Genomic DNA, 57671 nt, shown 5'->3' with positions numbered 1-57671 from the left:
TACCATTTCCATCAGATTCTGCTGTAATGGATCGGCGGCAACCTCGTCATTTGCAACCAGCACCAGATTGGCACCGGCAAAACCAACCCACTGGACACCCACCTGTCCGTGGATTAATCGTTCATCAATACGGCTTAACACAATATTTGGCATGGTATTCGCTCCTTACCGGCAGGCATTGTGATAGTGGCGCAGCACTGTCTGAATGTGCGCAATGATTAAATCCTCCGGCGCAGCCGTAATATGTCCGGCACGGACTTGCGGGTATTGCAGCGGCAGATACTGGCTTATCAGCGGCAGAGGAATCGGTGTTTTAGTCAGATTTTTCAGCAGGCAGTCAACCGCCGCGCTGATCGCTTTATCCGGCCAGTAATAGCGGATGCGGTCTGAATAGCTGTAGCTGCGTGCAATGTACTGTGTCTGCTCATCACCGGTGTAATAGCTCTGCCAGTAGCCCGGTTTTTTCAGCATAATGTCCTCTGTCACCTGACGCAGTGAGGAACGCGCCGCAGGTGCTATCAGCTCATCTTCAATGGCAGCCAGTGCATAAAGGGCTTCACGCAGCGCAAAGGTAAGCCCGGGACCAACTTTAAGGATCGCGAAATGATCATCAACCAGCTGACTGAGCGCCGCAGGCATCTGATAATCTGTTGAATGCGCTTCAAATACCAGATGGTCGTGATGTGTGACCATATTACTCAGTGCGCGCGCTTTCTCAGGTTGATAATCAATCACATTTACGTGATCAAATTCTACTCCCGGTTGCACCACCAGCCCGATGATCCGCGGCCAGATCCCGGTCAGATTCTGTTGTGAAAAGGCCCGCTGATGAGCCAGTAATGTCGCCTCAGCTGCTTCCGGCGTTGTGACCGCCAGCTCAGCAAGTTCTTCATGAGCGCCACCCGGCACAGGGACTTCAGTACCGATAACATAAACCAGATCACGGGTTGCGAAACATTGCTGACAGGTTTCTTCAGCGATAGCCGCCAGGCGCGCAGCCCGTTGTGCCACAATTTCATCTGTCAGCGGAACGGGGTCACCGGCACAGGACATACTGCAATCGAGGTGAATCTTCTTAAATCCGGCAGTGACATAAGAACGGATCAATTCGTCCGCTTTTACCATCGCCTCATCAGCGGGTTCATTCTGCCAGCGGTTCGGTCCGAGATGGTCGCCGCCGAGGATAAGATTTTCCCGGGGAAAGTGGTTGTCATCCGCCAGTTGCCACAAAAAATCACGGAAATCAGCAGGTGTCATTCCGGTATAGCCGCCGAATTGATCCACCTGATTGGATGTTGCTTCAACCAGTAACGGAGTCTGTTGCTCACGGGCGAAGCCTATCGCGGCTTTCAGAACATACGGATGTGCGGAGCAGACAGCATAAATGCCCGTTTTATCTCCCCGTTTGTGGCGTGCAACAATATCAGTTAAAAGTTTCACTTTCCTCTCCTTACAGTCTCGCATGGTTTGTTTTTGTTTCAGGTCTTGTCATGCATACTGCTATAAAGGAAAAAGAAAACAAAACGAAAGGTTTTAAAATCCTGATCCGCATCACAAAAGAAATACAATGAAAGACTGGCTTCTTTGATTAAGTGTAGTTACGCATTTTTCCGGACTTGCATTCTGCATAAAGAAAAGCGTTAATAGATGAAACGAAATGAAATGAAAGACTTTTTGAATGAATAGTAAGGATAAGGTAATGAATAGTCCGGATACCGGTACGGATAACCGGATTATGGGAACGAGCGGGCGACGCGAACACATCATCCAGTTACTGCGTTCTAACGGCAGCGTCCAGGTTAATGAATTATCACAGCAATTTCGTGTTTCTACGGTAACCATCCGCAATGATCTGGCTTTTCTGGAAAAGCAGGGAATTGCAATCCGTGCTTATGGCGGAGCGCTTATCTGTGAAGGTGTTGCACTGGTTAATGAACCCTCACTGGAAGATAAAAGCACCCGGCACACGACAATCAAACGCAATATTGCGGCCATTGCAGCGGAGCGGATAACGCCGGGTCTGCGGGTTATCCTGGACTCCGGTACCACAACGTATGAGATTGCGCGTCAGTTGCGCCATCATCAGGATATGATTGTGATGACCAATGGTATGAATGTGGCGAATGCACTGCTGGAAGCGCCCGGGGTGGAACTGATGATGACAGGCGGACAACTGCGCCGCCAATCCCTGTCATTTTACGGCGATCAGGCTGAGCAATCTTTGCATAATTATCACTTTGATATGCTGTTTCTCGGGGTGGATGCGATTGATCTGGAACGCGGTATCAGCACACATAATGAAGATGAAGCGCGTTTAAACCGGCGGATGTGTGAAGTTGCCGGGCAGATTGTGGTCGTCACTGACTCAAGTAAATTTAACAGCTCGAGTCTGCATAAAATTATTGATACTCAGCGTATTGATACCATTATTACCGATGACGGTATTCCTGAAGCAAGTTTGACCGGTCTGCGCCGTATTGGCGTGGAAGTGATCCTGGTGAAAGGCTGAAAAAGAGGGATGTCACAAAAAGAGGTAAAACAACGCTGAATATTGCAGAAAGAAAAAGGATAATCGGTTATAAGGATAATATGATTAAGCAGAACATAAGTGCGGGCTGTGAAAATATTATTAATGTCACTGCTATTTTTTTATCCGTTCATTACTTTCGCGGCTGAGACATGCTCAGATATTTCCCTACGCGCGGAAAATGAGGGAATATACAGTGAAAGAGTGATTTACAAGGTTATGTCTGAGGGGCGGCTGTACTTTCATTCCGCCCCGGACAGCAGATGTAAAAGTAAAATCAGCTTTTTGGTAAAAAATGATTCTGTTATTGGTTATCAGGTTAATGGTAATTACTTATTCGCTGGCTATGTTAATGGCGAAGGTGAAATAACAGACGGCTGGCTGGAATTATCTCAGTTGACTCAGACAAATCTGAGAATAGTTCCTCTTGCTGAAGAAGTCGATCACGTTAATAGTTCTCACTATAACAAAAAAAGATAATCCGCTGACCGCTGATGATTACCGGCTGACTGTCAATCAGATGGTTCTGCGCCCCGGAGAGCCGTTAAGTGAAGTCAGTCGTGATATTCTCAGAAACTACCATCGGGAGCCCGAGTTAGTCTTTATCGGCTATGGCAGAGCCGGCAGAACCGTCGGTGTTTCATTTCCTGAGGATTCCCTTTCTGTTTATGCGACCTATATTATCAATGATAATACTGATGAGGATGTTATCAATCAGATAACATTGTCTTCTGATCAATATAAAACACATCGTGGTATCCGCGTGGGTGATCCTCTCAGTCTGCTTTTTGAGCGTTATGGTCTTCATGATGATTATTCGGCTGATGAGGGTACAGAATCACTTATTTATCATAGTATTGATATGAGTCTTATTTTTGAGGTTAATAAAGATAAAAAAAATAAAACGGATTACATATCTCCTGAATGCGCCGGGAATGGTGAATTGTTCAATAAACAGGGATAACTGGTCAGCAGCGCCCTTTATTGTTCCGGTGCAAAAAGAAGTGATATCGCAGGCCAGGGTTTGGCTTTATCTGCAACCGGATGAACAGTGTAAAACAGAGTTATTTATTATTCGCGGAGATCGTGTATTACAGTATCGGCAACACGGTGACTATGCTTATATTAATTACATTAACAGCAAAAATAAAGTGGTTGAGGGCTGGATAAAAAATTCAGCATTAAAGGTTGCTGATAACATCGCTGATAAAGTCGATTACCGGGATTTTATGATGAAATCCGGGAATGGTCAGATTGATTTTTTAGGTAAACCCGTAACAGATAATACCGTGATCCGCTGGCTTGAAAAACAGCGGGAAGGTGTATCAAAACCCGTATTTCATGATTTTTCTCACGGTGTTGAATCATGGATCTCTGACATCGCCGGGTTTAATGTCACGATTTCCCGGACTAATACGATTGTGGAAAAACGCACCGGCAGACAGGATGCATATATATCTGAAATATCGTTTAAAGATGACCGTTATAAAACGTACCGTGGCATCACTGTCGGTGATACCTATAACGAGATGATTGCTGCTTACGGGGAATACAATAATATAGCAGCTGGCAGTGCCTGTTATTATTACACCTGGTTTGACCGTCAGCTCTGGTTTTGTTTCGATAATGACCAGGTTATTACGACTATTTTGTATAAGAACTATCCGGAGTCGGATACCAGGTAATTTATCTGATATGGGGTTAACAATGAAAAAACTATTCATTATTTTGCCTGCTTTAATTCTTACCGGATGTGTAATGAGTGATGCGGAGCTTAAAACTGCGTATGCAGATCATTATTATCAATCCCCTGAGTATATTGCGGGCTATAAACAAAAAAATAAGCACTATGAATGTGAATGAACTGGCGGTGGTTGGCGCGCAGGAAGACAAGGCTAAAATGAACGGGCAGTCGCGCCTGAAAATAGGTGATTCCCTTTATATCGAAAATATTGAGGCGAAAGACAACAATGTTATTTATCACTATTCGCTGTCACCTGCATGGCTGAAAAAATCCGTATCTTCACAGAAAAACGATCAGGTAAATATGCAAAAAGATCTGACTTTCCGGACATGTTCACTGAAAACAGTGCAACTGGCTCAGGAAAAAGGGCTGGCAGAGATCCATCAGTATTATGATGACTATCCGCAGCATATTTTATTTACACTGCATGCGAACAAGGCATTGTGTAAAGAAAACGGGTTCTGAAATAAAGAACCCGCTGCCGGGTTCCGTTAAAACGAATACAGGGATGCCGCTGATTCCCCCAGTTTTTCAGCCAGTTCAGAGGCAGCATACCGGTTTGTTATGATTTCAATATAAGCGGCGCGGTCACCGGACTCTGCCTCTTTAATCGCGTTATCCAGTTCAGTGCAGGTGGTGACGCGGCGGCAATACCAGTCATCACACCCCAGTGCTTCCGGCAATTGTGCATAGCGCCATTGCGGCAAATCGTTATAAACAGCCTCCGGGTCTTTGCACAATAGCCGCTCAATCAGATAGCCATCATTATTCAGCACAAAAATAAGAGGTTTCAGCCCGGCGCGGTCAAACTGGCTTATCTCCTGTGCGGTCAGCTGATGAGCGCCTTCCCCGGTTATCAGGATAATTCGTTTGTCCGGTGCGGCAACCGCAGCCCCGAATGCCGCCGGTGTTGCCCAGCCGATTGAACCCCATAACGTTTGGTTATGAAAATGTGCCCCTTCCGGCAGCAAAGCAAAGCCCAGCCCCATTGAAACGGTTCCGGTTTCAGCAATAATAATATCGTTATTTCTGAACATTTGTTCAAAACGCGGATAAAGATATTGCGGTATTATCTCGCCGGATACATCCGACACAGGCAAACCAAGCCCGGTTGCAGGCGGAACAGGACAATCTGTGTGGGGTAACGCGGCGATTAACGCCGGGAGAATATCCCGCATATACACATCATGGAAAACGGCTGCGCCGACACTGACGTGACCCGCCATAATGCTGATGAGTTTCTGTGGGGCAATCTCTGCGGTAAAACTACCGGTATTGAAATCAGTCACAACGGCACCGACACTCAGGATACATTCACAATTTTCAACAAACTCCCTGACCTGCGGATTCATCAGTTTCCCGTCATACATGCCGGTGTAATGGGGATCGGATTCGCTGATAATCGCTTTATCCATAAACATGGTGGCGTATGGCAGACCTGTTTTACTGATGAGTGCGCGGACATCTTCAATTAACCCGGATCGGGCAGATAACATGCCGGGTAAAATACAGGTGCTTTTGCTTGCCGCCAGCTTAGCGCTGATGGCGGCAACAGCCGCAGACAGTGAGGCGCTGTTACTGACCGGCAGCACCTGCGGAGTGACAGTTTCAGGTGTTTTAACCGGCAATACGGCGTAATCAGACGGAAAGCCGATATAGACAGGGCGGCGCTCACGCAGGGCGCTGATGATAAGCCGCTCTGTTTCCTGTACACAATTCTCCGGTGTCATTATTGCGTGGGCGCAGGTCAGGCGCTGCCCCAGTTCATAAAACAGGTTAAAATCCCCGTCACCTAATGTATGGTGAACCAGGCGCCCGCTTTTTTGCACACCACTTGCCGGCATACCAACCAGATGAAAAACCGGCAGATTTTCGGCATAAGAGCCGGCAATACCGTTTATGGCGCTTAATTCTCCGACGCCGAAGGTGGTTGAAAGCGCCGCCATTCCGTTGATGCGTGCATAGCCATCGGCGGCGTAGGCGGCGTTCAGTTCATTACAATTTCCTATCCATTTCATGGATTTGCTTTCGCATACGGCATCTTCAACCGGGAATGCATAGTCACCGGCGACACCAAATACATGGTGGATACCGAGATCCTGCAAACGCCCCAGCACATGCTCAATCACTGTTTTTGTCATTTTCTTCTTCTCCGGTAAATACGGTGCTGATTTATCAGCGTCAAATCATTAACAGTATGAATGATTTTTAGCGATTATCCGGAATAATTGGAAATGGTTTATACTCATTACTGTTATAACCAAATGTAATAGAGGTGAGGGATGGATATCCGGGTATTGCGGTATTTTGCCGAAGTTGTACAACTCAATAGTTTCAGCCGGGCAGCGGAGTCATTATGTGTGACACAACCTGCTATCAGTCGCAGCATTCTGAAGCTGGAAGATGAACTCGGCTTTACATTACTGACCCGTGAAACGAATGGCGTGACATTGACAGATGAAGGGGCGATTTTATTTGATCATGCCACCCAAATTCTGGCGCAGTTTCATTGTATGAACAAAGCGTTACAGGATAAATCAGGTCCGCTGACCGGGACATTAAATGTCGGATTACCGCCGGTTATCGCATCAACCTATTTTGCCGATATTATTATGGCATTCAGTTCCCGGCATCCGCAGGTTGAGCTGAAAATCTTTGAACTGGGCACCAAACAGATGCTGGATGCGATGACAGAAGGCAGTGTCGAAACTGCCGCCGTAATGTTACCGTTTGATAATAATTTGTTTGATTTACAGCGCTTTACCACTAATCGTCTGATGTTGCTGGTCAATGAACAGCACCCCCTGGCGGAAAAAAAATCAGGTTCAGTTTACGGAGTTATTGGATCAGAAATTAGTTCTTTTCTCGGAAGATTTCCGGATTAACGATCTTATCCGCAGCGCCTGCGGAATTTATCACAGCAAACCAATAGTGGCAGGGCGGAGTAATCACCTGGATTTGATTATTGCGATGGTGCGTGCGGGGGTGGGAATTACATTACTGCCTGACAGCATGTGGCACGGCAGGCGGGTTGACGGACTGGCGATTATCCCGGTGACCGATCCGGTGCTCTCTTATGATTTGGCGCTTGCTAATGTGAAAGGGTATCAGAGCCGCAGTTGCCGGGCCTGGAATGCGCTGGCAAGAGAAAAACTGGGAATAAAGCCGGGGAATAACGCGGAAGTTACTGAAAAAATCACTGAAAAAGCTACTGAAGATAGACTATATAAATAACAAAGAAAATCATTACTGCCGCAATTAATACCAGAGGAATATTGCGCATCACCAGCACATTTTTTATTTTACCGATGATGAACTGGCGCACATTACTTTCTGATGGCGCTTTGTCCCGGCTGAAATGAGGGGCTTCCGGTGGGATCGGCGGTTGTTGCGGTAATATTTGCGACTCAGTCCTTACTGGCTCAGGTTGGTTTTCCCGCTCCTGCGGTGTTTGTTGTTGCTGCTGTTTCTTTATCTCCTGCCTTTTTTCCAGTTCGCGGAGCGCCTGTTGTTCCCGCTGTCGTTGCAGTTCCCGTTGTCTTTGCTGTGCGACCAGAGCCTGCAATTCTCTGAGCCGCTGCTCTTCCTGCTGTTTCCGGCGTCCCATTTCCCGGTGGCGCTCTTCTGCGGTCATGGGTTTAGGCGGTTGCTTTACCGGTGTTTTCTCAGAAGGAACAGACGGGGGCTGTGCAGATTCAGGGGTATAAATATCGGATAACGAGAGACTATGCTTTTTCATAAACAGCCGTGCTTTCGCAAAGGCGTTTGCCGCCTCATTCTCATTACCGGCGTTTTCCGCAAGAGACATTAGTTTCTGTACTTTTGCGATTGCTTTATCCCGATCAGTCATCATGTCGTTAAATGTGATATTGCGCTTATGTTATTTAAGTAATTACATAATACTGTGAATTTACGCTATGTGAAGCGGGCGGGGGGGAGGGACGGTGTATTCAGTGGTTAATGTTTACAGCCAAACACCGGTTTTTTTTATTGGTTCAGAAAATAGCATAAAGAGTGATCGTGGCAGAGTTATCCGCCATAGAAAATAGATGATAAAGAATAAAAAAACCGCCGTTTTCACAGGGAAACAGCGGTTTGTTCAGAAAAAGAGGTGTAATCAGCTTACTTACGGGCATCCAGTAACTGTTTTGCGTTCTCTGTTGTTACTTCTGTCCACGGAATAGCATAGTGGTTATCTTTACCGTCATTCCATTGCAGTTTGTCTGCATATTGCGCCCAGATTTTGGACTGCGGCTGATAGCTGTCACCTTTTACGGCTTTCATTGCAAGGTCGATAGAGCCCTGCATCTGTGCGTTTGCATCCTGAAGGATGGAAACCATTTCGCCTTCCTGCACGGAACGGATAGCATCAGAAACACCGTCCACACCAGCGATAGAGAAATCACTGACATTCAGACCGGCAGATTTGATAGCTTCAATAGCACCTAATGCCATTTCGTCATTCTGTGCGATAACGCCGCCGATTTTACCACGGTGTTTTTGTAACCAGTTTTCCATCAACGGCATAGCTTCAGCGCGTGACCAGTTAGCGGTTTTACGCTCTAACACTTTCACTTTGCCCGGACCACACTCTGCAATGGCTTTGTCATTACCTTCACCGCGCTGAATTTCACCGCTGCCGCCTTTCGGTCCTTCGATAATAACAACGTTACCTTCACAGTTCATTTTTGCCAGAACCGCTTTGGCTTCCATGTAACCGCCGAGGACGTCATCAGAAACCACTTCAGCCGTCATTTTGTCTGTATTCAGACGGGCGTTGGTCACAATGACAGGGATTTTTGCTTCATTCGCCATAGTGACGACGTCGATGTTCGCTTCATAATCCATCGGGTTGATAATGATAGCGTCAGTTTTGGTCTGAATAGCGGTTTCAGCCTGGTTATTCTGTACCATAGGGTCATAACGACCATCGTAAACAGTAATAACCGCATCGCCACTTTTCACAGCCGGATGTTCTTTTGCCGCTTTTTCCATTAACTGAACGAACTCAGCTTTCATGCCATACATCAGTACCGAAATTTTTACCGGATTATCCTGTGCAGCAAATGCCTGACCGCCCATCAGCAGAGCAGAGGTAAGAGCTGCGATTTTGGTTAGTTTGTTCATGGTTGTTCCTTGTAGGGTCGCTGTTTTTATAGTCTTTATTTACGCTTCATCCTTCAGCCTGTGGCGGTGTTGGCTGCGTTCGTCCACCCCGGTCACATACTGATGTATGCTCCCGGGGATGTCCTCACTTTGCCGCCTACCTACAAAACGAATGATTTTGCGTTTACGCTTCATCCTTCAGCCTGTGGCGGTGTTGGCTGCGCTCAGTATCCCGGGTCACATACTTGTGTATGCTCCCCGTGCTCCTTCACTTTGCCGCCTTGCCACAGACTGAATGATTTTGCGTAAATTAGCTTGTCATCCGGAATGTGGCGGGCTGAAAAAATCCGCGTGGGTACTGCTGTCAGTCACGACGTTGTTTGCGTGACGGATCTAAAAGCACGGCGATAACAATTAATGCACCTTTGATAATCTGCTGGTAATAGGACTGAACACCGAGCAGGTCGAGGCCGTTATTCATCACGCCAATAATTAATACGCCGAACAGGGTGCCGACTAATGTCCCGACGCCGCCTGCCATACTGGTTCCGCCGATAACAACGGCAGCGATAGCATCCAGCTCGTAAGCACTCCCGGCGCTGGTCTGTGCTGAACCGGTGCGGGCGGTCAGGATAAGACCTGCGATACCGGCTAATGCGCCGCACAGGGTGTAAACCAGCACTTTGATCTTAATTACGCTGATGCCGGAGGTTCTTGCACTCTTCGGATTTCCGCCGACGGCGTAAACATAACGCCCGAACGTGGTTTTATTCAGTAAAATCCAGGCAAGAATAAAGATAGCGGCAAGAATAACCACCGGCACCGGGATATCAAAAATGTAGCCGTTTCCTAACCAGCGGAAATCACTGTTAAGCTGTGATACCGGGTTGCCGTCAGTGGTCAGCAGTGTCAGACCGCGCGCGGCAGATAACATCCCCATGGTGACGATAAACGGCTGGAGATTAAATTTTGCCAGAATTGTGCCGTTGAGCAGACCACAGACAATCCCTATCCCCAGGGCGACAATCATCGGGATCATCGCCGCATTGGCAGTATCACCGATAGCCAGTCCGGTATTGCTGGTGGCAAACCGCGCCGCCACAATGCCGCTCAGTGCCAGAACGGAGCCTACAGACAAATCAACACCGGCGGTAATGATAACGAAGGTCATGCCGATGGCGAGAATGCCGTTAATCGAAATCTGGCGCAGGATAATCATCATATTATCCTGGCTCAGAAAGTAGTTATTGCTCCAGTCGCCACGGGCGACCTGAATTTCACCCACAACAGCAACAATCAGGCACAGAACAAAGAACGCCAGAATGATGCCGTATTTGTGCATATTTTTCTTGTTACGGGCAATAAATGAGATCCCTGGTGAGGGCGCAGTATTTGTTGTATTCATGGTAACTTCTCTTTATTCATGCGTGCGATGACGGGTGAACGGCTGTGCATCATCACACCGCAAGTTTCATTAAATCGGACTGAGTGGCATTAGCTGCGGTCAGCTCTCCGGCGATCCGCCCGTCACGAAAGACAATAATGCGATCACTCATCCCGATAATTTCGGACAGCTCAGAAGAGACCATCACGATACCTTTGCCCTGTAATGCAAATTCGGACATAAAACGGTAGATTTCTTTTTTGGCGCCGACATCCACGCCGCGTGTCGGCTCATCAAGCAGCATCACTTCCGGCTCAATCAGCGCCCAGCGCCCGAGAACCACTTTCTGCTGGTTGCCGCCGCTGAGATTGCCGACTAATTGCCCGGCATCCGGCGTTTTCACATTGAACAGCTCAATCATGTCATTCGACCGCGCCTGTTCTTTCTTGTCATTGATAAAGCCGCCCTTGCTGATGGTTCCGAAGGACGCAATATTAATGTTTTCATTAATGGAGCGCCCGAGCATCAGCCCGGTTTCTTTGCGATCTTCCGTGACATAGGCGATACCGGCATTGATAGCGTCTTTCGGCGAATGTTTATCCAGATGCTGCCCGTTAATATGAATGGTGCCTTTGTCCGCGTGTTCGATCCCGAAAATCAGATCGAGAAACTCAGTGCGCCCGGAGCCGACCAGACCATAAATTCCCAGGATCTCACCTTTTTTCAGGTTCAGACTGATGTCATGCACATGGTTATCGCGGGAAAGCCCTGCGATATCCATAATGGTTTCATTCGTCGGCTCATTGAATTTGGCAAATTCATCTTTGATTTCACGCCCGATAATCAGCTCGATCAGCTTCTCACGGTTGATATCTGCCAGCGGTCCGTCAGTGATAAACGTACCGTCACGAAAAATGGTGAAGGTATCGGCTATCTGAAAAATCTCGGACAGGCGGTGGGAGACATAAATAATGCCTTTACCTTTTTCCGTCAGGCGGGTGATAACATCAAAAATCTTCCGTGCATCTTCCTCGCCAATGGCGGAGGTTGGTTCATCCATAATGATGATGTCAGCATCGGCATGAGAGAGCGCTTTGGCGATTTCCACCAGTTGCTGCTCGGCCACACTCAAATTGCGCATTTTTTCGGTCGGGGAGATGTCGAAATGCAAATCAGCCAGTAATTCAGTCGTCTGCTGGTTCAGCTTTTTGAAATCGACAAAACCAAAGCGGCGCGGCTCGCGTCCCAGCCAGATATTTTCCGCGACCGTCAGGTCAGGAATTGAACTTAATTCCTGCTGAACGATAGCAATACCGGCGTGCAGCGCTTCAATCGGCTGATGAAATTCGCAGCGCTTGCCTTTGACATAAATCTCACCGGCATCCGGACGGATAAATCCCATCAGGATGCTGAGAAAGGTGGATTTACCGGCACCGTTCCCGCCGCACAGGGCGTGAACAGAGCCTTTTTTCAGCGAGAACTGCGCATTTTTCAGTGCCACAACCTGCCCAAAGGCCTTGCGTACCCCTTCAACCCGCAGTAACTCGTCATTGTCTGCCACAGATGCCGTCATAATGTGACCTCCGGATATTCTGATGTCAGTAAAGTGAGGTAATTCTGATACAGCGATTCATACACCGGCACATTTACAGGATCCGGCTGCGTGCGGGTGTTTTCATCCAGTTGAACAAAGCGTTCACATAACGCGGCTAACTGTGTTTCCGGCGTTGTCTCTGTGGTCAGGGTATCGCTCCAGATGGCCTGAACGGCAGCACCTAATGCGGCGGCTTCCTGGTTGGTCACACAGACCACAGGCGTTGCCATGATATCTGCGACAATCTGACGCCATTTTGCACTGCGCGCACCGCCGCCGGTCAGGCGGATTTCGCGGGTGGTTACGCCTTGCTGACGGAACAGATCGATACCAAAACGCAGCCCGTATGTGGCACTTTCAACCACAGCCAGGCTCAGGTTTTGCGGTGTCAGGTTGCTGCCGTCCATGTTATGCAGGCTGGCGCGGGCATCGGGTAACTGAGGTACGCGTTCGCCATTAAAGAACGGCAGCATGATAAGACCATCCGCGCCGGGTTTACTGCTGTTCAGCGCATCATTAAAGGACTGAATATCCAGTCCTAATAATGACTGAATAGTGCTGGTGGCGGATGTGACATTCATCGTACAGATGAGTGGCATCCAGCCATTGCTGGAGGAGCAGAAGCCCGCGATCATAGCGGAATCCGCCACAACCGGTTTCTCAGCAAAGGTAAACAGGGTGCCGGATGTCCCGAGGCTCATGGTGGTGATCCCCGGTTTGATATTTCCGGTACCGATTGCCGCCATCATGTTATCGCCACCACCGGATGCCACGCGGGTTTGCGGCGAAATTCCCAGTTTTTCAGCGATTTCAGGACGAACGGTGCCGATCATCTGTTCAGCGCGGACTAACGGCGGCAGCGCCTGCCATAAAATCCCTTCCGGATCGATAAGGTCAGCAGCTTCTTTGTCCCATTGGCGGGTACGGATATTCAGCAGTCCGGTACCGGACGCATCGCCGAACTCTGCACAGGCATTGCCGGTGAGCCAGAAATTCAGATAATCGTGCGGTAACAACACATGGCGCAGTTGCTGCCAGAGTTGCGGATGCTGCTGCTTAAACCAGATGATTTTTGAAACGGTATAACCGGTCTGCGGTAGTAACCCGAGGCGCTCAATCGCCGCTTTTTCACCGCCCAGCGCATCGATAAACCACTGGTTTTCTGCATTTGTAGAGGTATCACACCATAACTTTGCCGGGGCAAGCACGTCACCGTTTTCACTGACCGGCACAAAACCGTGCTGCTGACCGGAAACAGACAGGGCGCGGATCTCACGCCCGTCAATGCCGGCACTGCGGATTGCCTGTGCAAAAGCCGTTTCCAGTGCATCAGTCCACCATTTGGCTTCCTGTTCACGGCGTCCGCCTGACTCACTGATAATCAGGTGAGGCGCGCTGCCCTCACCTAAAATGCAGGCAGTCTGGCTATCGACAATAATGACCTTGGTGCTTTGCGTTCCGCAGTCGATACCGGCATAGAGCGTCATGTGTTACTCCATTTCCAGCACGATTTTCACGTCGGTCGCGCGGCCTTCGGCAGCACGCTCATACGCTTCAACACTGTCTTTGAACTTATAGGTTGCTGACAGCAGCGGAGCGACATCCAGTTTGCCGGAACTGAGCAGACGAATGGTGCGCGGATACATGTTGGCGTAACGGAAAATGGTTTTGAAGGTGATTTCTTTTGCCTGAGCCGCCACAATATCCAGCGGAGCCGGATCAATCGGCATCCCGACGAGAACAGCAGTACCGCCCGGGGCAATATGATCAGAAATTGAAGCGATAACCGGTTTTGCACCACTGCACTCAAACAGCACGTTCACGCCTTCGCCGCCGGTCAGTTTGTTGACAATATCAGTCAGCGCCTGCTGATCTTTACTGTTGATGGCATGTAAGCCCTGATATTTTTCAGTAATTTTCAGCTTTTCATCAAACACATCGCAGATGATCACATCAGAGCAACCGCCCGCCAGTGCACACAGCGCAGTAATAATACCGATAGTTCCGGCACCAATTACCAGACCGATATCACCCGGTTTGATCCCGGCTTTGGTAGCAGATTGCATACCAATCGCCAGTGGCTCAACCATCGCACCTTCAGCGAAGGTGACGTTGTCCGGCAGTTTAAAGGTGAATGCAGCAGGGTGGATCACGCTTTCACGCAGGCAGCCGTCAATTGGCGGGGTTGCCCAGAAGCGGACCGCAGGGTCCAGATTATAAATACCTGCACGCGACTGCGGAGACTGTAAATCAGGCACGCCCGGCTCCATACATACGCGGTCGCCGACTTTCAGATGTTTTACATTTTTACCGGCAGCAGTGACTACGCCGGAAGCTTCATGACCCAGCACCATCGGCGCTTCAACCACAAACGGTCCGATACGGCCATGCTGATAATAGTGGACATCACTGCCGCAGATGCCGACGGTGTGAATTTTTATCTCAACGTCATTGTCGCTCAGGACTTCATTGCTCTGCCAATCCTGAATCGCGATCTTCCCTGCTTTCTCTAACACTAATGCCTTCATGATCACTTCCTTTCATTAAAATGATATCGATATCATTGCTATGATTCGGATAGTAGACCAATCTTTATTATAATTATGTGATGGTGGTTAAATTTTTTATTAAAAAAATGGCAGTTTTACTTATCACGTGTTCAATGAATGGTCTTATCGATCACGTTTTTTGTGCCTTACTGTAAGGGTATAATGATACCGATATCATTTCGCGGAGGTACAGAGATGCAGATGAATAAACAACGCTATATCACTGAATCATTGGCAATACTGGAGAAAGGACACATTGTCCTGACAGAGTCTGAAAAGCATAACATCGAAATTGCTCATTTTAATCTGCCTGATTATCCCCGTTCAGGCCTGCAATTGCTGACGTACTACAACAGCCCGCATTACTGTGCGAAAGAGTTGGTACTGTTTGCAGACCAAACCTGCCCCGAACACCGCCATCCGCCGTATAAAACGCGCCCCGGCAAACAGGAAACCTTCCGCTGCCGCTGGGGGGAAGTGTACTTATTTGTTGACTCCCCGTCACTGACACTCAATCAGGATGCACAGGGAAATCCGGTTTACCGCCCGCCGGAAGGTGATGAACAGTGGTATACCTGTGATCGCTTTATTTTATTGCGCCCGGGTGAGCAGTACACCATTGCACCAAATACCCGCCACTGGTTTAAAGCCGGCCCGCAGGGGACGGTGGTTTCAGAGTTCTCGACTGAGAACACAGACGAATACGATATTTTTACCGATCCCCGGATAAAACGGCTGGAATGTTAAAATAGCTGACACGGTTTTTCTCAGCAAAAAGACACCTTTTCGCGTGACTGAATCGATTTAGATGATAATATAATGGTACAAAATGATGCTTTGGCGCTAAGGAGATAAAATTGGCGGAGCCCCGGACACAAAAGGTCACACTTGAAAATGTCGCCGCAATTGCAAATGTCAGTAAAATTACGGCATCACGCGCATTTTCGCAGCCTGATAAGGTTCACCCGGAAACGCTGAGGCGCATTCTTGATGCTGCAGATAAAATTGGTTATGTCGTCAATGCAGCGGCTCGCAATCTGCGGGCAAAATCCTCCCGGACTATCGGGATTGTCAGCCCGGACATGAGCAACCCGTTTTTTGGCGGGCTGGCAAAACGCATCACCCAGGAAGCATACAAAGCCGGTTATGACACCCTGATGTTTGATTCATACGAATCACGCGAAAATGAAGCACGTATCATTGATAAACTGATTGGTTATAACGTCGATGCTATCATTTTATCAGTTGTTTCCGCTGAACGGGTATATCGCCCGGACTATGTTAACCAACTGGCACTGCTCAATATTCCGGTCATTCTGGTCGACCGGGAACTGGATGCAAAAGGGTGCAGCGGCGTATATATCGATAACCTTGACTGCGGGTTGCAGGCAGGGCGCTATCTGTTATCTCAGAAAGTGAATAATGTTGTCATTATTTCAGGTCCCGAAGATTCCAATGTTGCCCAGGACCGGGTTACCGGCATGGTGGCAGGATTACACGGGCAGGTCAGCAGTGTGAATGTACTTCATGCTGATTTTCTGATGGATGAAGCCTTTAAAGTGACAGATCACTATCTGAAATACCATGCGGCACCGGACTATTTTGTCGGCTGCAACAACCAGATTTCGCTGGGGATTATCAAAGCCTGTATCAGACACAACCTTATCCCGCAAAAAGATGTTTCCCTGTTCAGTATTGATGAAGTTTCTCATGCAGATGTTTATGGGTTTGATTTTCCGTGTATTTCTCATGATCTGCAGGAGATCGCCTGGCAGGCTATTAATATGGCAGTCCGGCGGGCGACTGACAGCAGCGCCCCGGCGAGCAAGGTCATCGTCCGCGGCCTCCTTCAATCCTGATCCGCGTCATCCTCCGGTCTGTGGCGGCGTTGGCTGCGCTCAGAATTACGGGTCACATACTGATGTATGCTCCCCGGAATTCTTCACTTGCCGCCTTGCCACAAACCGGATGATTTAGCGGATCGCTTTGTCAGAAATGATTTTTTTCAAATTCAGAAGGGATAAACAGGCAAAAAGAAATATGCTCCCCGGAATTCTCACTTGCCACAGACCGGATGATTTAGTGGATCTCGGTGTCAGAAATAATTATTTCTCTGCATTGTCAAGAATTCAGAAGGGGCAACCGGCAAAAAAAGGAAAGCGTAGAGCGCCATGGATGGCGCGAACCGAGCGAACAGGGATGTGTTTACAGCGACTTTCCGCTTTGCCGGTTATCCCGACGCCCGAATCTGAAAGAAGAGGGTTTTGTTTTTTGGTTTTTCCCGACGCCCGAATCCGGAAGAAGAAGGTTTTATCTTTTATCTTTTATCTTTTGGTTTTTCTGCAATCTGCCGGTGCAGGGCAATAATCTCTGTGCCCAGCTCTGTCAGCAGGACAGCGTTCATCAGATGATCCTGAGCGTGTACCAGTGCCAGGGTAACAGGGATTTTTCCCTCTCCCTCATCCAGGCTGATAAGCTGAGTCTGAATCCAGTGAGCACCGGAAAGCATTTCTTTTGCTTGTTGCATCAGTATCTCTGCGTGCGGAAAATCACGGTTTTCACGGGCTTCACGAATGGCCTGAAATACCAGACTGCGGGCGCTTCCCGCACAGGTGATAAGTGTAATGATATCGGTTTCAGTTGTTTGTTGTGTCACTGATTAATCCAGTAATTCCAGAGCCTGATTTAATACCGCACCACTGTCCAGATTCCAGAATGGATCCATCTCAATGCAGGCGACAGGTCTTCCTGCGGCGGTGGCGCTCTGCTGACATTCACGCAGGCGGTGGCGGATTTGCGGGGCGAGCAGGGCGAGATCATACTCTCCGGCACATTCACGGTAGTCATGAACAGAGCGGCTGGTAATCTCAATATCAATACCCCTGGTTTGTGCTTCATCCTGCATTTTACTGACCAGCATCCGTGCAGAAATACCGGTGTCACACATCAGTACCACCTTCTTCATATCCTTATCTCCAAACTGCCCGTAACAAACTGAATTTACAGAAAAATGCCGTGTAAATATGATGATTTACACAGCGCGTGGTTAATGGTTAATCTCCGCAATGATAATATGGCCGGTATCATTGAGGTAGCGGATGAGTCCGGGTTACGCCATCGCACTGATTGTCTTGCGAAAACGCAGCAGAGCCGCGCAGAAGAAAGCCGCACCAATAACGATCAAATAAATAAATTGCGGCCAGATTATCAGGAAATCCGCACCCCGGTAGAGGATTGCCTGTGCCAGGTTGACAAAGTGCGTCGTCGGCATTGTCTGCATCACATCCTGCACAAACTGCGGCATACTCTCCCGTGAGGTCATCCCGCCGGACAGCATATTCAGCGGCAGCAGCACCATTATCATCAGCAACCCGAACTGCGGCATAGAGCGCGCAATTGTTCCCATAAAAATCCCGATTGATGTGGTGGCAAACAGACTGAGTGCCACGCCGCACATAAACAGGGTAATTGAGCCTTCTATCGGCACCTGCAACAAGAACCGGACAACCAGCAACAGCGAGCCGAGAGAGGCCAGCAAAACCACCAATCCCATTGACCAGACTTTTGACATCATTATCTCAAAAGGTGTCACCGGCATCACCAGAAGGTGCTCAATCGTCCCGTGCTCGCGCTCACGGATAAGCGCCGCCCCGGTCAGAATTATCGAGAGCATCGTAATATTATTGATAATCGCCATGACAGAGCCGAACCACATCTGATCCAGGTTCGGGTTAAACCGGGTGCGGATATCCAAACCTACCGGCAACACACTGTTTTCACGGTTTTTAGCCAGAAACGTATTCACCTCGCCGGTGACAATGTTCTGAATATAACTGTTGCCGAGAAACGCCTGACTCATGCGGGTGGCATCGACATTCAACTGGACAGCCGGGTGGCGTCCTGCCAGGACATCGCGCTGGAAATTCGGCGGAATATCCAGGGTAAACGTATACGCGCCGGTATCCATCAGCCCGTCCATCTGGTTTATCTCAATATCAGCAGGGGGCAGAAAGTAAGGCTCATAAAAGCTGTTAATAATGCGCTGGCTGAGCTGCGAGCGATCCTGATCGGCAATCGCAATCGGTGCCAGATGCAGTGAGTCTGATTTTACCGTAGCCGAGGAATAGATTGATACGGTGAATGCAAACACAATCAGTGCCAGCATGGCTTTATCCCGCATCAGGCTGCGCAGCTCTTTCATGCCGAGATAAATAATATTCTTCAGTGTCCGCATTATCCCTCCTGCTTTTTCAGGAAAAAGATGCTGCATCCGAGCACCAACGGGATGGTGATAAGCAGCGGAATAAAGGACTGATACAAATCGATAAGTCCCAGCCCTTTGGAAAACGTACCACGGGTAATAGTCAGGAAATGCGTGGTCGGGTAAATATGTCCTATCCAGTAACCCATACCTTCAAGTGATGATACCGGGTCAAGCATTCCGGAAAACTGTGTTGCCGGGATAAGGGTTATAATCGCCGTCCCGAAAATGGCGGCAATCTGGCTTTTCATAAAGCAGGAGATAAGCAATCCCATGCTGGTGGCAATCGTAATATAACAAAGTGCGCCCAATGTCACTGTCAGGAGGCTGCCCTTGAGCGGCACGCCAAATACATAAACAGAGAGTATGCAGAGCAGGAAAAAGTTAAACATTCCCAGCAGGATATACGGCAGTTGCTTGCCGATAAGAAATTCTGCTTTGGTAATCGGAGTAACATACAGATTAATAATGGATCCGAGTTCTTTTTCCCGCACCACACTCAGGGCGCTGAGCATTGCCGGTATCATCATCAGCAGCAGCGGAATAACCGCAGGTACGATGGCAGGCAGACTTTTTACATCCGGGTTATAGCGGTAGCGGGTTTCAATATTGACCGCTGATTGGGTTGGTGTTGCTACCGGCTGGCGTGATGCCATGCGGGTCAGCCAGTTCAGATGCATTGCCTGTACATAACCACGTACGGTTTCTGCGCGGCTCGGCATTGCGCCATCCACCCAGACACCCAGGGTCACATTATGACCTTTGGCTATGTCCCGGGCAAAGTTCGGCGGGATCTCGACCGCGACAGCAATTTCCCCGCCGCGCAGACGCCGCTCCATATCATCATAATCGCGCAACGGAGGTTGTTCGATAAAATAGCGCGAGCCGGAGAGATCCTGTACATAGCTCTGGCTGGTGGTGGTCTGGTCGCGATCCAGTACTGCAAACCGCAGATTTTCCACATCCATACTGATGCCGTAACCCATGATAAACATCAGAATAACCGTGCCGAGCAGTGCCAGCGTCAGGCGGACCGGGTCACGGCGCAACTCCAGCCCTTCACGCAGACTGTAACTGAACAGACGGCGCAGACTGAAACGGCGTTTCAGCGCGGTGGCGGCGGTTTCTCCTGAGTTGGCAGGCAACTCAGGCGCAGCGGCAGGCGGGGCATCATCCTCAATACCGGAGGCTTTTTTCAGGTAATCGATAAATACCGCTTCCAGAGTATCAAACTCACTGTTTCTGACCAGATTATCCGGGGTATCTGTCACCAGCACTTTCCCCGCATGCATCAGAGACATCCGGTCACAGCGCGCCGCCTCATTCATAAAGTGAGTGGAAATAAAAATAGTCACGCCGTCATCGCGTGAAAGACCCACCATCAGATTCCAGAACATATCCCGGGCAATCGGGTCAACACCGGAGGTCGGTTCATCGAGGATCAGCATTTCGGGGCGATGGATAACAGCAACAGCGAGTGAGAGCCGCTGGCGGATCCCGAGCGGCAGACCTTCCGGCATCGCATCTGCAACATCAGTCAGCTTAAAGCGCTCCATCATTTCATTGACGCGTGCGTCAATGTCGTGCTCCGGAACATGGAACAGTTTGGCGTGCAGCACCAGATTTTGCAGCACCGTCAGCTCACTGTAGAGTGAAAACGCCTGCGACATATAGCCCACGCGCATCCGGGTATTCAAATCTTTCGGATCAACTTCCTGACCAAACAGCCATGCTTTACCTTCACTGGCCTGTAACAGTCCGGTAAGCATTTTCATGGTCGTGGATTTGCCGCAACCGTTGGAGCCGAGAAAGCCGAATATTTCCCCTTTCGGAATGCGGAAATTGACGTGATCGACGGCGGTAAATGAGCCGAAACGCATAGTAAGATCTTGTGCTTCAATTGCCACCGTCTCATTATCCTGAACGTTGCGGGGCGGGATCACCACGGACTCGTGATCTTTGCGTTTCTCTTCCGGCAGCAGCGCGATAAACGCCTCTTCCAGCTCAGTGGTGTGTGTTTGTGCTTTCAGTTCGCGGGCGTGTCCGGTCGCCAGAACCTTGCCGTCATCCATCGCAACGAGATAATCAAAACGCTCCGCTTCTTCCATATAGGCGGTGGCAACCAGCACACTCATGTTTTGCTGGCGCTCACGGATGCGATCAATCAGATCCCAGAACTGGGCGCGGGATAGCGGGTCAACACCGGTGGTGGGTTCATCGAGGATCAGGAGTTCCGGGTCATGGATAAGGGCGCAGCAAAGACCGAGTTTCTGTTTCATACCGCCGGACAGTTTTCCCGCCGGGCGGTCGCGGAAGGGCGCAAGCCCGGTGCTGGTCAGCAGGTCATCAATACGCAGATGCCGCTCTGCTTCGGACTGACCAAACAGCCGCCCGAAGAAATCAACATTCTCAAAGACAGACAGGGTGTGATAGAGATTTTTCCCCAGCCCCTGCGGCATATACGCGATACGCGGACACACCGCGCGGCGGTGGGTTTCATCACTGATATCACCGTCCAGCACAATCACGTTTCCCTGCTGCACCTTGCGGGCACCGGCAATCAGGGAAATCAGCGTGGATTTTCCGACGCCGTCCGGGCCTATCAGCCCTACCATCTGGCGGGCGGGGATATGCAGACTGATATCATCAAGGGCGCACACATCACCGTAATGATGCGTAACCTGTTCAAGTGTGACGATCGCGGTGGCGGAAAGCTTCTGTGATGATGTCATTGAGGTAATTTCACCTCCAGTTCAGCAGGCCATTCCTGTTTGGGATCCAAACGAATGTATGCGCGTCCCGGCAGACCTGTTTTCACATATTCCAGATTTTTTTCCAGTAATTCAGGGGCTATCCGCGCACGGACACGAAACATCAGTTTCTGCCGCTCGTTATCTGTTTCCACTGTTTTCGGGGTAAATTGTGCAACACTGGCGACATACGAGGTTTTCGCCGGTATCACCAGATTTGGCGCGGCATCGAGGATAATATGAACTTCGCTGCCGATACCGGCTTGTCCCGCCTGTTCTGTCGGCAGGAAAAAAGTCATATACACATCACTGAGATCGACCATATTCACGACACGACCACCGGCACCCAGCACTTCGCCCGGTTCTGCAACACGGTATTGCACACGACCGTTGCGCGGGGCTTTCAGCTGACTGTCATCGAGATCGGCCTCAATACGCTGTTGTGTGGCGAGTGCGGCATCAACCCGGGTCTGCGCCTGAATAATGCCGGACTGCGCGGCATCAATTGCCGCTGAGGCGGCTGCAACCTGGGCTTTGGCGGCTTCGACAGCCGCGTGTGCGCCCTGAACCACCGCAAGGTCATCATCAAGCTGCTGAACGGAGATGGCATTGGTTTTTACCAGTGCCTGAGAGCGGGCGAGACGTTTTTGCGCGGCATTCAGCTCAGACTGGCGCTGGCGTACCATGGCTTCTGCGGCGGTTTTTTCACTTTTCCGCTGAGCGAGCGCCGAACGGGAGGAAACCACATTGCTGGTAGCCTGGCGATATTGCGCCTGCGCTTCACTCAGTTGTGCCTCAAGTGTGCGGGTATCCATCTGCGCCAGAACATCACCGGCACGGACAAAATCACCTTCTCTGACATTGATGGTACTGATACGTCCGGCAGTTTTAGTCGAAATATCAATTTCCGTTGCTTCTATCCGGCCGTTGCTTTGCGCAAATCCGGCAGGCAGCCCGGGGCTGCTCATCAACCGGTACAGATAGCCCCCGGCAATGAGAACAACAACCAGCAGGAGGTAAAAGATCCACGTTTTACGTTTTGATTTTTGCATAGACACCGTGATTACTCTTCTTGTGAATAATAATGAGATAAACACAACGGCAGCATTTCAATATGAAAGTGACAAACAATGCAACTTCATATTTATACAATGTCGAAATTAAATGCTGTCAAATAAAGCATAACCGGATCAGCAGGATAAAGCTGCCGCATGTATCACATTCATCATAAAGGAAATATGTTTTCCTCAGATTTATTCCGGTTGGTTGTCAGCTGAAGATATTCCTGAGCACAAAAAAAAGGATGCAGCAAAATAAGCCGCCGCATCCCGTTTTTGAGTAAATAAAAAAAATGAGTGAATAAGCTATACCCAACATCATTCAAACCGCAGCCAATGAACCTGCGGTTTGAATGAATAAGGGCATATCAGCGTTTAAACCAGCGGGATATAAACGTAAATGATACTCTGCCCCGGCGCACCTGGTCTAAAAATACCGCTAAAATAATCACAACGCCGATAATCAGCCTTTGTGAATAAGACGCCACATTGAGAAGTGTTAAACCATTCTGTAATACGCCCATAATCAGAGCGCCGATAGCCGTGCCAATAACAGAGCCGATACCCCCGGCTAAACTGGTGCCGCCGATAACGGTTGCGGCAATGGCATCCAGTTCGTAACCTTCCCCGGCAATAGGTTGTGCTGCATTTAAACGACCGACTAAAATAACCGCCCCTAAAGCGGCTAGTCCGCCGTTAATCACATAGGCGCGGATCTCCAGCCAGGACACATTGATACCGGATAATCTGACCGCTTCGCGGTTGCCGCCCAGCGCATAGGTTTGCCGTCCGAACTGTGTCTGTGTTAATGCGTAATAACTCATCATCACCACGAAAAAGGCAATAATAACGGGAACCGGCAGATTAAAGCTCTCTGTTACGGCAATTTTTCCGTTACCGAGATAACGCAATGATGGCGGAAAGCTGTACAGTGTTTTTCCGCCGGCAATTGTCAGCGCTAACCCCCGCGCAATCCCCATCATGCCCAATGTGGCAATAAAGGGCGGTACTTTCATGCAGACAATAACAAATCCGTTCACCAGCCCGCAAAGCGTGCCGACCAGAATTGCCCCGGCAATGGATAACATAACGACGGTCAGCTCCATCACGAATGAGGGATCCGGTCCAATCCATTCCATACCGGCATGAATAAAGGTTCCCAGGCTGACGGCACTCAGCGCTACGATTGATCCGACGGACAAATCAATCCCGCCGGTCAGAATGACGTAAGTCATACCTGTTGCGATAATGGAGATAGTCGCCACTTGCAGCAATATATTGACAATATTATTCGTTTTGAGAAAAACAGGTGAAGCAAAGCTCATTCCGACAATAAGCGCGGCAAGAACCAACCCGATGCCCAGACTGGATACAAGTGATAATACGGATGATTTAGTGATACGTTGCATAATTATGTTACCAACTATTGGTCAATTCTGTGGTTGTTCCGGGCTTATATACCCACCATTAAATGCATTAATTTTTCTTCTGAGGCATCTTTGCGTAAAATTTCGCCCACCATTGACCCCTGGCGCATAACAATAATGCGGTTTGACAGCAACAATAGCTCGGGTAAATCGGAAGACACCATCACGACGGTGCCGCCATCTTTTGTAAATGCCCGCATCAAATCATAAATTTCAGCTTTTGCACCGACATCAATACCGCGTGTCGGCTCATCAAAAAATAAGATTTTGACATTACTTTCCATCCACCGGGCTAATACGACTTTTTGCTGATTACCACCGGATAATGTATTTGCTGTCTGCTCCTGGCTGCTGGCAACAATGCGCAATTTTTCCATATTCTTTTGCACACATATTTTTTCTTCTGACTGGTTAATAAATAAACCATTCCATAGCCGGTGCAAGATAGGAAGTGTCACATTTTTCCGGATGCTGGCACCTAAAACCAAACCCTGTCCTTTGCGGTCTTCTGTTAAAAATCCGATACCCGCTTTTACCGCATCTTTAGGTGAGCGGATTTTTTGCTTAATATCATCAATGTAAATATCACCGCTGCTTTCGTCGGCACCAAATATGGCGCGCAGAATTTCAGTTCTTCCGGCACCGACTAATCCTGCAAACCCTAAAATTTCGCCCTGATACACATTGAACGATATTTTTTCGACATATGCATTTTGAAGGTCACAAACGTTTAATTTAATATGACTGAAATTAGTATGATCCACTTCATCAGATGCTTTAATATCCCGTCCGACCATTAACCGAATTATTTCATTGTTATTGGTATCTTTATACAGCATAGTGCCGGTCCGCACACCATCTCTTAAAACTGTGATGCGATCCGCAATATGATTAAATTCTTCTAAGCGATGGGAAATATAAACCATGCCGACACCCTTTTCTTTCAGCTGATGGATGATCCGGAACAGTGTTTCTGTATTTTTACGGGAGATAGATGCAGTGGGTTCGTCGAAGATGATTATTTTATAATTATGGATTATTGCTTTAGCTATTTCTACCATTTGCTGCTGAGCCAGAGATAAAGAACTTATTTTTGCATCCGGGGATATATCAAGCTCAAGTTCATCAATGACTTCTTTGGCAAGGTCGTACATTTCACGCCATTTCATTTGACCGAATATATTATGCTTTTCACTGCCTAAGAATATATTTTCTAATACAGTTAATTCAGAAACCAGCAATAACTCCTGATGAATAAAGCCGATTCCTTTCAGCTGTGCTTCTTTTACATTCAGCGGGTTATAGGGCTGTTCAAATAGCGTCATACTGCCGCCGTTTGCGGGATATATTCCGGCGATTATTTTGCAAAGTGTTGATTTTCCTGCGCCATTTTCCCCGACCAGGCAATGAACCTCTCCGGCATACAGGGTGAAATCAACGCCTTTCAGAACCTCTACCTGATTAAAGGATTTAATAATGTGATGCATGTCAAAAACAATCTTTTTATTAATCTCAGTCATATTATTATAATTCCAGATTTGATTGCTTATTATCTTTACTATAATGTTATTTTTGTTATGTTGTGCTTTCTCTATCCTACATCAATCAATTAGAGGTGTACATCGGTATGAAACGTCTATTCCAATCACTATTAGCCGCAATCGTATTAGTAGGATTTACTGCTGTTGCCCAGGCAGAAAAACCTAAAGTCGCCCTTATTATGAAAACATTAAGTAATGAATATTTCATTGCAATGAAAGAAGGCGCAGACAAAGCGGCAAAAGAGCAAAACATTGATTTAATTGTTCAGGTTGCTGAAAAAGAAAACTCAACAGAAGAATTAGTCTCATTAGTTGAAAATATGATTGCGTCTAAAATAGATGCGATTGTAGTAACACCGAATGACTCACATGCCTTTGTTTCTGTATTTAAAGATGCGGAAAAGGCCGGTATTCCTATTATTGATTTAGATGTGGAACTGGATAAAACCTCTGCGCAATCAGCAGGTCTGACTTACTATTATGTTGGTGTGAATAACTTTGATGGTGGTTATAAATCAGCAAAACGTCTGGTGGATGAGTTAGGCGGTAAAGGTAAAGTGGTTATTTTAGAAGGTATTCCGGGCGTCGATAATGGCGAGCAACGTAAAGCCGGGGCAATGAAAGCCTTTTCTGAAGCACCGGGTATTGAAGTTGTTGCCTCACAAACTGCCAACTGGGAAACCGAACAGGCTTTAAATGTCATGACTAATATTTTAACCGCAAACCCGGATATCAACGGTGTATTCGCCGCCAATGATAATATGGCAATCGGCGCGATTACCGCGATTGAAAATGCCGGTTTTGAAGGCAAAATATTAGTATCCGGTTATGACGCACTGCCGCTGGCACTTCAGTATATTAAAGAAGGCAAAATGCTCAATACCATTGACCAGGGCCCGGCAGCTCAGGCGGCAAAAGGTCTGGAATTTGCCGTTAAACGTATTAATAAAGAAAAAGTACCTGAGCGTTTCTATCAGGATCTTATCGTGATAGATAAAAGCAATGTGAAATAATAGTCGTCTCACTATACCCAACATCATTCAAGATGCAGGCGGGCTGAGCGTAGCCAACGAACCTGCAGTTTGAATGAATAAGGGTATATAAAAATACCTGTGAATATAATCATATCCTGATAACAGGTGTTTCAGCAGAGATACATGGATAAGACCTCCGGTCCTGATACTCAGTCAGAACCGGTTTTTTTTACTGAGAAAGCTATCTGTCAGGTTAATTTGTTTGCTAAAATCCACCTTTCCTTCCCGATAATGACTAATATCTGCCGGATTTTGCAGTAACGTACTGTGTATCCTGCCTTTTTGAGTAAATGAGCTTATGTCGCAAAATACCAACACCGTGCCGAAAGTCGGTTTCGTCTCTTTAGGCTGCCCGAAAAACTTAGTGGACTCCGAACGTATCCTGACTGAACTGCGTACTGATGGTTATCAGGTCGTGCCGAGTTATGACGATGCCGATGTGGTGATCGTCAATACCTGTGGCTTTATCGACAGCGCTGTGCAGGAGTCGCTGGAAGCTATCGGCGAGGCGCTGGCAGAAAATGGTAAAGTCATTGTTACCGGGTGTCTGGGCGCGAAAGAAGATCAAATCCGTCAGGTGCATCCGAACGTGCTGGAGATAACCGGTCCGCACAGCTATGAGCAAGTGCTGGCGAGTGTCCGTAAATATGTGCCGAAACCGGCGCATGACCCGTTCACCAGCCTGGTGCCGGCGCAGGGTGTGAAACTGACCCCGCGTCATTATGCGTATCTGAAGATTTCAGAGGGCTGTAATCACCGCTGCACATTCTGCATTATTCCGTCCATGCGCGGCGATCTCGACAGCCGTCCGGTAGGCGAAGTGCTGGGTGAAGCTCAGCGCCTGGTTGAGTCCGGCGTAAAAGAGTTGCTGGTGATTTCGCAGGATACATCCGCTTATGGTGCGGATATCAAACACCGCACCGGGTTCCGCGATGGTCTGCCGGTGAAAACCAGTATGATCGGTCTGTGTGAACAGTTGTCACAACTGGGTGTCTGGATCCGCCTGCATTATGTGTATCCGTATCCGCATGTGGATGATGTGATCCCGCTGATGGCTGAAGGTAAAGTGCTGCCGTATCTGGATATTCCGTTACAGCACGCCAGCCCGCGTATTCTTAAATTAATGAAACGTCCGGGCGCGGTAGAGCGCACACTTGAGCGCATCAAACGCTGGCGGGAAATTTGTCCGGAACTGACACTGCGCTCTACCTTTATTGTCGGCTTCCCGGGTGAAACAGAAGAAGATTTTCAGATGCTGCTGGATTTCCTGACCGAAGCGCGTCTGGATCGCGTTGGCTGCTTTAAATACAGCCCGGTGGAAGGTGCAAAGGCAAACGAATTGCCGGACCCTGTACCGGAAGAGATTCAGGAAGAGCGCTATCATCGCTTTATGCAGTTACAGCAGAAGATTTCTACCGAACGTCTGGCAGAAAAAATCGGTCGTGTTCTGCCGGTGATTATTGATGAAGTGGATGAAGATGAAGGTGCTGTCGGGCGCAGCATGGCAGATGCGCCGGAAATTGACGGTATGGTTTATCTGAACGGTGAGTTCGATGTGCAGCCCGGTGATATTGTGATGGTTAAGATTGAACATTCGGATGAGTACGATCTCTGGGGCAGTGTGGTGCGCGAAGCATGACAGCCGGTGACAACCGTGTGTTTAACCGGCTGATGTTCGGTAACGATCCCATTTTGCAGGCGGCGTGGCTTTATTATCAGTCTGGTCTGAGCCAGACTGAGGTCGCTGACGCGATGGGGATCTCTCGTGTGACGGTGGTGAAATATCTGCAAATTGCAAGGGAAAGCGGCGTGGTTAATATCAGCCTGGATATGTCGCGCTACAGCCGGATTGACATGGCGTTGTCACTGAAAAAACAGTTTAATCTGACCAGTGTGCTGGTGGTACCGGATAACCCGGCACCGGATGCAGCCGCAGATTCCGCCCGCCGCCGTGAAAATATGGCGCAGGCGGCAGCGGTTTATCTCAGTCAGGTGATTGAGGACGGCGATGTGCTGGGTGTCGCATGGGGGCGGACTATTCACCATCTGGCAAAGTGTCTGATGCCGAAAACCGTGCATAATGTGACGGTATTGCAGATGCTCGGCTCTGTGCCGTCTCAGCCGGATTTCACGACAGTGGAGTCTTCCTCGCTGATTGCCGGTAAATTCGGCGGTGAATGTGCTTACCTTCATGTTCCGGCAATTGTCAGCTCGGCAGAACTGGCGGATGCACTGCGCCGTGAGCCGATTATCCGCGCTAATTTTGCCCAGCTTGATCGCTGCACCAAGTCATTATTTGTCGCGGGCAATGTGACAGAAGAAAACCCGCTTACCCGTGCCGGGGTGGTTACAACGGAAGAAATGGCGGATTTTCGCCGCAAGGGCGCGGTCGGGGTTATCTGCGGACGTTTTTATGATAAAGACGGCAAGCCGCTTGATACCCATACTGATGCCCGCATTCTGGGGATTCGTCTGCCGCAGTTGCGTCAGATTGCGCGGCGGATTTTTATCGCCACCGGTGAACAGAATGTCGCAGCCACGCGCGGGGCATTACTCGGCGGTTATGTGTCAGATTTGATTGTTGATCCCGCGATTGCGGCAAATCTGTTGTCAGGGCAGTAGTCATAATACGCCGCCGTAAGGCGGCTTATCAGAGTGATGACGTGCTTATTATATTGCCGGATTTGCTTTTTCAGCCTCAGTGCGGGTATCACCTTTACCGTCATTCAGTAATTGTATTGCACAATCCATGTACTGATTGGTACCAGCCTCAATCACATCGCGGTTAAATACGACACTGGGCGCGCTGTTTTGTAGTGCGGTAACATTGATATTACCGTTAAATTTCTTATTTAAATCAACTTCACCTTCAATGATGACGTGATAAGCAATACCGTCAGGCAGGTATTTTCCACAATCCTCAATACTTTTCTCTTTAAATTCAGTCTCTTTAAATTCAGCTTCTTTTTTTTAGTGTTGAGCATCCGGGTAAGATCAGCAGAATGGCGGCTGTCAGGGCTGAATAACGAATCATTTTTTTCATAAAAACCTTAAATCACAAAAATATTAAGGTGTCATTATATTGAAAATGATTATCATTTAAAGTAATTAATTACATATTGTTATTTATCAGAATAGTTAATGAACAATGTGCTGAGTTATATACCCTTATTCATTCAAACTGTAGCTTCGTTGGCTGCACTCAAATAGCCGGGTCACATAGTTTATCTATGCTCCCCGTCTATTTTCCCTTGCCGCCTTCCTGCAACTTGAATGACGTTGGGTATACAGCAAAAACGGCGGATTGCACCGTTCTTGCTTTCCGTTACTCCGTTTTCAGCCCGTAGGTTTTAAATTTCCCCAATACCCGCTGCATCTCTTCTGCACTCAGCACCGGAACATCTGGTGTGATCGCGCGGATTTTCAGGTATAACGCGGACAGCACTTCAGTCTCATGCGCCAGCCACAAGGCTTTTTCCAGATTGACTTCCATTGTCAGCATACCGTGATGCTGCATAATCAGCGCCTTACTGGTTTTGATACCCGCCGCCACAATGTCAGCCAGTTCATGGGTGCCGAACGTCGCATAAGGCACGCAGGGGATATGATCGGTGCCGGAGACGGCAATCATATAGTGAATAGCCGGAATGGATTCATTGAGAATAGAAACGGCGGCAGTATTCAGCGCATGATTATGAACAACTGCGTTCAGCTCCGGACGCGCCTGATAACAACTCAGGTGAAAATGCCATTCACTGGATGGGATCTTATCCGCTTCCGCCTGCCCGGAATTGTTCATATAGACAATGCTGTCAGGTGTCAGTTTTTCATACGGCACACCGCTCGGGGTGATAAGCATGCCGTCCTGCCAGCGGGCGCTGACATTGCCGGATGTTCCCTGGTTCAGCCCGCTTGCATTCATTTTCAGGCAGGTATCGATAATCTGTTGTGCCAGCGCTGTGCGGGTCATGGTTACACCTCATACTCTGACGGCCACATCTCCGGGAACATGGCTTTAAGCCCTGCCGGTGTGGCATCACAAATACCGCGCTCGGTAATCAGCCCGGTGACATATTCCGCCGGTGTGACATCAAACGCATAGTTGCCGCAGGTTGTCCCTTGCGGTGCGGTATTCACCCAACTGCGCGTGCCTTCGGGCGTAATACCGAATACATGAGATTGCTCTTCACCGGCGCGTTGCTCAATCGGGATCTCTTTTACGCCATCCCACACAGTGAAATCGAGAGTCGGCGAGGGCAGTGCCACATAAAACGGCACATTATTCGCTTTGGCTGCCAGCGCTTTCAGGTAGGTACCGATTTTATTACAGACATCCCCGCGAGCCGTGGTGCGGTCGGTTCCGACAATACACATGTCCACTTCGCCGTGCTGCATCAGATGCCCCCCGGCATTATCTGCGATCAGGGTATGTGGCACGCCGTGTGAACCCAGCTCAAAAGCGGTCAGTCCGCCCTGGTTGCGCGGACGGGTTTCATCCACCCAGACGTGAATATTAATTCCTTCATTATATGCCTGATAAATGGGTGACAGCGCCGTGCCCCAGTCTACGGTTGCCAACCAGCCTGCATTACAGTGCGTCAGAATATTGACAGGCTCTCCCGGTTTTTTACGGGCGGCAATATCACGGATAATCGTCAGTCCGTGCTCACCAATACGGTGGCAGATCTCAGCATCCTCATCTGCGATTTCACCGGCAATGCGGTAAGCCGCTTCACAACGGGCATTTGGCGCCAGCGGTGTGAGTGCGGTGCAGATCCGGTCCAGCGCCCATTTCAGGTTGATTGCCGTCGGGCGGGTGACAACAAGTGTATCGTAGGCTGTTTTCAGTGCGGCATCACTGCTGTCACGATGCATTGCCAGCGCCACGCCGTAAGCGGCAACCGCACCAATCAGCGGTGCGCCGCGCACCCACATATCTTTAATCGAGGTCGCAGCCTCTTCCGGTGTGGCTAACTGAAGAATACTGATCTCAAACGGCAGTTTTGTCTGATCAAAAATACAGACATTTACGCCGTTTTCAGCTAACCAGACGGAGCGGTAGTGTTTTCCCTGAATTTTCATTATGGCCTCGTAAGCAGGTGGCGATTAACAATAAGAAAGAAATGGTGTGATATCGTCAAAACTGCGGTAATGACGGGCGTTGACAATCAGTTCACGGGCGAGTTTCAGTGCTTTGCGCTCAAGCGTTGCCCGCAGGTCAGCATCTTTAATGGATTTAAAATCTGCCACCCCGGCGAACCCGAGCAGGCGGCAGTTAATTTCCAGACCGGCGTTAACCAGCGTGTCCTGAAACAGTTCGGCGAAGAAACTGTCCTGCGCGGTTCTGAGAAATTTATCGTCAAATAATCCCTCCTGATACAGTACGCGCGGCCAGGCATCACCCTGCTGTTTTTCTGTCCACAGACGGCGGAATTCTGTCTCAAAGACAGACCAGGTCTGACTTATCTGTGACAGCAGCCATTGCTGATATTGCACGGTTTCGTTCTCATTTTTCCGGTGCGCAGGCTGAGAAAACCATGCCATATATAAGTTGCCGATATAATTACCGGTATCAAATGCCATAGGTCCCATAAAGCTGAATTCAGGATCAATCACCTGTACGGAATTTTCACCCGTCATGATGGAGCCGGAATGTAAATCGCCATGCAGCAGCGCCTGAGTCTGTGTCATAAATTTATATTTATAACGCATGGCAACCTGCACCATTTCCCGGTCAAGCATGACGGCGTTTGCATCTTTATCCAACTGCGGGGAAGTGTGTTGATTGCGTGGTGCGGGGTAATAAGGCTCAGTGAAAATCAGGTCTTCGGTGATTTTACACAGTTCATGGTTCGCGGAAAATTGTGCAGTAAGGGCTTTTTTATCCTGTGCATTCATACCGAGATCCGATGTGTGAAACAGCGTCTGCGCCATAAATAAACCGGTTTTCTCTGCAAGCCCGGGAACAAATTTACCGGCAATCAGTGTTTTACGCAGAATGATATGGTCATCGAGATATTCCATGGCAAACAACGCCATTGTTTCATCATAGAAATACACATCAGGCACATAATCAGGTGCGAAACGTTTTTCCTGTGACAGAGCATGGTACTCAAAATAATTGCGTTGCAAAGAGAGTGGCCAGGACTCGCCTGCGGCACGGACGTATGGCAGGGATTGTTTTACCACTAAGGTATTTTCACGTCCCCGGACGATAAAAACCAGATTGAGATTACCGTCGCCCACTTCCTCTACCCGCCAGTCGTCGGGTGAGCCGTCTAATTGCAGATGGGGAGGGAGGTGCGCGGCAAGATAAGCGGGAAGCGTTTTACTGGTTTGCGGGGTATATCCGGCGGGCGTTGCTCGTGTCATAAGATAACCTCAAAAACAGAAGGGAGTTATTTACAAATGTAAATTATAACTATGCATTTGTATTGCTTCTGTGATGAGAATAACACATCTTCTGATGATTGCATGAAATATAAAAACCGATAAAAACCAAAACAGGTAATAAATTCTTAAGTGTATATTTCCTGTTCTGTATGGGGAATATATTTAATCATCATTATTTTTTGCAATAACCAGGTATATATACCTGATCATGAAATGTGATAAATCTTATTTTGTCTGATTTAAGACGTTAAGTGTGATTAGGTAGGTAATATTACAGGAAATAGGAATGTTGATATTGATTTCAATGAACCGATAAGGTTAAATTCTATTTGCTGATTCAGCATGTGCCTGATATTTATAATCGGAAGTTGATATATTTTTATTTTATTTCAATATGTTGGCTTTTGTTTCGTGCCGTGGTTTTCGGTATTACAGGCATGACCTTAAAAATGGATTTTTTTTGTTATCACATTGTCAATATAAGCGAATGGAGTATCTTATGGAGACCGAATATATTTATTCTTGTGTCGGAAGCCGGATTAAAGAAAAGAGAAAATACTTAGGATTAAGTGTTGTCCGGTTAGCTGAAGATATGGGGATAACCCAGCAGCAATTTAACCGTTACGAACGTGGAACAAGCCGTATCAGTATTCATTATCTAATCTATTTGGCTGAATTGTTTCATGTTCCGGTGGAATACTTTTTCAATAAAGAATAGTTCCCCGGTAGTTAAGTCGTGACATGGTACTAACCGTATGTGAAAATGACCGGCAATTAACATCGCACTGGTTGTTAATAGCCGGTCAGTCAAATGTGGTAAGGGCTACAGGTACTATGTCACGCGAATTCTTCCGTAAAGTTGCTGATAAACAGCATATTAAGTTGTCTTATGTTACTCACTTCTATTGTAATCAGCAGGATATTTCTGAAGTAATCAATCTGTTGCGCGGGTATGAAAAAATGCCGGCGGCCGTTCTCGATCATGTTCAGTTTGTGATTGTTGATGATTGCTCTCCGGTTGAGTATGAGATCCCCGAATTTGATTTAAATCTGACCTGGTTACGGATCACAACTGATATCCCGTGGAATCAGGGCGGCTCCCGCAATCTGGGGGTAACTTATGCCAAATCAGATAAAATTCTGATGACTGATCTGGATCATGTCCTGCCGGTATCGACGTTTACTTATCTTATCAATGCGGGCAACCCCGGACGGACGTTTTATAAACTGTATCGTCAGGATGAAAATGGTAAAACGTATAAAGGGCACTCAAATCTGTTTTTTATGTCCCGTGCGCGTTTTTTCCGTTTTTATGGTTATGATGAAGAGTTTTGTGGCCACTATGGCGCAGAAGATTACCGTTTTGTTAAGTTACAGAAATATAACGGCTCCCGTCAGCGCTACTTACCTAAATCGGTGTATGCACAAGAGCGGATTGTTGACCGTGAAAAATCTTATCACACCCTGGATCGTGATCTGAGTTACAACACTCCGGTCGATAAGCGCAAGCATGATGAAATTTGCACGTATGGTGCAGAGGCAGGGCACTCTAGGTTATTCCTTGATTTTGAATGGAAAATACTAAAATCAGTTTCCCGTGTGCAACCGACGGAACGGAAAAAAAACACCCGGCTGGAAAACCCGCTGGTGGCTGCGTTGGTTGTTTGCCCCGCTGGCAAAATAAGACCGACATACAGACATAAAAAAAGCGCCCTGAAGGCGCTTTTTTTATGTCTGTTGCTCAGAATGTTTTGCTGTATTTAGCAATGATAGCAGCAGCACGGGTCAGATAAGAAATGAATGTTCTGATGTTTTTCATAATCAACTCCTGCGTTTGAATTAGGGGTTAAAGCGTCTTTCGCTTCGATGGGTGTACTATAGCAATTTTGTGACAAAGGTCAAATTTTTTATAAAATAAACTTTATTTGATTAAAATTATTTTTAGTTTTATCGTGACCGGATGATAAATCACAGGCAATAAAAAAAGCGCCCTGAAGGCGCTTTTTCAAATCTGTCTGATAATCAGAATGCTTTGCTGTATTTAGCAATAATAGCAGCAGCATGGGTCAGATGAGAAAAGAAAACTTTGATGCTTTTCATAATGAACTCCTGCGTTTGAATTAAGGGTTAAAGCGTCTTTCGCTTCGATGGAGGTATCATACCATTTATGTGACCGATGTCAAATTTTTAATAAACTATATTTTAAGATATTAAACTATTTTTTTATTTAAAACCGTCGGAGAGGGATCTCCCTGCGAACAATAAGTTATATACCCTGCGAAATGATTCTTATGTGATGCCGTTATATCAGACTTGTCTGCTGTTAAAATGGCAAATAAACTAAAAAACCGAATTAAATGAGTATGTTAGTGATTTAATTTGACTGACTTATGCAAGATATTTGTCCGATATTTATTCTGAAATCACGTAAAGTAGCAGGCTGTTACCGGGTTGTTACTGATATGGGTTATTAAAGGGTATTTATCAATGCAATGGAAAAATAATGCTGAGCGATACGGACACCTCTCCGTTTTGCTTCACTGGGGTGTGGCACTCACTGTTTACGGGATGTTTGCCCTGGGGCTGTGGATGGTATCGCTGGGATATTATGATATTTGGTATCACAGTGCGCCGGAGATCCATAAAAGTATCGGCATTCTGTTGTTTATTGTTTTGGTTATCCGGATGGTCTGGCGCTGGATTTCCCCGCCGCCGCCTGCGTTAACCACCTATACCCGGCTTACCCGGATCAGTGCAACACTGGCGCACTGGCTGTTGTACGGTATTTTATTTGCCATCCTGATAACCGGATATTTTATTTCAACGGCAAATGGTCAGGCCATTTCTGTTTTCGGGTGGTTTGAGATACCAGCCTCACTGGCTGACGGTGCATCACAGGCGGACAGCGCAGGAACTATTCATCTGTATCTTGCCTGGTCTGTTGTTGTGCTGTCCGCGCTGCACGCGCTGGCCGCATTCAAACATCATCTCTTTGATAAAGACGCCACATTAAAACGTATGCTGGGCATGAAACCCTGAACGCAGGGAAGCCCGTAATTTTATTATGACGGAGAAGTAATAATGCTGAAGAAAGCACTGGTTGGTTTAAGCGCAGGCATGATGCTGCTGGGTTCAGGTGCGGCACTGGCTGACACCTATAAGATTGATAAAGAAGGGCAGCACGCGTTTGTTCAGTTTCGTATTCAGCATCTGGGTTACAGCTGGCTTTACGGGACATTTAAGGATTTTGACGGCACATTTACGTTTGATAAAGCCGATCCTTCAAAAGACAACGTCGATGTGACGATTAAAACCGGCAGCCTGGATACTAACCACGCGGAGCGGGATAAACACCTGCGCGGCCCGCAGTTCCTGAATACGGATAAAAATCCGCAAGCTAAATTTGTGTCATCCAAAGTGGAAAAGAAAGGCGATGACTATATCATCACCGGTAATCTGACCCTCAATGGTGTGACACAGCCGGTAACGCTGGATGCAAAACTGACGGGTGAAGGTAAAGATCCGTGGGGCGGTTATCGTGCAGGTTTTGAAGCTACAGGAAAAGTGTCCCTGAAAAGCTTTAACATCAATGCGGATTTAGGCCCGAAATCACAGGATGCCGAGCTGATTATTTCTGTTGAAGGCGTGAAAATCTGACATTTTCCGTTATCTGACTGATTTGTATACCCAACGAACCTGTAGTTTGTAAGAGTATATAAGACCCGCTATGGCGACCGGCTATAGCGGGTTTTCTTTATTTGTGTCAGTATCTTTTCGTACCCTTATTCATTCAAACTGCAGGTTCGTTGGCTGTACTCAGCCCGCCGGGTCACATACTTGTGTATGCTCCCCGGCGGTCGGAGCTTGCCGCATGCCTGCATCTTGAATGACGTTGGGTATATATGTTGCCGGTAATAAATGCAGAGGAAAGTATGGGTAAATTAATAAAACTGGTGTTGATGCTGATTGTCGCTGCTGCGTTTACAGGAGCCGGTTATTATATGGGAACACCGGAAACAAAGCCGCCGGTTTTACGGGAGGCGCTCAGCAGCAGCAGCGCGGAGAAATCGCCTGTTATTGTTGAAAAAAAAGATGATGGCGGAATCATTTCTGTTTCTTGAGTCACTGCGTAAAATCTCACCTGAAAAATATAAAGAAATAAAACGCGAGATGGGTGATTACGATTCAATGACCGATGAGCAGAAACTGGCATGGGTGAATAAAATCACCGGGCTGACGGCGATATTATTAATCGATCGTGTTCCTTATGCTTCTGACGAGGCGTTAAACGCCTTTGCTGTGGCGATTAAAGAGCAGGCAGACGGATATCTGATAAAAGATCCGTCCGGGCAACTGTGTTTTAATAATTTTTTTCCGGCACTGAATAAATTCCCGCAGGATAAATTGGCTGTTTCTTATAATGAAGCCGATATCCGGATGTTGAAAACGGTTAATCTGATCCTGACGTCATCTCTGGAAAACCGAAATAGTCATTCAGTGTCTGAGCACGATGCCTATCGCGTATTAGGCTCCGTTTCACAGAAACTGAGTGAGAAATACGGCGATCAGGTTAATTTGTTATCAAACCCTGAAGAGGGTGCAAAAGACCCGGTAATGACCTGTCGTATTGTCGGGGATTTTTATGAATTATTTACTCAGGAGCCGGATAAAGCCGCTACCGCAGAGGCATTGCGACAGATCTTGTCTGATTGATTTTCATGCTGTCACCGTAAATCAACCATCGGTATTGAGTTTATCCGGTGTGACCCTTGTGCAAATTGTGCTGTTTTTTCCGGGACATGACAAAATAATCTTATTTCAGTAAAAAACGATACTTTGTCTGAGAACAGGAAAACCTGAAAATAAAATACGTTTGTACCCGAAAATGAACCTGCTAATCGAATAATCAGGATGTTTTTTTCATAATATCATTCTGCGGGTTATTTTTTTTGTGAAGCGCCGGCACAAAAAAATATCAAAGTGTGAAGCGGATATTACTTTCATTTCCGGACATTTCTTTATATTGCATTGCAGAGCATCATAAACTGACAAATAAATCACATAATTCATTGTGTCAGACGGATATTCTGTTTCTGTTTATGTCGTTTTCATTCATCCGCCATATTATTTCACTTATCGTTACTTTTTCCGTTATTCAGGCTATTCTGTGCGCAATAATATTGCATTAATTTTAATGACCGGGGTATTTTGATGGACAACACGTCAACGCAGTCTTCTGCCGCCCAACCTTCCGATAAACACACATCTTCGAGTCATCCTGCAAAACGAAAAGCCTGGCTTCTCGGTACCACTCTGCTGTTTATTTTATTACTGGCGGGGTATCTGATTTATTGGTTTCTGGTTCTGCGCTATCAGGAATATACCGATGATGCTTATGTGGTCGGGCTTCAGGTGCCGGTTGTGGCGCAAACGACCGGTAATGTGACGCAGGTAAATTTTGAGAATACCGATCTGGTACGCGCCGGGGATGTACTGGTGGTGCTGGATAAAACCAATGCTGAACTGGCTTATGCACAGGCGCGCCATGATCTCGCGGCAACAGTGCGCCAGACACAGGAGCTTTATTATAACCGTGACCAGCTCAGTGCCGTGATTGCACAGAAAAACGTGCTGCTTAATCAGGCAAAAAGTGATTATGCGCGCAGAAGTGTGCTGGGGCAGCGGGGGACTATTTCCAAAGAGGATTTGCAGCACTCACGCGAAGCCGTGGAAGAAGCACAGGCGTCCCTGAATGCATCGGTGCAGCAATTTAATGCCACGAAAGCCTTGCTGAAAACAACCGCATTGGCGGATCAACCCGCGATATTACAGGCGGCAGATAAAGTCCGCGATGCCTGGATAACCCTTCAGCGTACACAAATCCGCAGTCCGTTTACCGGATATGTGTCACGGCGCAATGTCCAGGTCGGCGCACAGGTCAGTCCGAATGCGTCACTGATGGCAATTGTCCCGGCAGAGCCGGTGTGGATTGATGCTAACTTTAAAGAAACGCAGCTCAGTGATGTGCGGATCGGGCAACCGGTCACGATCACCAGTGATTTTTATGGCAGCAAAGTGATATTTAACGGCACGGTCGCCGGTCTGGATATGGGTACCGGCAGCGCATTTTCACTGCTTCCGGCGCAAAACGCGACCGGTAACTGGATTAAGGTGGTGCAGCGTCTGCCGGTCAGGGTGGAATTAGATCCTCAGCAGATTGCAAAATATCCGCTGCGTATCGGGTTGTCCATGAATGTCACTATCGAAACAAAAAATACGGATGGTCAGGTTCTGGCGAATGTGCAGCGTGATACTCCGGCATTTAAAAGTGATGTGCTTATTCCGGATCTTGCGCCGGTGAATGTTGTGATTGCACAAATCATTACAGACAATGCCAGTTAAGTTGTACGGGGGTTTATTGTGGATAATCAACCGTTAACCGGAAAAAGACTGGTCTGGGCGACCATCGCACTGGCGATGGCGACCTTTATGCAGGTGCTGGACTCCACCATTGCCAACGTGGCTATTCCGACTATCTCGGGCAATCTCGGGGCGTCTGTCTCGCAGGGAACCTGGGTTATTACCTCGTTCGGGGTATCGAATGCCATTTCTATTGCTATCACCGGGTTTCTGGCCAAACGTTTCGGTGAAGTCCGCGTGTTTATCTGGTCTGTCGGGCTGTTTACCCTGGCATCTCTGCTGTGCGGGTTATCTGATAGTCTCGGAATGCTGATTTTTTTCCGCGTATTACAAGGCGGCGTTGCAGGACCTATTATTCCGCTGTCACAAAGCCTGCTGCTGAAAAGCTATCCTCCCGCGAAACGCAATACTGCACTGGCGTTGTGGTCGATGACCATCATTCTGGCGCCTGTGTGCGGGCCGATTATGGGCGGTTATATCAGTGATAACTTTCACTGGGGCTGGATTTTCTTTATCAACATCCCTATCGGGATATCGGTGGTGATTGTCAGTCTGATGCTGCTGCGCGGCATGGAGTCGAAAACCACGAAAGTACCGCTCAATGTGATTGGATTATCATTGCTGATAGTCGGTATCGGGTGTCTGCAAATTCTGCTGGATAAAGGAAAAGATCTCGGCTGGCTGGAATCCGATGAAATTGTTGCGCTGGCGGTTATTGCGGCGGTTGCGCTTGTGTTCCTGGTTATCTGGGAGCTGACAGATAAAAACCCGATTGTGGAATTGTCCCTGTTTAAATCGCGAAATTTTACGGTCGGGACGCTCTCGGTCAGTCTGGCGTATATGGTTTATTTCGGCGCAATTGTTCTGCTGCCGCAGTTGTTGCAGGAGGTCTACGGCTATACGGCGGAGTGGGCGGGGCTGGCACTGGCGCCTATCGGGCTGGTGCCGATATTGATCTCGGCATTTGTCGGCAAAATATCCAATGTGGTGGATCTGCGCTGGATTGTAACCTTTAGTTTCGTGATATATGCCATCTGTTTCTACTGGCGGGCATACACATTTGAGCCACAGATGGATTTTTATGCGTCTGTCTGGCCGCAACTGGTGCAGGGATTTGCGGTTGCCTGTTTCTTTATGCCACTGACAACCATCACTCTTTCGGGGTTGCCGCCGGAAAAACTGGCTTCCGCTTCCGCGCTGGCAAACTTTTTCCGGACATTGGCAGGCTCGATAGGGACCTCGATCACCACAACATTGTGGAGCAGACGCGAATCGTTACATCATTCTCAGTTAACTGAGTCGATCACAGAGTATAATCCGGAATCGGTACAGATGTATCAGGAAATGGCGCAGCACGGTATGTCGCAGATACAAACATCGGCGTACCTCGCAAAAGAGATAACTGCGCAGGGATTAATTATCAGTGCGAATGAAATTTTCTGGCTTTCAGGCGGGGTGTTTATCGGTCTGATTGTGCTGGTCTGGTTTGCCAAACCACCCTTTACCGCTAAGTCCTGATAACCGTTACAGTAACAAGGATGCGTAACCGGTAATGTGCCGGTTGCCGGACGCAATGAAGAGGATTTTTCCATGAGATTTAAACAATTTATGCTTGCCGGTGCAATTGCGTCGGCCACATTACTGGCAGCACAGATAGCCTCTGCCTGCACACGCCTGGTGTATCTCGGGGATGATTCGCAGGTGATCACGGCACGGTCGATGGATTGGAAAAGTGATGTCGGCACGAATTTATGGATTTTCCCGCGGGGCATGGTGCGTGATGGTGCCGCCGGACCAAACTCGGTTAAATGGGTGTCTAAATACGGCAGTGTGACCGCCTCCGGGTATGATGTTGCCACCACCGACGGGATTAACGAAAAAGGGTTAGTCGCAAACCTGCTCTGGCTGGTGGAATCGGTGTATCCGACGCCGGAAAATGATAAACAGACCCTGAGTATTTCTGCGTGGGCGCAGTATGTGCTGGATAATTATGCAACAGTGGAAGAGGCCGTTGCGGCACTGGAAAAAGAGCCGTTCTCAGTGATTACGGACAAAGTGCCGGGCGAAGATCGTCTGGCTACACTGCATTTGTCTCTGTCAGATGCATCCGGTGACAGTGCAATTATTGAATACATTGATGGCAAACAGGTTATTCATCACAACAAGAAATATCAGGTGATGACCAACTCCCCGGTATTCAGTGAGCAACTGGCGCTGGACAGTTACTGGCAGCAGATTAACGGCACGGTTATGCTGCCGGGCACTAATCGTTCTGCTGATCGTTTTGCGCGCGGCTCTTTTTATATCAATGCTATTCCTAAATCAACCACACCGAATAAAGCGGTGGCATCTGTTTTCAGTGTGATCCGCAATGTCTCTGTGCCGTTCGGACTGAATACGGAAGAAGAGCCGAATATCTCTTCTACCCGCTGGCGCACGGTGGTGGATCACAAACGTCAGATTTATTTCTTTGAATCCGCACTGACCCCTAATATCTTCTGGGTTGACCTGAAGAAAGTCGATTTCAGCAAAGAAAGTGGCAAAGTGAAGAAACTGGATTTAGGTGCTGAGCAACAAAATATTTACTCCGGTGACGTGGCGAATGACTTTGTTGAAACTAAACCTTTCGTTTTTGAAGGGATTAATAAAGTGATTGCTCAGAAGAAATAAAAGACATTTACGCCTCACCGGAAAGCGTATAAGATGCATTTAAAATACATCTTTAAGGTGAGGCGTAAAATGGAAAATCTGGTCTGTTATAAAACTCTGCCGGTCTGGCAAAAAACCACTATCCCGATGGCATTTACGGAAAGGCATAATACGGCGGAAGGCACATGGGCACAATTATCCGTGCTGGCCGGAGAAATGGATTTTGTTATTTTCGGTGAAAATGGTGAAGAGACCCGCTACCACTTTGATACTGAACATCAGCCGCCGCGCCTTGATCCGCAGGTGTGGCATAAAATTGAGTCTGTCAGTGATGATATTTCCTGTCAGCTCGCCTTTCACTGTAAACCGGAAGATGAATTTTACAAAATCCATGGTCTGACCCGTCCGCACTCTGAAGTCCGCGAACTGGTGACAATGACCAAACCCGGCAAAACCCTGGATTTAGGTTCCGGTCGCGGGCGCAACAGCTTTTTTCTCGCACAACTCGGCTATGATGTGACTGCCACGGATATTAATCCGCAGCATATTCAGGCGATTGAAGATGTAAAATCCGCCAGTGGGATAAGCAATATCCACACTGCTGTGTATGATATCAATCAGCATACTTTGCAGGATGATTACGACATCATTATCTCCACAGTGGTACTGATGTTCCTGAAAAGAGAAAATATTGCAGCGATCATCGCCGATATGCAGGCACATACCCGCCCCGGTGGTTATAACCTGATTGTTTGTCCGGTAGAGACAGATAATATGCCGTACGACGAACTGCCGTTTGATTGTTTCCTGAAGCCGGGTGAGCTCTCTGCTGCCTATGCAGACTGGGAAATACTGAAATACAATGAAAACCCGGGTCATCTGCACCGCACTGATGCCGCAGGTAACCGGATCCGCCTGAATTTTGCCACTCTGATTGCCCGTAAAAAAGCCTGATCACCCGTAAATAATCAGATCTTCACGCTGTGTTGCCGGCTTTCCGGCAGCACGCTGTTCTGCTCTTTCCCCGTACCATAAATCATCCTGCATCAGCTCTGTTTGTTCATCACCTGAAAAAATAACGCACCATTTTAGTTCCTATTACGACGAGTGACTCCTCTCACACTATCAAACATCCGATACGGTTTTGGCTGTTTTTTACTCGCAGTTTACGCATTTTTCGGCTTTATTAGTAAATGATAAATAAATGTTACTCATTTGTGATGCGTGAAATGAAAAAATAACAGAGCCGGTCAGGGGGAATGAATGGACTTAATTACAGAGTGGCTGGGGACGTTAAACGGCATTGTGTGGGGCGTACCAATGCTGGTGGGGATACTGGGCGTGGGGTTGTTTATGCAGATACGGCTCAGCTTTTTGCCGATCCGTAAACTGGGTACCGGGTTTAAATTACTGTTTCAGCGTAATGAATCGCGCGGGGAAGGGCAGATCTCGCCGTTCAATGCACTGATGACCGCGCTGTCCGCAACTATCGGAACAGGTAATATTGCGGGTGTGGCAACGGCGGTCGTGATGGGCGGGCCGGGCGCACTGTTCTGGATGTGGATGACGGCACTGGTCGGCATGGCAACAAAATATTCAGAAGCGGTACTGGCAGTCCGCTTTCGTGAAGTGGATAAATACGGGCAATACGTTGGCGGCCCGATGTATTACATCAAAAATGGTTTAGGTCCGAAATGGATTTGGCTGGGTACACTGTTTGCTTTCTTTGGTGCCTGCGCGAGTTTTGGTATCGGAAATACGGTTCAGGCAAACTCAGTGGCTGATGTGCTGGAAAGCAACTTCGGGGTGGATAAATGGATAACCAGTGTCGTGCTGGTGGTGCTGGTCGGAGCGGTACTGATTGGCGGGATCCGCCGTATTTCTGATGTTGCGGGCAAACTTGTGCCCTTTATGACAGTCGGCTATTTCGGCGCGGGTTTAGTGGTGCTGGCGCTGAATGCCAGTGAAATTCCGGCGGCATTCTCACTGATTGTTACCTCTGCATTTACCCCGGTGGCAGCACAGGGCGGTTTTGCCGGTGCAGCAGTTTGGGCGGCTATTCGTTTTGGTGTGGCGCGCGGCGTGTTCTCTAATGAAGCGGGTCTGGGCAGTGCGCCGATTGCCCATGCTGCGGCAAAAACACAAAACCCTATCCGCCAGGGGTTGATCGCCATGCTGGGAACCTTTATTGATACCATTATTGTCTGTTCCGTTACCGGACTGACGATTGTGATTATGGGCGGTTGGTTAACCAACGAAACCGGTGCAACAATGACCGCATCATCCTTTAAAGCCGCTATCCCCGGCGGTAATTATATTGTGGCGGTTGCGCTGACCATTTTTGCATTCACCACTATCCTTGGCTGGAGTTTTTATGGTGAGAAATGTGTTCAGTATCTTTTTGGTCTGAAAGCGATCAAGGTATTCCGTGTGTTATGGATTATTGCGTTACCGGTTGGAGCCACCCAGTCTCTCGATTTTGTCTGGCTGCTGGCGGACACGCTGAATGCGATGATGGCTATTCCTAACCTGATTGCACTGATGTTACTCAGCCCTGTGGTGTACCGCCTGACGCGGGATCATATCCGTGATATTAATGCGGACAGTATTACAGACAGTATTACGGGCAGTGCTGCGGACAGTAAGGATATAACAAATCAGTTAGTTGATAAAAAGTAGTCAGTCTGCGGGGCGGATCTTTAGCTGAGTGCAGCCGCGTCATTGATGGTAAGGCGCGGCTGCACTCGCTGATGTAATAAAATTAATTTGTCTCAGGAGTGAGCCAGAACAACCCGCTGCCATCCAGTGCCGTAAAGGTTTTATGTAACATCAGGCTGTCTGCCTGCGGATCTAAATCCCGGAAAGTTTCCGGATGCAGGAAGGTCGCTATCGCCTCAACAGCAATAATATTGAACGGGGTATCATAGTATTGCTGATACAGCGCCAATACGCGTTTTTCCCGGTAAGCACTCAGGTGTTGCAGTTTCGGGCGCGCCATCAGGTTTGACAGAGCCGGAACCGCCCGGGTGGCAGAGCCGGTATAGCCGAGCGGGACTGAAGCGCTGCCTTTGCGGGTGCTTTGCCAGTCTGCAACCGTCATCAGATAAAATTGCGGATCAGCAGCAATGATTTGTTCTTCGCTGACTTCACCGCCCATTGTGTTTTTAAACCAGTCCGCCCCCAGGTTATGACCGCCTGCGGCAGTAACAAACTCCCCGAAATTGCCGTTGCCGAATGTTTTACAGCAACTGTTTTCCCCGGCAAGACCCGCAGCCCGTTCAATAAAGACGGTTGGTTGTTTATCTGCGGGGATTTGTGCGACGCGTGAGCGGATAAGCGCCAGGCGCTGACGGTAAAAGTCATTAAAGGCTTCTGCTTGTTTTTCCTGCCCGAACACCTGTCCCAGCAGTGTCATGCTCTGTTGGGTGTTTTTCAGAGGAGATTGACGAAAATCGACAAATATAACCGGAATACCGCTTTTTTCCAGCAGATCCAATGTGCCGCTTTCAGTTACTTTACTGTGTAATCCGGTATCAAAAATAACCAGATCCGGCTGATGTGTCAGTGCATTTTCGACACTGAAATCTGTTGTGTACGGGTTTGGAAATACCGGAATATCAGCAAGTTGCGGAAAGGCTTTTTCATAGGCAATACGCAGGTCCGGCGCTTTTTTAGTCAGCGCATCATCCCACGCAACAATGCCTTTGAGTGGTTCTGCCGGGTGCAGAATATTCAGTGCAACCAGTACCCGGCTGTCAGCCAGCATAACGCGGGAGACAGGTGCATTAACAGTAACGGTACGCCCGGCGATATCGGTAACAGTTACCGGCTGTGCGGTCGCACTGAATGACAGCAGCATCAGCAGTGTTGTCATGCAAGCGGTCAGAAGACGAGCCGGAAAACGTCCGGCCGCGTGGGTATAGTGATTTTTCATATTAAACACTTATTTTTTAAAAGGTTACGGATGCCTGAGCAAAGAAGGTGCGTGGTTGTCCGGCATAAATACCGTAATTATTATCAGTGGACCGGGTGAAATTAGCCTGGTCGAACAGGTTTTTTACCCCGGCGGACAATGTCAGATCTGACCATTGCGGACCGAAATGATATTCTCCGCGCGCATCCCACATCATATACCCCGGGATTATCCCGTAACGCCCGTCAGCACTGCCTTCGGTGATATAGTCTTTCCCGGTTCCCGGTGATTGCTGCTTTGATTGTGCGTAAGTATTGAGATTCCAGACCCAGTTGCCGGTTTCATAACGGGTTCCGGCGGTAAAGACCTGGCGGGAGTAGAATGGCAGGTCTTTATCAGCAAAATTACCACGTTTACTGACGGCTTTGGTGTAGGTGTAAGTACTGTAAATACTGGTGCCGTCGAGCACCGGGGCAATCTCACTCAAATCATAATTTACAGCGAGCTCAATACCCTGATGTGTTGTGGCACCAAGATTTGTCCAGCCGGTGGAGTTTTCGATATATTGTAGCTGATCATTAAAATCGATATAGAAAACTGTTGCTTCAGCAGAAAGCAATCCGTTATCAAACCGGGTACCGACTTCATAGTTATGCGCTTTTTCCGCACTCAGTCCGTTTGCCGGATCATTACCTGCACCGCCGGTATTGAGCTGGAAGTATTGCAGACTGCCGAAAGAGCTTCCGGTATTTGCAAAAATTTTCCACTGAGAGTCGATATGATAGATAACGGACAGTGCCGGCAGAGGCTCACTGTAGCTTTTGCTGCGATACTGATTACGGAAACCATCATCCAGATGAATATTGATGTTTTCATAACGCAGCCCCGGGATAATCGTCCAGTTGCCTGCATTGATTGTGTCATCAATATAGATGGCATGCGCTTCGGTTCCGCCGGACGTGTGCTGGTAATAATCACCGGTATCCGGACGTGAACTCTGAGATCCGGTCGGATACCAGCTGCTGCGGTGCGCTTTTTCATCTGCGGTTTCATTCAGATAGCGGTAACCGAAAGTAATTTCGTGGGACTGATTATCAAAGCGGAACAGCTGTGAATAGCTCGGTTCGATGGCATACGCAGTGTAATGACGCGGGTAGGAAATCAGGCGGCTGTTTCCGGTGTTTTTATCTTTTCCTTCACTCTCAATATAGCTGCCGCGATAGCTTTTGCTGAACCAGGTCAGTAATTCAAATTGCTTATCATCTTCCTGATGACGGTATTTGAAGGACATATCCTGCCGGTTACCCTCAAAGCGGTCAAATGAGCGGACAGACTGATAGGGATCTGCTTTATATTGTGCATCGGTCAGCCCGCCGGGCATCCCGGATTGCGCATGGTAATAGTGAAAATTAGCCAGTAATTCATCTGTTTCACTCAGGGTATAGCGGGTTTTCAGAATAATATCATCGATATCGGTATTATCATTATTTTTGCGATATCCCTGACCGTGCAGGCCGGAGTAGAGCAGCAGTGCGCCTGTCGAGCCATCCTCTTTTGAACCACCCACCGAGGCATCTGTCAGTGTTTTCAGCCCGCCGGTGCGGGCGCCCTGTGTTTTAACCGATGCAGAGCCGCCAAAGGTTGCCGGAATGGGTTTGGTGACAAAATTAATCACACCGCCCACATTTTGCGGCCCGTAGCGGACTGAGGTCGCGCCACGCATAACGTCTATACTGTTTATTGACCCTAAAGAGAGCGGGGACATTGATAGCTGAGGCTGACCATAGGGAGCGGCTGCCAGCGGAATACCGTCGAGAAGAATGGTGGAGCGTGGGGAAAGCCGTGCGGGAAGCCCGCGGATCCCGACATTCAGTGAAACGTCACTGCCACCGGTGCCGTTACTGTCACGCACCTGAACACCCGGAATGCCACGCAGTGCATCTGCAATAGTTTGTGCGCCGGACTCATCAATCTGTTTTTTATTTCTGATGGTCCGGGCTCCGCCGTGATTGAGCAATATGTCACTGTTGTCAGCGTTATCCAGCCAGTTGCCGACAACAACAATCGGCTCTTCTTTATTTTCGGCTCCGGCAGATCCTGCAAAGCAGACAGAGGAAAGAGAAAAAGCCAGCAGGGTAAGGCGGTGGTGTGTGTGACGGGCTGTCATAATGGCTGAGTATTCCGTAAGAAAATAAGAAACGTAATGATAATAAGAACTATTACTATGATGCAATATTTTTTTTAACAAAAAGTTACATAAATGCTGATTTTACGCAGTTATATTGCGTCGGAAGATATTGAGAATGTTAATCATTCGTTTTTTTAAATGTATTGTGATGTTTAATATTTGCTTTAGATCAAGCAAAGTTGTGATTGCCGGTAAAACGTCTTTTCTCCGGTCTGAATTGGCGTATCCTTATGTTGCATATAAAATACAACTTATAAGGAAGCAAGAGCATGTACTGTGTGCAATGTGAACAAACGATGCGTACGCCGGTGGGTAATGGCTGTGCTTATTCCCAGGGCATGTGTGGTAAAACATCAGAAACATCAGACTTACAGGATCTGCTGGTCGCGGTGCTGGAAAGTCTTTCTGCGTGGGCAGTTGCTGCACGTGAATCGGGTATCATCGATCACGACACAGACAGCTTTGCGCCGCGTGCTTTTTTCTCTACATTAACCAACGTCAATTTTGATTCAGAGCGCATTATCGGTTATGCACAGGAAGCGGTTTACCTGCGCGACAGACTGATGAAACTCTGCATGGAAAAAAATCCGGCAATGGTTCTGGATCACCCGTTAGCAAACCTGCAACTGAAGGGCACGGATATTGCGACACTGGTAAAACAGTCTGAAGAATTTGCACTGAATAAAGATAAACAGGCAGTCGGTGATGATATTCACGGTCTGCGTATGCTTTGCCTGTACGGACTGAAAGGTGCGGCAGCGTATATGGAACACGCCCATGTGCTGGGCAAATACAGCAATGATATCTACAGCCAGTACCATAAACTGATGGCATGGTTGGGTACAACGCCATCAGATATGAATGAATTATTAAATAATTCAATGGCAATTGGTCAGATGAACTTTGCTGTGATGGAAATTCTGGATGCAGGTGAAACCGCGTTATACGGTAACCCGTCACCAACCACAGTGAATGTGCGCCCGGTTGCGGGTAAAGCAATTTTAATTTCAGGTCATGACCTGAAAGATCTGCATATGCTGTTGCAGCAGACCGAAGGCAAAGGGATCAACGTTTACACCCATGGTGAAATGTTACCTGCTCACGGTTACCCTGAACTGAATAAATACAAGCATTTAGTCGGAAACTACGGCAGCGGCTGGCAGAATCAGCAAACTGAGTTTGCTAAATTCCCCGGCCCGGTTGTGATGACATCCAACTGTATTATCGACCCGAATGTCGGTAATTATACCAACCGTATCTGGACCCGCAGTATTGTCGGCTGGCCGGGTGCGAAGCATCTTGTTGGTGATGATTTCAGCGATATTATCGAACAGGCTGCAGGTATGGACGGTTTCCCGTACAGCGAAATCGAACACCTGATCACCGTCGGCTTTGGTCGTGAAACACTGCTGAGTGCAACTGATGCGGTTATCGACCTTGTTGCAACGAAAAAACTGCGTCATGTTTTCCTGATCGGTGGTTGTGACGGCAGTCTGGGTGAGCGTAGCTACTACACTGATTTAGCGCGTGAAGTTCCGCAGGATTGCGTAATTTTAACCCTGGGTTGTGGTAAATACCGTTTCAACAAACTGGATTTCGGCACCCTGGAAGGTGGATTACCACGTCTGCTTGATGTCGGTCAGTGTAACGATGCGTACTCTGCGATTATGCTGGCAGTGAAACTGGCAGAAAAATTAGGTTGCGGTGTTAACGACTTACCATTGAGTCTGGTGTTATCCTGGTTTGAGCAGAAAGCGATTGTTATCCTCCTGACCCTGCTGTCATTAGGTGTGCAAAATATCTTTACCGGCCCGACCGCACCTGCATTCCTGACTGAAAATCTGCTGAATGTACTGAATGAAAAATTCGGTATGCGCCCGATTACTACTGTTGAAAACGACTTACACGCTATTTTAGGCGAGTAATCGTTGTAACTGTTATAAACCGGAGAGTGCCCGCGCGGCATTCTCCGTTACGGAGTCAGGAGAGCCCGATGACAATGCCGACGTCTTTATGTCCGAACCGCATGCAGGTCCATTCTGTGAAGCAGGAAACCCCGGATGTGTGGACTATTAATCTGATCAATAACGATTTCTATCAGTACAATCCCGGACAGTATGCGCTGGTCAGCATCCGTAACAGCGGCGAAACGCTGCGCGCTTATACCTTATCTTCCACACCGGAACTCAGCCCGTTTCTGAGTCTGACGGTCCGCCGTCTGGATGACGGACAGGGTTCCGGCTGGCTGACACATGATGTGAAGCCGGGTGATTTCCTCTGGCTGTCTGATGCGCAGGGTGAATTTACCTGTGCGTCCCGTCCGGCAGACCGTTATCTGATGCTGGCGGCGGGCTGTGGCGTGACACCGGTGATGTCGATGACCCGCTGGATATTGAATCGTCAGCCGGAAAGTCAGGTCACGGTGATTTTTAACGTGCGTGATAAGCAGCAGGTGATTTTTGCTCAGGAATGGCAGCATTTACTGAATGCGTTTCCTGAGCGTATGCGTCTGATCCTGATGGTGGAAAACAGTGATGAAGCAGATGATTTACAGGCAGGTCGTTTGTCAGAAGATAAATTGCTCTCATTGATCCCGGATATTGCACAACATACTGTTATGACCTGCGGCCCCGCGCCGTATATGAAAAATGTGCAGACATTTTGTCAGTCACTGAATGTGGCACCGGGCTGTTTCTTTATGGAACGTTTCGGACCGGAGCCGGAAGCTGAAACCGGTGAAAAAACCATCACAATGACAATTCAGTCTCCGCTGCGTCAGGTGACTGTACCGGTGGGCATGACATTGCTTGCAGCAATGGAAGCCAACAGTGTATCGGTGATGGCGGCATGTCGTGCCGGTGTTTGCGGCAGTTGTAAAACCCGGATCCGCAGTGGTGAATATACCACAACAAGTACCATGACACTGACCCCGGCAGAGATTGAGCAGGGCTATGTACTGGCATGCAGTTGTCAGTTACAGGGGAATGTTGAATTAGCCTGATCCCACATTATACCCTTATTCATTCAAACTGCAGGTTCGTTGGCTTCGCTCAGCCCGCCGGGTCACATACTTATGTATGCTCCCCGGCAATCGGAGCTTGCCGCCTTCCTGCATCTTGAATGACGTTGGGTATAGACCGAATCATTTATTATTGAAAAAAAAGTGCCATCTGACGGCACTTTTTTTCATTTCAGGCTGCAATAAATCCGGTTTGTCGCTATTCTATATTGTTGATAACAACAAAAAAGGATTTTGGATAATGAACAATGCAGAATTTGTCACCCGCGCACTGACTGATGTTCTCGGTAAACATATCGGCGATGAAGCATTAGTCGAAACGTATTTCTCCCGTCATTATGTTCAGGTTGTGAATGGTCAGACCATTGAATTTCCCGGATTTCTTGCTCATCTCAATGCACTGAAAATGGCCACCCGGTCTATAGTTATTGAGATAAAATCTATTGCACAGGGTGAGCAGTGCGTGCATACACAGCATATTGCAAAAGCGGAAAAAATTACCGGTGAGCTGGTGGCGTTCGAAGTTTTTGCCTGTTTTCATCTGGCTGACGGAAAGATTATCCGTTGTGAAGAAGTGACCCGGCAGCTTTCCGGCGATGATGCTGACAGTGATCTGGGCTCCCGCATCTGACTCGCTAGTTAAATGCTTTCTAAACGAAAGTGGTTTAATCCTCGCCATATAATTTACGGGAGTTATAATCCGCACCGCATTTAAGGTGCAGTATCTCGTTAGGCGAGGCTCCTATACAAACAGAGGTTGCTGATCTGACGACGTCGCGAGACGCCCAAGATTAGGACAGGTTATATCGAATGAAGGTATAACCCGAAGTAACTTCCTGCTTATTTTTGCAGGATACGTTGTATAGTGCTAAAACCGAGACGTGAGATAGCCTACGCATTCTCTCATCTGGTTTCGCCCCTATTGGAGTGCTGTTTGAAGTTCATAACAGACATTAGGGTCACACATCATGAAATTAACTCACTACGAAAAAGCGGATACGCTGGTCATGACCACGCCATCCGTCAATCCGCCACATCAAACCGAACGTCAGACCCACACCGATGAAGACGCCGTCAGCGCTTACATGAGCCAGGCCTACATCCGCGTGGCAGTATCTGACACTATCGCACAGGTAAAGCACGTTCTGCGTGAAGAGCTTGAAGGCGAGCAAATCCCCACCTATTTATATGTATTGGATGAGGATAATTACCTGAATGGCATTCTGCCGGTGAAAGCATTGCTGACATCCGGGGAAGAGCTGTTTGTCGCGGAGGTGATGCGTCAGAATTACTTCTTCGTTTCACCGGAACAGACACGCCATGACGTGTATGAGCTGATTAACAACAGCGGGATTGATACTGTGCCGGTGGTACAGTTCGGTAAATTGACCGGTATTCTGCGCCCGCAGGATATCGCGGAACTGATTGAGGATGAGAATACGCAGGATGCGGCATTGCAGGGGGGCTCACAGCCTCTGGATGAGCCGTATCTGAGCACCAGTCCGGTCACACTGTGGCGCAAGCGTGCAGTCTGGCTGTTGATGCTGTTTGTGGCAGAAGCGTACACGGGGACGGTTCTCAAGGCATTTGAGGATCAACTGGAAGCGGCTATTTCACTGGCATTCTTTATTCCGTTACTGATAGGTACCGGTGGTAACAGTGGTACACAGATAACCTCAACACTGGTGCGTGCAATGGCGCTTGGTGAAGTGGGGCTGAGAAATATCGGTGCGGTACTGCGCAAAGAGCTGACCACCTCACTGATGGTGGCATTCACCATGGGCTGTGCCGGGATGATCCGCGCCTGGTTCCTTGGCGTTGGTCCGGAAATTATGATAGTGGTCAGTCTGACACTGGTCTGTATTACTGTCTGGAGTGCGGTGGTTTCATCCATCATTCCGATGGTGCTTCAGCGCCTGAAAGTTGACCCTGCGGTGGTTTCCGCGCCATTTATTGCCACACTTATTGACGGCACCGGGCTGATTATCTATTTTGAAATCGCCAGACACGTTATGACGGATCTGGTGTAACACCGGCGGTATCAGCAACAAGCACACTTTTACAATGACGGCACAGGTATTGGCTCTCCCCGCGTACAACTTTATTGTGGCGGCGGACAGTCAGTTCATGTGCCGTTTTGCATTGGCAGCGGTAAGTAAATGTCCGGCTGCGTACTGACGTCACATCAAACTGATGCGTTCTTGCTGCGGGCATACCCAGCACCGTACTCATCATCCACTGCCACGCCTTCCCGTGAGGTGCCACCCGCCCGAAACGACGGTAAACCAACAGGTGCGCCAATTCGTGCGGGATAACATCCTGAATAAACTGTTCACCATTTTCAGTCAGCAGAACCGGGTTCAGCCGGATCTCCCATTTTTGCAGACAGGCACTGCCCGCTGTTGTACCGCGCTGGCGGTAATTCAGCTCAGGTTCGGGAAATGTTTCATTCAGCGCAAGATTTGCGCGGGCTAAATAGTCGCGCAGCGTTTGCATACACGCCTGTTGCAGTGCAGTGGGGACACGGATTGGTTTCATGAATGCAGCTTAGCGACACCCGGAAAAAGCTGCAACCGTTATCAGAGTATTGAATATATCCAAAAACAATATAATATAATTATATATAATGTAATGAGGAATAATTTGGATGATATCCACACAGCTTGCCGATATGCAGGAAGCCGCTGCCGGGGTTGCGGCATTACTGAAAACCCTGGGAAATCCTGACCGTTTATTGCTGCTTTGCCAGTTGAGTCAGGGGGAGTGCAATGTCAGTGAACTGGAAGCGCGTGCGGGCATCAGTCAGCCGACACTTTCGCAGCAACTGACCGTATTGCGTAATGAAGGGTTAGTCAGCACCCGCCGTGACGGAAAACGCATTTATTATTCAGTGGCAGATGAAAAAGTGCTGGTACTACTGAATACCTTATATCAGCTTTATTGTCCGAAAAAAGAGGAGAAACAGGATGAGCATTGATATGGCGGTATTTACACCGGGAAGTGCGGCACTCGGCGGGTTGGTTATCGGCCTTGCTGTTTCTGCACTGCTCCTGCTGAACGGGCGGATTGCAGGAATCAGCGGTATTCTCGCCAATGTATTCTCACCGCACAGCGGCTGGCGGATAGCTTTTATTGCCGGGCTGATTATCTCCCCGTGGACTTATTTTTTGATTCAGGGACAGCCTGATGTGGTGATCGCGGCGGACTACCCGCTGCTTATTGTTGCCGGTTTGCTGGTCGGATTTGGTACACGCCTGGGCAGTGGTTGCACCAGCGGACACGGTATCTGCGGCATGGCAAGGCTGTCGAAGCGCTCTTTTGCGGCGGTCGCGGTATTTATGGTCAGTGCATTTCTGACGGTATGGTTAATGAAGTAAGGAGGCATTTATGCAGGTTATTTTTGCATTAATCAGCGGTGTATTATTCGGTCTGGGATTATTGGTCGCCGGAATGGGTAATCCGCAAAAAATACGCGCTTTTCTGGATATCACCGGAAATTGGGATCCCTCCTTATTCGTAACGATGGCTGTTGCAATGAGTATCAGTATGGTGGCTTTTTTTATTGCTAAACGCCGTAAAACGTCGTTCTGTGGTGAGCCGGTGCAATTGCCGTCCAATACGCGAATCGATAAACCTCTCCTGACCGGCGCATTATTGTTCGGGATTGGCTGGGGGCTTGCCGGTATTTGTCCGGGACCCGGCATATTATTGTCAGGTATGGGAAATATAAAAGGTGTTGTTTTTACCGTTTCGATGCTTACCGGAATGTATGTATTCCATATAACTTCCCGCAACAGAATGCAGAATTGAAGATATTTTGAACGAAACAAGTTTAGACTGAAAACAATACCGAAAGGTGATTAGTTGTGGAATTGGTCTGAATAACCGTATTCAACGAATATATAATGAACGTCTTTTTATGTTCATTATATATTTTGATAAAAATATAAGTGTCTAGTGTATTTGTGCGTTATTTATAATTGGCTGATTATTTAAAAAACAACTATGTCAGTAAGTCATTAAAATATAATTAATTTAGGTCTTAACTGGTATGATGAGTTGGTTGTCATCCTATGTAAAAGTAGTTACAAAAACTATTTCACCTATATTATGCGAATAAATAAAACTCACTATTTGATATGAGAATATATTACGCATTAAAAAATATCAGAATAAACAAATAGTCATGGTTTTTTTTTGCGTGTGACAATCCTATTATGTTCATTACAAGATAAATAACCTGACTTAGCATGGTTAAATTCAACGTAAAAAAAAATAATCTCCCATTTTATGATATGAGAAGTGTCTTAAATATCAATATCACTCTGTTTTATTAACACTAATATTTATTCTGTAATGTAGTATTCATGGCGTGAAAATAATAATTCTATATTTTGGTAATTTATCCTCTTACCAGGAGACTTCTTTTTGTCTTTTTTTCACACTCTATTTTTTTATAAAAAAATACCTTGAAAATAATAACGCTGACTGAATGGAATTGTTATGAGAGAAATAACGTCTGAATATATTTCTATGGATAAATCCGTAGTGCTGAAAATTGATCCGCACTCGTTGGTATCTGTAGAAAAAAGAGGTGATGACCTCATTATCACGGATAAAAATGGACAAAAATACCTGGTTAGTAAATTTTTTTGTCGGTGAAGAAAATACCGTTTTATTTGAATTTGATGGTTCTCAGTATATTGCTCATATTGAAGAAACATCGAATGGCATTGAATTAGTTTTCAATAAAGTGACTGATGAAGTCAGTGATTTTATTGAACCAAATGAATCAAATGAATCAGGTCTGACCGGAGGAGAGTGGTTTTCCATTATCGTGGGAACGGCCTTTCTCGGCGGCGGTATCGGACTGGCATCATCCGGTTCCGGCAGCGGTCCGGGTAGAAAATCTGATAATGAAAAGCCGGCTGTGGATGATAAAAGGCAGCAAAAACTACTCACGGAAAAGGCATTGATTGAGAAGTCAGGTCAGGTCAGTGATGTTACGGCTTACACTGAAAGCCTGATTAAAAAAATCAGCACGGATATCGATAATTTACTGAAAAAATTCGATAAATCCGGTTATGAAAAAACGCTGGAGATGTTCAAAGAGGCATCAACCGGTGTGGCATTACTCGATAAACTGAAAGAAGAGCTGGCTGAATTAACAGCGTACGGCAAAAAAATCGGCATTGATCAAAAAGTATTGGATAACGCCACTGACATTTTAAATAAAAATACGGATTATCTGCAGGATCAACTGGATAAACTGGCAGCTCTTTTCAAAAAAGTAGAAACAGATAACAAAATTGATGATACCGATACGGCTATCGATGACCTGCCGGATAACCCGACAGAGGCGCAGAAGAAAGCAGTAAAAGACAAACTGGATAATGCGGCAAAAGATGTTGCCCTGTTGGCAAAAGACGCAGAATCAAAAGCGAATGCGGCAAAAAAAGCGGCAGAGAAAGCACTTAAAACCGGTGACAAAACAGATTTAGCGGATGCGCAGGCAAAGTTGGCAGAAGCAGAAGCCGCACTGAAAAATGCGGCAGACAGTAAAGCCAAACTGGATGCGGTGATCAATAAAGCGACCGGAAAAGGGATTGATACCCATGACGCGCAGCAGGATGCTGACAATGCGCAAAAATCTCTCGATAGTGCCGAAACTGCGCTGAAAAATGCAGCTGATATTATTGATGAACTGAAAAATACTATCGATAACGAAATCGACGATACCGGAAAAGCTATCGACGACCTGCCGGATAACCCGACTGCAGAGCAGAAAAAAGAAGTCAAAGATAAGCTGGATAAAACCGCTGAATCCGTTGATAAATTAGCGGAAGCCGCAGAAAAACTGGCGGAAGATGCGAAAAAAGCCGCGGAAAAAGCGCGTGACAGCGGGGACAAAAAAAGACCTCGCCGACGCGGAAAACAAGCTGGAAAAAGCCAAAGACGCCCTGAAGGACGCCGAAGATGCAAAAGCGAAACTCGATGACCTGATAGCGAAAGCGGAAGACAAAGGCATTGATACCACTGACGCGAAAAAAGAGGCGGACAGCGCACAGGATCACCTGGATAAAGCGCAGGATAATCTCGACAGCACGGAAAGCA

At 47.8% G+C, this 57671-nt stretch carries 51 protein-coding genes, 3 pseudogenes and 1 riboswitch (1 of these 55 running past the window's edge); of the genes and pseudogenes, 32 read left to right on the top strand and 22 right to left on the bottom strand.

The window, feature by feature from the left end; all coding sequences use genetic code 11:
• Positions 1–153, bottom strand: a pseudogene (agaV, locus tag AYY16_RS08660) (PTS N-acetylgalactosamine transporter subunit IIB) (it extends 322 nt beyond the left edge of the window).
• Between the two features lie 12 nt (positions 154–165).
• Positions 166–1440, bottom strand: coding sequence for a tagatose-bisphosphate aldolase subunit KbaZ (gene kbaZ, locus AYY16_RS08655; protein WP_067365132.1), 1275 nt, complete (start codon positions 1438–1440; stop codon positions 166–168).
• Positions 1441–1699: 259 nt separating this feature from the next.
• Between kbaZ and AYY16_RS08650 the strand changes: the two genes are divergently transcribed.
• The 6 genes from AYY16_RS08650 (at position 1700) to AYY16_RS08630 (ending at position 4736) form a co-directional block, all read left to right on the top strand.
• The gene (locus AYY16_RS08650; protein ID WP_067365129.1) at positions 1700–2509 is read left to right on the top strand and encodes a DeoR family transcriptional regulator; all 810 of its coding nucleotides are present in this window, start codon (positions 1700–1702) and stop codon (positions 2507–2509) included.
• A gap of 108 nt (positions 2510–2617) precedes the next feature.
• Positions 2618–3007 (top strand): hypothetical protein, encoded by a 390-nt coding sequence (locus AYY16_RS20430; protein ID WP_162271051.1) that lies wholly within the window; start codon positions 2618–2620, stop codon positions 3005–3007.
• Entirely contained in the window at positions 2955–3491 is a 537-nt protein-coding gene (locus AYY16_RS08640) for a hypothetical protein (RefSeq protein ID WP_156664977.1), read from the top strand. Before AYY16_RS20430 ends, AYY16_RS08640 begins: the two co-directional genes overlap by 53 nt.
• A complete protein-coding gene (locus tag AYY16_RS08635) occupies positions 3463–4212 on the top strand; it encodes a hypothetical protein (RefSeq protein WP_067365120.1) in 750 nt (249 codons plus the stop codon). The genes AYY16_RS08640 and AYY16_RS08635 overlap by 29 nt, the downstream gene beginning before the upstream one ends.
• 22 nt (positions 4213–4234) lie before the next feature.
• Positions 4235–4390 (top strand): hypothetical protein, encoded by a 156-nt coding sequence (locus AYY16_RS21015; RefSeq protein ID WP_235846262.1) that lies wholly within the window; start codon positions 4235–4237, stop codon positions 4388–4390.
• Entirely contained in the window at positions 4377–4736 is a 360-nt protein-coding gene (locus AYY16_RS08630) for a hypothetical protein (protein WP_235846261.1), read from the top strand. The genes AYY16_RS21015 and AYY16_RS08630 overlap by 14 nt, the downstream gene beginning before the upstream one ends.
• A gap of 26 nt (positions 4737–4762) precedes the next feature.
• Here the strand turns inward: AYY16_RS08630 and AYY16_RS08625 are convergent, their stop codons facing one another.
• Positions 4763–6412 (bottom strand): alpha-keto acid decarboxylase family protein, encoded by a 1650-nt coding sequence (locus AYY16_RS08625; RefSeq protein WP_067365117.1) that lies wholly within the window; start codon positions 6410–6412, stop codon positions 4763–4765.
• Positions 6413–6553: 141 nt separating this feature from the next.
• Between AYY16_RS08625 and AYY16_RS08620 the strand changes: the two are divergent.
• Positions 6554–7505, top strand: a pseudogene (locus tag AYY16_RS08620) (LysR family transcriptional regulator).
• Here AYY16_RS08620 and AYY16_RS08615 read toward each other — a convergent pair.
• From AYY16_RS08615 to AYY16_RS08590, 6 genes are all read right to left on the bottom strand, one after another.
• Positions 7480–8121, bottom strand: coding sequence for a DUF2786 domain-containing protein (locus tag AYY16_RS08615; RefSeq protein ID WP_268874137.1), 642 nt, complete (start codon positions 8119–8121; stop codon positions 7480–7482). The pseudogene AYY16_RS08620 and the gene AYY16_RS08615 sit on opposite strands and share 26 nt — an antisense overlap.
• Before the next feature lie 272 nt (positions 8122–8393).
• On the bottom strand, positions 8394–9398 hold the full coding sequence (locus tag AYY16_RS08610) for a substrate-binding domain-containing protein (RefSeq protein WP_067365111.1): 1005 nt from the start codon (positions 9396–9398) through the stop codon (positions 8394–8396).
• A gap of 343 nt (positions 9399–9741) precedes the next feature.
• Positions 9742–10782, bottom strand: a complete 1041-nt coding sequence (locus AYY16_RS08605; RefSeq protein ID WP_067365108.1) for an ABC transporter permease — start codon at positions 10780–10782, stop codon at positions 9742–9744.
• A 52-nt stretch (positions 10783–10834) separates the two neighbouring features.
• Positions 10835–12334, bottom strand: a complete 1500-nt coding sequence (locus AYY16_RS08600) for a sugar ABC transporter ATP-binding protein (protein WP_067365104.1) — start codon at positions 12332–12334, stop codon at positions 10835–10837.
• Positions 12331–13842 (bottom strand): xylulokinase, encoded by a 1512-nt coding sequence (gene xylB, locus AYY16_RS08595; protein ID WP_067365101.1) that lies wholly within the window; start codon positions 13840–13842, stop codon positions 12331–12333. Before xylB ends, AYY16_RS08600 begins: the two co-directional genes overlap by 4 nt.
• Before the next feature lie 3 nt (positions 13843–13845).
• The gene (locus AYY16_RS08590) at positions 13846–14883 is read right to left on the bottom strand and encodes an NAD(P)-dependent alcohol dehydrogenase (protein WP_067365098.1); all 1038 of its coding nucleotides are present in this window, start codon (positions 14881–14883) and stop codon (positions 13846–13848) included.
• 222 nt (positions 14884–15105) lie between these two features.
• On the opposite strand from AYY16_RS08590, the gene AYY16_RS08585 reads away from it, so the two are divergent.
• Entirely contained in the window at positions 15106–15651 is a 546-nt protein-coding gene (locus AYY16_RS08585; protein ID WP_067365167.1) for a D-lyxose/D-mannose family sugar isomerase, read from the top strand.
• Positions 15652–15761: 110 nt separating this feature from the next.
• Positions 15762–16763: a LacI family DNA-binding transcriptional regulator gene (locus AYY16_RS08580; RefSeq protein ID WP_067365095.1), complete on the top strand. Its 1002-nt coding sequence runs from the start codon at positions 15762–15764 to the stop codon at positions 16761–16763.
• A gap of 458 nt (positions 16764–17221) precedes the next feature.
• On the opposite strand, the gene AYY16_RS08575 is transcribed toward AYY16_RS08580, so the two are convergent.
• From AYY16_RS08575 to AYY16_RS08545, 7 genes are all read right to left on the bottom strand, one after another.
• Positions 17222–17560 carry a PTS lactose/cellobiose transporter subunit IIA gene (locus AYY16_RS08575; RefSeq protein WP_082970663.1) on the bottom strand — a complete coding sequence of 113 codons (339 nt, stop codon included), beginning with the start codon at positions 17558–17560 and terminating at the stop codon, positions 17222–17224.
• A 3-nt stretch (positions 17561–17563) separates the two neighbouring features.
• Positions 17564–17869: a PTS sugar transporter subunit IIB gene (locus AYY16_RS08570; RefSeq protein WP_067365092.1), complete on the bottom strand. Its 306-nt coding sequence runs from the start codon at positions 17867–17869 to the stop codon at positions 17564–17566.
• 144 nt (positions 17870–18013) lie between these two features.
• On the bottom strand, positions 18014–19138 hold the full coding sequence (locus AYY16_RS08565; RefSeq protein WP_067365089.1) for an ABC transporter permease: 1125 nt from the start codon (positions 19136–19138) through the stop codon (positions 18014–18016).
• Positions 19138–21897, bottom strand: a complete 2760-nt coding sequence (gene rbbA / locus AYY16_RS08560; RefSeq protein ID WP_067365086.1) for a ribosome-associated ATPase/putative transporter RbbA — start codon at positions 21895–21897, stop codon at positions 19138–19140. The genes AYY16_RS08565 and rbbA overlap by 1 nt, the downstream gene beginning before the upstream one ends.
• The gene (locus AYY16_RS08555) at positions 21894–22967 is read right to left on the bottom strand and encodes an HlyD family secretion protein (protein ID WP_067365083.1); all 1074 of its coding nucleotides are present in this window, start codon (positions 22965–22967) and stop codon (positions 21894–21896) included. Before AYY16_RS08555 ends, rbbA begins: the two co-directional genes overlap by 4 nt.
• Positions 22968–23341: 374 nt before the next feature.
• Positions 23342–24382: an ABC transporter permease gene (locus tag AYY16_RS08550; RefSeq protein ID WP_067365080.1), complete on the bottom strand. Its 1041-nt coding sequence runs from the start codon at positions 24380–24382 to the stop codon at positions 23342–23344.
• 44 nt (positions 24383–24426) lie between these two features.
• Positions 24427–25887 carry a sugar ABC transporter ATP-binding protein gene (locus tag AYY16_RS08545; protein WP_223861205.1) on the bottom strand — a complete coding sequence of 487 codons (1461 nt, stop codon included), beginning with the start codon at positions 25885–25887 and terminating at the stop codon, positions 24427–24429.
• A gap of 140 nt (positions 25888–26027) precedes the next feature.
• On the opposite strand from AYY16_RS08545, the gene AYY16_RS08540 reads away from it, so the two are divergent.
• The 3 genes from AYY16_RS08540 to AYY16_RS08530 all read left to right on the top strand — a co-directional run bounded on the left by AYY16_RS08540 (position 26028) and on the right by AYY16_RS08530 (position 29597).
• Positions 26028–26954 (top strand): substrate-binding domain-containing protein, encoded by a 927-nt coding sequence (locus tag AYY16_RS08540; protein ID WP_067365074.1) that lies wholly within the window; start codon positions 26028–26030, stop codon positions 26952–26954.
• 319 nt (positions 26955–27273) lie between these two features.
• Positions 27274–28614 (top strand): 30S ribosomal protein S12 methylthiotransferase RimO, encoded by a 1341-nt coding sequence (gene rimO, locus AYY16_RS08535; RefSeq protein WP_067365071.1) that lies wholly within the window; start codon positions 27274–27276, stop codon positions 28612–28614.
• Entirely contained in the window at positions 28611–29597 is a 987-nt protein-coding gene (locus AYY16_RS08530; RefSeq protein WP_067365069.1) for a sugar-binding transcriptional regulator, read from the top strand. The genes rimO and AYY16_RS08530 overlap by 4 nt, the downstream gene beginning before the upstream one ends.
• A gap of 703 nt (positions 29598–30300) precedes the next feature.
• Here AYY16_RS08530 and AYY16_RS08525 read toward each other — a convergent pair.
• Genes AYY16_RS08525 through mtnK form a run of 3 tightly spaced genes read right to left on the bottom strand, consistent with a single transcriptional unit; the run spans position 30301 to position 33347 of the window.
• Positions 30301–30945 carry an L-fuculose-phosphate aldolase gene (locus AYY16_RS08525; RefSeq protein WP_067365066.1) on the bottom strand — a complete coding sequence of 215 codons (645 nt, stop codon included), beginning with the start codon at positions 30943–30945 and terminating at the stop codon, positions 30301–30303.
• A 2-nt stretch (positions 30946–30947) separates the two neighbouring features.
• Positions 30948–32057: an S-methyl-5-thioribose-1-phosphate isomerase gene (mtnA, locus tag AYY16_RS08520; RefSeq protein WP_067365063.1), complete on the bottom strand. Its 1110-nt coding sequence runs from the start codon at positions 32055–32057 to the stop codon at positions 30948–30950.
• Positions 32058–32081: 24 nt separating this feature from the next.
• Positions 32082–33347, bottom strand: coding sequence for an S-methyl-5-thioribose kinase (gene mtnK / locus AYY16_RS08515; RefSeq protein WP_067365060.1), 1266 nt, complete (start codon positions 33345–33347; stop codon positions 32082–32084).
• Positions 33348–33867: 520 nt separating this feature from the next.
• Between mtnK and AYY16_RS08510 the strand changes: the two genes are divergently transcribed.
• The 11 genes and pseudogenes from AYY16_RS08510 to AYY16_RS08455 all read left to right on the top strand — a co-directional run bounded on the left by AYY16_RS08510 (position 33868) and on the right by AYY16_RS08455 (position 45116).
• Positions 33868–34086: a helix-turn-helix domain-containing protein gene (locus tag AYY16_RS08510; protein ID WP_067365057.1), complete on the top strand. Its 219-nt coding sequence runs from the start codon at positions 33868–33870 to the stop codon at positions 34084–34086.
• A gap of 116 nt (positions 34087–34202) precedes the next feature.
• Positions 34203–35052, top strand: a pseudogene (locus tag AYY16_RS08505) (glycosyltransferase family A protein).
• Between the two features lie 803 nt (positions 35053–35855).
• Positions 35856–36407 (top strand): cytochrome b, encoded by a 552-nt coding sequence (locus tag AYY16_RS08500; protein ID WP_067365054.1) that lies wholly within the window; start codon positions 35856–35858, stop codon positions 36405–36407.
• Between the two features lie 42 nt (positions 36408–36449).
• Positions 36450–37025, top strand: a complete 576-nt coding sequence (locus AYY16_RS08495; protein WP_067365051.1) for a YceI family protein — start codon at positions 36450–36452, stop codon at positions 37023–37025.
• A gap of 275 nt (positions 37026–37300) precedes the next feature.
• The gene (locus AYY16_RS20220; protein ID WP_067365048.1) at positions 37301–37489 is read left to right on the top strand and encodes a hypothetical protein; all 189 of its coding nucleotides are present in this window, start codon (positions 37301–37303) and stop codon (positions 37487–37489) included.
• Positions 37461–38081, top strand: a complete 621-nt coding sequence (locus AYY16_RS08485; RefSeq protein ID WP_208020730.1) for a hypothetical protein — start codon at positions 37461–37463, stop codon at positions 38079–38081. Before AYY16_RS20220 ends, AYY16_RS08485 begins: the two co-directional genes overlap by 29 nt.
• Positions 38082–38579: 498 nt before the next feature.
• Complete coding sequence (locus AYY16_RS08475) at positions 38580–39770, top strand: EmrA/EmrK family multidrug efflux transporter periplasmic adaptor subunit (RefSeq protein ID WP_067365038.1); 1191 nt, start codon at positions 38580–38582, stop codon at positions 39768–39770.
• A 15-nt stretch (positions 39771–39785) separates the two neighbouring features.
• A complete protein-coding gene (locus AYY16_RS08470) occupies positions 39786–41306 on the top strand; it encodes a DHA2 family efflux MFS transporter permease subunit (RefSeq protein WP_067365034.1) in 1521 nt (506 codons plus the stop codon).
• 72 nt (positions 41307–41378) lie between these two features.
• Positions 41379–42458: a linear amide C-N hydrolase gene (locus tag AYY16_RS08465; RefSeq protein WP_067365161.1), complete on the top strand. Its 1080-nt coding sequence runs from the start codon at positions 41379–41381 to the stop codon at positions 42456–42458.
• Positions 42459–42527: 69 nt separating this feature from the next.
• On the top strand, positions 42528–43391 hold the full coding sequence (tehB, locus tag AYY16_RS08460; RefSeq protein ID WP_067365031.1) for an SAM-dependent methyltransferase TehB: 864 nt from the start codon (positions 42528–42530) through the stop codon (positions 43389–43391).
• A 309-nt stretch (positions 43392–43700) separates the two neighbouring features.
• Positions 43701–45116 (top strand): alanine/glycine:cation symporter family protein, encoded by a 1416-nt coding sequence (locus tag AYY16_RS08455; protein ID WP_067365028.1) that lies wholly within the window; start codon positions 43701–43703, stop codon positions 45114–45116.
• Between the two features lie 82 nt (positions 45117–45198).
• Here AYY16_RS08455 and AYY16_RS08450 read toward each other — a convergent pair whose 3' ends face one another.
• Positions 45199–46371, bottom strand: coding sequence for an ABC transporter substrate-binding protein (locus AYY16_RS08450; RefSeq protein ID WP_067365025.1), 1173 nt, complete (start codon positions 46369–46371; stop codon positions 45199–45201).
• A 16-nt stretch (positions 46372–46387) separates the two neighbouring features.
• Complete coding sequence (locus tag AYY16_RS08445; protein WP_067365022.1) at positions 46388–48517, bottom strand: TonB-dependent receptor family protein; 2130 nt, start codon at positions 48515–48517, stop codon at positions 46388–46390.
• Between the two features lie 290 nt (positions 48518–48807).
• Here AYY16_RS08445 and hcp point away from each other — a divergent pair, with 290 nt between their 5' ends.
• The 4 genes from hcp (at position 48808) to AYY16_RS08425 (ending at position 53587) form a co-directional block, all read left to right on the top strand.
• The gene (gene hcp / locus AYY16_RS08440; protein ID WP_067365019.1) at positions 48808–50463 is read left to right on the top strand and encodes a hydroxylamine reductase; all 1656 of its coding nucleotides are present in this window, start codon (positions 48808–48810) and stop codon (positions 50461–50463) included.
• Between the two features lie 68 nt (positions 50464–50531).
• Entirely contained in the window at positions 50532–51539 is a 1008-nt protein-coding gene (hcr, locus tag AYY16_RS08435; protein WP_067365015.1) for an NADH oxidoreductase, read from the top strand.
• A 259-nt stretch (positions 51540–51798) separates the two neighbouring features.
• Positions 51799–52188 carry a hypothetical protein gene (locus tag AYY16_RS08430; protein WP_067365012.1) on the top strand — a complete coding sequence of 130 codons (390 nt, stop codon included), beginning with the start codon at positions 51799–51801 and terminating at the stop codon, positions 52186–52188.
• Positions 52189–52275: 87 nt separating this feature from the next.
• Positions 52276–52450: riboswitch (M-box (ykoK) riboswitch) on the top strand.
• A gap of 114 nt (positions 52451–52564) precedes the next feature.
• Positions 52565–53587 (top strand): magnesium transporter, encoded by a 1023-nt coding sequence (locus AYY16_RS08425; RefSeq protein WP_223861204.1) that lies wholly within the window; start codon positions 52565–52567, stop codon positions 53585–53587.
• On the opposite strand, the gene AYY16_RS08420 is transcribed toward AYY16_RS08425, so the two are convergent.
• A complete protein-coding gene (locus AYY16_RS08420; RefSeq protein ID WP_067365006.1) occupies positions 53568–54095 on the bottom strand; it encodes a SprT family zinc-dependent metalloprotease in 528 nt (175 codons plus the stop codon). The genes AYY16_RS08425 and AYY16_RS08420 overlap by 20 nt on opposite strands.
• Before the next feature lie 109 nt (positions 54096–54204).
• On the opposite strand from AYY16_RS08420, the gene AYY16_RS08415 reads away from it, so the two are divergent.
• From AYY16_RS08415 to AYY16_RS20215, 5 genes are all read left to right on the top strand, one after another.
• Complete coding sequence (locus AYY16_RS08415) at positions 54205–54534, top strand: ArsR/SmtB family transcription factor (protein ID WP_067365003.1); 330 nt, start codon at positions 54205–54207, stop codon at positions 54532–54534.
• A complete protein-coding gene (locus AYY16_RS08410) occupies positions 54524–54934 on the top strand; it encodes a YeeE/YedE family protein (RefSeq protein WP_067365001.1) in 411 nt (136 codons plus the stop codon). Before AYY16_RS08415 ends, AYY16_RS08410 begins: the two co-directional genes overlap by 11 nt.
• A 10-nt stretch (positions 54935–54944) precedes the next feature.
• On the top strand, positions 54945–55367 hold the full coding sequence (locus AYY16_RS08405) for a YeeE/YedE family protein (protein WP_067364998.1): 423 nt from the start codon (positions 54945–54947) through the stop codon (positions 55365–55367).
• A gap of 811 nt (positions 55368–56178) precedes the next feature.
• Complete coding sequence (locus AYY16_RS08400) at positions 56179–57555, top strand: hypothetical protein (RefSeq protein ID WP_067364995.1); 1377 nt, start codon at positions 56179–56181, stop codon at positions 57553–57555.
• Positions 57452–57671 (top strand): hypothetical protein (locus AYY16_RS20215; protein WP_412778956.1); only part of this gene is annotated, 220 nt, incomplete at its 3' end. The genes AYY16_RS08400 and AYY16_RS20215, both read left to right, overlap by 104 nt.

Origin of the sequence: Morganella psychrotolerans, assembly GCF_001676155.1 — a bacterium.
Classification (GTDB): domain Bacteria; phylum Pseudomonadota; class Gammaproteobacteria; order Enterobacterales; family Enterobacteriaceae; genus Morganella; species Morganella psychrotolerans.
This window is presented reverse-complemented; position numbering and strand designations above follow the sequence as displayed.

What these genes read in the sequence shown, in the direction of transcription:
- tehB (WP_067365031.1), top strand. Translation starts at nt 42,528, where the DNA reads ATGGAAAATCTGGTCTGTTATAAAACTCTGCCGGTCTGGCAAAAAACC.
- AYY16_RS08465 (WP_067365161.1), top strand. Translation starts at nt 41,379, where the DNA reads ATGAGATTTAAACAATTTATGCTTGCCGGTGCAATTGCGTCGGCCACA.
- AYY16_RS08615 (WP_268874137.1), bottom strand. Translation starts at nt 8,121, where the DNA reads ATGACTGATCGGGATAAAGCAATCGCAAAAGTACAGAAACTAATGTCT.
- AYY16_RS08425 (WP_223861204.1), top strand. Translation starts at nt 52,565, where the DNA reads ATGACCACGCCATCCGTCAATCCGCCACATCAAACCGAACGTCAGACC.
- AYY16_RS08495 (WP_067365051.1), top strand. Translation starts at nt 36,450, where the DNA reads ATGCTGAAGAAAGCACTGGTTGGTTTAAGCGCAGGCATGATGCTGCTG.
- AYY16_RS08450 (WP_067365025.1), bottom strand. Translation starts at nt 46,371, where the DNA reads ATGAAAAATCACTATACCCACGCGGCCGGACGTTTTCCGGCTCGTCTT.
- AYY16_RS21015 (WP_235846262.1), top strand. Translation starts at nt 4,235, where the DNA reads ATGAAAAAACTATTCATTATTTTGCCTGCTTTAATTCTTACCGGATGT.
- AYY16_RS08550 (WP_067365080.1), bottom strand. Translation starts at nt 24,382, where the DNA reads ATGCAACGTATCACTAAATCATCCGTATTATCACTTGTATCCAGTCTG.
- mtnA (WP_067365063.1), bottom strand. Translation starts at nt 32,057, where the DNA reads ATGAAAATTCAGGGAAAACACTACCGCTCCGTCTGGTTAGCTGAAAAC.
- AYY16_RS08585 (WP_067365167.1), top strand. Translation starts at nt 15,106, where the DNA reads ATGAATAAACAACGCTATATCACTGAATCATTGGCAATACTGGAGAAA.
- AYY16_RS08415 (WP_067365003.1), top strand. Translation starts at nt 54,205, where the DNA reads ATGATATCCACACAGCTTGCCGATATGCAGGAAGCCGCTGCCGGGGTT.
- AYY16_RS08540 (WP_067365074.1), top strand. Translation starts at nt 26,028, where the DNA reads ATGAAACGTCTATTCCAATCACTATTAGCCGCAATCGTATTAGTAGGA.
- AYY16_RS08400 (WP_067364995.1), top strand. Translation starts at nt 56,179, where the DNA reads ATGGACAAAAATACCTGGTTAGTAAATTTTTTTGTCGGTGAAGAAAAT.
- AYY16_RS08545 (WP_223861205.1), bottom strand. Translation starts at nt 25,887, where the DNA reads ATGCATCACATTATTAAATCCTTTAATCAGGTAGAGGTTCTGAAAGGC.
- AYY16_RS08630 (WP_235846261.1), top strand. Translation starts at nt 4,377, where the DNA reads ATGAATGTGAATGAACTGGCGGTGGTTGGCGCGCAGGAAGACAAGGCT.
- AYY16_RS08525 (WP_067365066.1), bottom strand. Translation starts at nt 30,945, where the DNA reads ATGACCCGCACAGCGCTGGCACAACAGATTATCGATACCTGCCTGAAA.
- AYY16_RS08510 (WP_067365057.1), top strand. Translation starts at nt 33,868, where the DNA reads ATGGAGACCGAATATATTTATTCTTGTGTCGGAAGCCGGATTAAAGAA.
- AYY16_RS08650 (WP_067365129.1), top strand. Translation starts at nt 1,700, where the DNA reads ATGAATAGTCCGGATACCGGTACGGATAACCGGATTATGGGAACGAGC.
- AYY16_RS08570 (WP_067365092.1), bottom strand. Translation starts at nt 17,869, where the DNA reads ATGAAGAAGGTGGTACTGATGTGTGACACCGGTATTTCTGCACGGATG.
- AYY16_RS08635 (WP_067365120.1), top strand. Translation starts at nt 3,463, where the DNA reads ATGGTGAATTGTTCAATAAACAGGGATAACTGGTCAGCAGCGCCCTTT.
- AYY16_RS08485 (WP_208020730.1), top strand. Translation starts at nt 37,461, where the DNA reads ATGATGGCGGAATCATTTCTGTTTCTTGAGTCACTGCGTAAAATCTCA.
- hcp (WP_067365019.1), top strand. Translation starts at nt 48,808, where the DNA reads ATGTACTGTGTGCAATGTGAACAAACGATGCGTACGCCGGTGGGTAAT.
- xylB (WP_067365101.1), bottom strand. Translation starts at nt 13,842, where the DNA reads ATGACGCTCTATGCCGGTATCGACTGCGGAACGCAAAGCACCAAGGTC.
- mtnK (WP_067365060.1), bottom strand. Translation starts at nt 33,347, where the DNA reads ATGACACGAGCAACGCCCGCCGGATATACCCCGCAAACCAGTAAAACG.
- AYY16_RS08610 (WP_067365111.1), bottom strand. Translation starts at nt 9,398, where the DNA reads ATGAACAAACTAACCAAAATCGCAGCTCTTACCTCTGCTCTGCTGATG.
- AYY16_RS08455 (WP_067365028.1), top strand. Translation starts at nt 43,701, where the DNA reads ATGGACTTAATTACAGAGTGGCTGGGGACGTTAAACGGCATTGTGTGG.
- AYY16_RS08600 (WP_067365104.1), bottom strand. Translation starts at nt 12,334, where the DNA reads ATGACGGCATCTGTGGCAGACAATGACGAGTTACTGCGGGTTGAAGGG.
- AYY16_RS08420 (WP_067365006.1), bottom strand. Translation starts at nt 54,095, where the DNA reads ATGAAACCAATCCGTGTCCCCACTGCACTGCAACAGGCGTGTATGCAA.
- AYY16_RS08605 (WP_067365108.1), bottom strand. Translation starts at nt 10,782, where the DNA reads ATGAATACAACAAATACTGCGCCCTCACCAGGGATCTCATTTATTGCC.
- AYY16_RS08555 (WP_067365083.1), bottom strand. Translation starts at nt 22,967, where the DNA reads ATGCAAAAATCAAAACGTAAAACGTGGATCTTTTACCTCCTGCTGGTT.
- AYY16_RS08625 (WP_067365117.1), bottom strand. Translation starts at nt 6,412, where the DNA reads ATGACAAAAACAGTGATTGAGCATGTGCTGGGGCGTTTGCAGGATCTC.
- AYY16_RS08565 (WP_067365089.1), bottom strand. Translation starts at nt 19,138, where the DNA reads ATGCGGACACTGAAGAATATTATTTATCTCGGCATGAAAGAGCTGCGC.
- AYY16_RS08475 (WP_067365038.1), top strand. Translation starts at nt 38,580, where the DNA reads ATGGACAACACGTCAACGCAGTCTTCTGCCGCCCAACCTTCCGATAAA.
- AYY16_RS20220 (WP_067365048.1), top strand. Translation starts at nt 37,301, where the DNA reads ATGGGTAAATTAATAAAACTGGTGTTGATGCTGATTGTCGCTGCTGCG.
- AYY16_RS08445 (WP_067365022.1), bottom strand. Translation starts at nt 48,517, where the DNA reads ATGACAGCCCGTCACACACACCACCGCCTTACCCTGCTGGCTTTTTCT.
- hcr (WP_067365015.1), top strand. Translation starts at nt 50,532, where the DNA reads ATGACAATGCCGACGTCTTTATGTCCGAACCGCATGCAGGTCCATTCT.
- AYY16_RS08430 (WP_067365012.1), top strand. Translation starts at nt 51,799, where the DNA reads ATGAACAATGCAGAATTTGTCACCCGCGCACTGACTGATGTTCTCGGT.
- rbbA (WP_067365086.1), bottom strand. Translation starts at nt 21,897, where the DNA reads ATGACATCATCACAGAAGCTTTCCGCCACCGCGATCGTCACACTTGAA.
- AYY16_RS08590 (WP_067365098.1), bottom strand. Translation starts at nt 14,883, where the DNA reads ATGAAGGCATTAGTGTTAGAGAAAGCAGGGAAGATCGCGATTCAGGAT.
- rimO (WP_067365071.1), top strand. Translation starts at nt 27,274, where the DNA reads ATGTCGCAAAATACCAACACCGTGCCGAAAGTCGGTTTCGTCTCTTTA.
- AYY16_RS08530 (WP_067365069.1), top strand. Translation starts at nt 28,611, where the DNA reads ATGACAGCCGGTGACAACCGTGTGTTTAACCGGCTGATGTTCGGTAAC.
- AYY16_RS08405 (WP_067364998.1), top strand. Translation starts at nt 54,945, where the DNA reads ATGCAGGTTATTTTTGCATTAATCAGCGGTGTATTATTCGGTCTGGGA.
- AYY16_RS08500 (WP_067365054.1), top strand. Translation starts at nt 35,856, where the DNA reads ATGCAATGGAAAAATAATGCTGAGCGATACGGACACCTCTCCGTTTTG.
- AYY16_RS08410 (WP_067365001.1), top strand. Translation starts at nt 54,524, where the DNA reads ATGAGCATTGATATGGCGGTATTTACACCGGGAAGTGCGGCACTCGGC.